The sequence below is a fragment of the Nonomuraea sp. PA05 genome, from assembly GCF_008086045.1.
GTDB lineage: Bacteria > Actinomycetota > Actinomycetes > Streptosporangiales > Streptosporangiaceae > Nonomuraea > Nonomuraea monospora.
The window spans coordinates 56,927-113,653 of sequence record NZ_VSEY01000043.1; the positions used below are offsets into that span (position 1 = coordinate 56,927).

50 protein-coding genes (1 of these 50 running past the window's edge) are annotated in these 56,727 nt (G+C 70.4%); 21 read left to right on the top strand and 29 right to left on the bottom strand.

Annotation, left to right across the window (positions count from 1 at the left end):
* Positions 1-103: 103 nt before the first annotated feature.
* Positions 104-1,081 (top strand): GlxA family transcriptional regulator, encoded by a 978-nt coding sequence (locus tag FXF51_RS47325; RefSeq protein WP_148441379.1) that lies wholly within the window; start codon positions 104-106, stop codon positions 1,079-1,081.
* Positions 1,082-1,465: 384 nt separating this feature from the next.
* Positions 1,466-2,068, top strand: a complete 603-nt coding sequence (locus tag FXF51_RS47330; RefSeq protein WP_148441380.1) for a cysteine hydrolase family protein — start codon at positions 1,466-1,468, stop codon at positions 2,066-2,068.
* A gap of 16 nt (positions 2,069-2,084) precedes the next feature.
* On the opposite strand, the gene FXF51_RS47335 is transcribed toward FXF51_RS47330, so the two are convergent.
* The 3 genes from FXF51_RS47335 to FXF51_RS47345 all read right to left on the bottom strand — a co-directional run bounded on the left by FXF51_RS47335 (position 2,085) and on the right by FXF51_RS47345 (position 5,883).
* Positions 2,085-3,533 (bottom strand): family 43 glycosylhydrolase, encoded by a 1,449-nt coding sequence (locus FXF51_RS47335; protein ID WP_148441381.1) that lies wholly within the window; start codon positions 3,531-3,533, stop codon positions 2,085-2,087.
* Positions 3,534-3,545: 12 nt separating this feature from the next.
* Positions 3,546-4,874, bottom strand: coding sequence for a glycoside hydrolase family 43 protein (locus tag FXF51_RS47340; protein ID WP_148441382.1), 1,329 nt, complete (start codon positions 4,872-4,874; stop codon positions 3,546-3,548).
* 166 nt (positions 4,875-5,040) lie between these two features.
* Positions 5,041-5,883: a nucleotidyltransferase domain-containing protein gene (locus FXF51_RS47345; protein WP_187414970.1), complete on the bottom strand. Its 843-nt coding sequence runs from the start codon at positions 5,881-5,883 to the stop codon at positions 5,041-5,043.
* A 164-nt stretch (positions 5,884-6,047) separates the two neighbouring features.
* On the opposite strand from FXF51_RS47345, the gene FXF51_RS47350 reads away from it, so the two are divergent.
* Complete coding sequence (locus FXF51_RS47350; protein ID WP_148441384.1) at positions 6,048-7,052, top strand: MalY/PatB family protein; 1,005 nt, start codon at positions 6,048-6,050, stop codon at positions 7,050-7,052.
* An 11-nt stretch (positions 7,053-7,063) separates the two neighbouring features.
* On the opposite strand, the gene FXF51_RS47355 is transcribed toward FXF51_RS47350, so the two are convergent.
* The gene (locus FXF51_RS47355; RefSeq protein ID WP_148441385.1) at positions 7,064-10,279 is read right to left on the bottom strand and encodes a S41 family peptidase; all 3,216 of its coding nucleotides are present in this window, start codon (positions 10,277-10,279) and stop codon (positions 7,064-7,066) included.
* A 114-nt stretch (positions 10,280-10,393) separates the two neighbouring features.
* Here FXF51_RS47355 and FXF51_RS47360 point away from each other — a divergent pair, with 114 nt between their 5' ends.
* Positions 10,394-10,822, top strand: coding sequence for a hypothetical protein (locus FXF51_RS47360; RefSeq protein ID WP_148441386.1), 429 nt, complete (start codon positions 10,394-10,396; stop codon positions 10,820-10,822).
* Between the two features lie 49 nt (positions 10,823-10,871).
* The gene (locus FXF51_RS47365) at positions 10,872-11,840 is read left to right on the top strand and encodes a TIGR03557 family F420-dependent LLM class oxidoreductase (protein WP_148441387.1); all 969 of its coding nucleotides are present in this window, start codon (positions 10,872-10,874) and stop codon (positions 11,838-11,840) included.
* Here the strand turns inward: FXF51_RS47365 and leuS are convergent, their stop codons facing one another.
* The gene (leuS, locus tag FXF51_RS47370; RefSeq protein ID WP_148441388.1) at positions 11,841-14,321 is read right to left on the bottom strand and encodes a leucine--tRNA ligase; all 2,481 of its coding nucleotides are present in this window, start codon (positions 14,319-14,321) and stop codon (positions 11,841-11,843) included.
* 438 nt (positions 14,322-14,759) lie between these two features.
* On the opposite strand from leuS, the gene FXF51_RS47380 reads away from it, so the two are divergent.
* Complete coding sequence (locus FXF51_RS47380; protein ID WP_187414971.1) at positions 14,760-16,565, top strand: hypothetical protein; 1,806 nt, start codon at positions 14,760-14,762, stop codon at positions 16,563-16,565.
* Positions 16,566-16,608: 43 nt separating this feature from the next.
* Here the strand turns inward: FXF51_RS47380 and FXF51_RS47385 are convergent, their stop codons facing one another.
* Positions 16,609-17,850 (bottom strand): cytochrome P450, encoded by a 1,242-nt coding sequence (locus FXF51_RS47385; RefSeq protein WP_148441390.1) that lies wholly within the window; start codon positions 17,848-17,850, stop codon positions 16,609-16,611.
* A 225-nt stretch (positions 17,851-18,075) separates the two neighbouring features.
* Here FXF51_RS47385 and FXF51_RS47390 point away from each other — a divergent pair, with 225 nt between their 5' ends.
* Positions 18,076-19,335, top strand: coding sequence for an RNA methyltransferase (locus FXF51_RS47390; RefSeq protein WP_148441391.1), 1,260 nt, complete (start codon positions 18,076-18,078; stop codon positions 19,333-19,335).
* Here the strand turns inward: FXF51_RS47390 and FXF51_RS47395 are convergent.
* From FXF51_RS47395 to FXF51_RS47405, 3 genes are read right to left on the bottom strand one after another with little or no spacing between them, the layout of a single operon-like run.
* Entirely contained in the window at positions 19,301-20,143 is an 843-nt protein-coding gene (locus FXF51_RS47395; protein ID WP_148441392.1) for an alpha/beta fold hydrolase, read from the bottom strand. The two genes, FXF51_RS47390 and FXF51_RS47395, sit on opposite strands and share 35 nt — an antisense overlap.
* 43 nt (positions 20,144-20,186) lie before the next feature.
* Positions 20,187-21,440: a cytochrome P450 gene (locus FXF51_RS47400; protein ID WP_148441393.1), complete on the bottom strand. Its 1,254-nt coding sequence runs from the start codon at positions 21,438-21,440 to the stop codon at positions 20,187-20,189.
* Between the two features lie 31 nt (positions 21,441-21,471).
* Complete coding sequence (locus FXF51_RS47405; protein WP_148441394.1) at positions 21,472-23,019, bottom strand: GMC family oxidoreductase; 1,548 nt, start codon at positions 23,017-23,019, stop codon at positions 21,472-21,474.
* Positions 23,020-23,170: 151 nt separating this feature from the next.
* On the opposite strand from FXF51_RS47405, the gene FXF51_RS47410 reads away from it, so the two are divergent.
* From FXF51_RS47410 to FXF51_RS61360, 5 genes are all read left to right on the top strand, one after another.
* Entirely contained in the window at positions 23,171-24,706 is a 1,536-nt protein-coding gene (locus tag FXF51_RS47410) for a long-chain-fatty-acid--CoA ligase (protein ID WP_148441395.1), read from the top strand.
* 214 nt (positions 24,707-24,920) lie between these two features.
* Complete coding sequence (locus FXF51_RS47415; protein ID WP_148441396.1) at positions 24,921-25,565, top strand: HAD family hydrolase; 645 nt, start codon at positions 24,921-24,923, stop codon at positions 25,563-25,565.
* A 58-nt stretch (positions 25,566-25,623) separates the two neighbouring features.
* Positions 25,624-26,568: an aminoglycoside phosphotransferase family protein gene (locus FXF51_RS47420; protein WP_187414972.1), complete on the top strand. Its 945-nt coding sequence runs from the start codon at positions 25,624-25,626 to the stop codon at positions 26,566-26,568.
* Between the two features lie 149 nt (positions 26,569-26,717).
* Positions 26,718-28,004 (top strand): PHB depolymerase family esterase, encoded by a 1,287-nt coding sequence (locus tag FXF51_RS47425; protein ID WP_148441397.1) that lies wholly within the window; start codon positions 26,718-26,720, stop codon positions 28,002-28,004.
* A 170-nt stretch (positions 28,005-28,174) separates the two neighbouring features.
* Entirely contained in the window at positions 28,175-28,327 is a 153-nt protein-coding gene (locus FXF51_RS61360; protein WP_187414973.1) for a hypothetical protein, read from the top strand.
* A 36-nt stretch (positions 28,328-28,363) separates the two neighbouring features.
* On the opposite strand, the gene FXF51_RS47430 is transcribed toward FXF51_RS61360, so the two are convergent.
* The 5 genes from FXF51_RS47430 to FXF51_RS62210 all read right to left on the bottom strand — a co-directional run bounded on the left by FXF51_RS47430 (position 28,364) and on the right by FXF51_RS62210 (position 34,147).
* Positions 28,364-28,816: a ClpX C4-type zinc finger protein gene (locus FXF51_RS47430; RefSeq protein WP_262380316.1), complete on the bottom strand. Its 453-nt coding sequence runs from the start codon at positions 28,814-28,816 to the stop codon at positions 28,364-28,366.
* Between the two features lie 85 nt (positions 28,817-28,901).
* Entirely contained in the window at positions 28,902-30,161 is a 1,260-nt protein-coding gene (locus FXF51_RS47435; RefSeq protein ID WP_148441398.1) for a class I SAM-dependent methyltransferase, read from the bottom strand.
* Between the two features lie 8 nt (positions 30,162-30,169).
* Positions 30,170-31,519 (bottom strand): FAD-binding oxidoreductase, encoded by a 1,350-nt coding sequence (locus tag FXF51_RS47440; RefSeq protein WP_148441432.1) that lies wholly within the window; start codon positions 31,517-31,519, stop codon positions 30,170-30,172.
* Positions 31,520-31,649: 130 nt separating this feature from the next.
* Positions 31,650-32,633 (bottom strand): NAD(P)-dependent oxidoreductase, encoded by a 984-nt coding sequence (locus tag FXF51_RS47445; RefSeq protein WP_148441399.1) that lies wholly within the window; start codon positions 32,631-32,633, stop codon positions 31,650-31,652.
* Positions 32,630-34,147 carry a serine/threonine-protein kinase gene (locus tag FXF51_RS62210; protein WP_262380317.1) on the bottom strand — a complete coding sequence of 506 codons (1,518 nt, stop codon included), beginning with the start codon at positions 34,145-34,147 and terminating at the stop codon, positions 32,630-32,632. The genes FXF51_RS47445 and FXF51_RS62210 overlap by 4 nt, the downstream gene beginning before the upstream one ends.
* Before the next feature lie 163 nt (positions 34,148-34,310).
* On the opposite strand from FXF51_RS62210, the gene FXF51_RS47455 reads away from it, so the two are divergent.
* On the top strand, positions 34,311-35,432 hold the full coding sequence (locus FXF51_RS47455; protein ID WP_148441401.1) for a CaiB/BaiF CoA transferase family protein: 1,122 nt from the start codon (positions 34,311-34,313) through the stop codon (positions 35,430-35,432).
* Positions 35,429-36,589, top strand: a complete 1,161-nt coding sequence (locus tag FXF51_RS47460) for a cytochrome P450 (protein WP_148441402.1) — start codon at positions 35,429-35,431, stop codon at positions 36,587-36,589. Before FXF51_RS47455 ends, FXF51_RS47460 begins: the two co-directional genes overlap by 4 nt.
* On the opposite strand, the gene FXF51_RS47465 is transcribed toward FXF51_RS47460, so the two are convergent.
* Complete coding sequence (locus tag FXF51_RS47465) at positions 36,546-37,766, bottom strand: FAD-dependent monooxygenase (RefSeq protein WP_148441403.1); 1,221 nt, start codon at positions 37,764-37,766, stop codon at positions 36,546-36,548. The genes FXF51_RS47460 and FXF51_RS47465 overlap by 44 nt on opposite strands.
* 79 nt (positions 37,767-37,845) lie before the next feature.
* Here FXF51_RS47465 and FXF51_RS47470 point away from each other — a divergent pair, with 79 nt between their 5' ends.
* Entirely contained in the window at positions 37,846-38,367 is a 522-nt protein-coding gene (locus FXF51_RS47470; protein WP_148441404.1) for a TetR/AcrR family transcriptional regulator, read from the top strand.
* Here FXF51_RS47470 and FXF51_RS47475 read toward each other — a convergent pair whose 3' ends face one another.
* Complete coding sequence (locus FXF51_RS47475; RefSeq protein ID WP_148441405.1) at positions 38,368-38,820, bottom strand: GyrI-like domain-containing protein; 453 nt, start codon at positions 38,818-38,820, stop codon at positions 38,368-38,370.
* A gap of 96 nt (positions 38,821-38,916) precedes the next feature.
* Here FXF51_RS47475 and FXF51_RS47480 point away from each other — a divergent pair, with 96 nt between their 5' ends.
* Positions 38,917-40,356: a GuaB1 family IMP dehydrogenase-related protein gene (locus FXF51_RS47480; RefSeq protein ID WP_148441406.1), complete on the top strand. Its 1,440-nt coding sequence runs from the start codon at positions 38,917-38,919 to the stop codon at positions 40,354-40,356.
* A gap of 87 nt (positions 40,357-40,443) precedes the next feature.
* Here the strand turns inward: FXF51_RS47480 and FXF51_RS47485 are convergent, their stop codons facing one another.
* The gene (locus FXF51_RS47485; protein ID WP_148441407.1) at positions 40,444-41,205 is read right to left on the bottom strand and encodes an SDR family NAD(P)-dependent oxidoreductase; all 762 of its coding nucleotides are present in this window, start codon (positions 41,203-41,205) and stop codon (positions 40,444-40,446) included.
* Positions 41,206-41,283: 78 nt separating this feature from the next.
* Between FXF51_RS47485 and FXF51_RS47490 the strand changes: the two genes are divergently transcribed.
* Together FXF51_RS47490 and FXF51_RS47495 are read left to right on the top strand one after the other, a co-directional pair.
* On the top strand, positions 41,284-41,658 hold the full coding sequence (locus tag FXF51_RS47490; protein WP_148441408.1) for an FKBP-type peptidyl-prolyl cis-trans isomerase: 375 nt from the start codon (positions 41,284-41,286) through the stop codon (positions 41,656-41,658).
* A 367-nt stretch (positions 41,659-42,025) separates the two neighbouring features.
* Positions 42,026-43,549 carry an ATP-dependent DNA ligase gene (locus tag FXF51_RS47495; protein ID WP_148441409.1) on the top strand — a complete coding sequence of 508 codons (1,524 nt, stop codon included), beginning with the start codon at positions 42,026-42,028 and terminating at the stop codon, positions 43,547-43,549.
* A gap of 254 nt (positions 43,550-43,803) precedes the next feature.
* Here FXF51_RS47495 and FXF51_RS63175 read toward each other — a convergent pair whose 3' ends face one another.
* Positions 43,804-44,238, bottom strand: coding sequence for a hypothetical protein (locus FXF51_RS63175; RefSeq protein ID WP_262380322.1), 435 nt, complete (start codon positions 44,236-44,238; stop codon positions 43,804-43,806).
* Positions 44,239-44,389: 151 nt separating this feature from the next.
* On the opposite strand from FXF51_RS63175, the gene FXF51_RS63180 reads away from it, so the two are divergent.
* Positions 44,390-44,680: a septal ring lytic transglycosylase RlpA family protein gene (locus FXF51_RS63180; RefSeq protein ID WP_316247676.1), complete on the top strand. Its 291-nt coding sequence runs from the start codon at positions 44,390-44,392 to the stop codon at positions 44,678-44,680.
* A gap of 39 nt (positions 44,681-44,719) precedes the next feature.
* On the opposite strand, the gene FXF51_RS47505 is transcribed toward FXF51_RS63180, so the two are convergent.
* Positions 44,720-45,313: a DUF1707 and DUF4870 domain-containing protein gene (locus tag FXF51_RS47505; protein ID WP_262380318.1), complete on the bottom strand. Its 594-nt coding sequence runs from the start codon at positions 45,311-45,313 to the stop codon at positions 44,720-44,722.
* Between the two features lie 133 nt (positions 45,314-45,446).
* Here FXF51_RS47505 and FXF51_RS47510 point away from each other — a divergent pair, with 133 nt between their 5' ends.
* A complete protein-coding gene (locus tag FXF51_RS47510; RefSeq protein WP_148441410.1) occupies positions 45,447-45,791 on the top strand; it encodes a hypothetical protein in 345 nt (114 codons plus the stop codon).
* Positions 45,792-45,842: 51 nt separating this feature from the next.
* Here the strand turns inward: FXF51_RS47510 and FXF51_RS47515 are convergent, their stop codons facing one another.
* From FXF51_RS47515 to FXF51_RS47540, 5 genes are all read right to left on the bottom strand, one after another.
* Entirely contained in the window at positions 45,843-46,229 is a 387-nt protein-coding gene (locus FXF51_RS47515) for a nuclear transport factor 2 family protein (RefSeq protein ID WP_148441411.1), read from the bottom strand.
* A 178-nt stretch (positions 46,230-46,407) separates the two neighbouring features.
* On the bottom strand, positions 46,408-47,634 hold the full coding sequence (locus FXF51_RS47520) for an epoxide hydrolase family protein (RefSeq protein ID WP_148441412.1): 1,227 nt from the start codon (positions 47,632-47,634) through the stop codon (positions 46,408-46,410).
* Between the two features lie 37 nt (positions 47,635-47,671).
* Positions 47,672-48,130 (bottom strand): nuclear transport factor 2 family protein, encoded by a 459-nt coding sequence (locus FXF51_RS47525; protein WP_148441413.1) that lies wholly within the window; start codon positions 48,128-48,130, stop codon positions 47,672-47,674.
* Positions 48,131-48,683: 553 nt separating this feature from the next.
* Positions 48,684-49,916, bottom strand: coding sequence for a DUF4192 domain-containing protein (locus FXF51_RS47530; protein WP_148441414.1), 1,233 nt, complete (start codon positions 49,914-49,916; stop codon positions 48,684-48,686).
* 324 nt (positions 49,917-50,240) lie between these two features.
* On the bottom strand, positions 50,241-51,008 hold the full coding sequence (locus FXF51_RS47540; protein WP_148441416.1) for an SDR family oxidoreductase: 768 nt from the start codon (positions 51,006-51,008) through the stop codon (positions 50,241-50,243).
* A 214-nt stretch (positions 51,009-51,222) separates the two neighbouring features.
* Between FXF51_RS47540 and FXF51_RS47545 the strand changes: the two genes are divergently transcribed.
* Positions 51,223-52,185, top strand: coding sequence for an RNA polymerase sigma-70 factor (locus FXF51_RS47545; protein WP_148441417.1), 963 nt, complete (start codon positions 51,223-51,225; stop codon positions 52,183-52,185).
* 60 nt (positions 52,186-52,245) lie between these two features.
* On the opposite strand, the gene FXF51_RS47550 is transcribed toward FXF51_RS47545, so the two are convergent.
* The 5 genes from FXF51_RS47550 to FXF51_RS47570 all read right to left on the bottom strand — a co-directional run.
* Complete coding sequence (locus tag FXF51_RS47550; RefSeq protein ID WP_187414974.1) at positions 52,246-53,016, bottom strand: EI24 domain-containing protein; 771 nt, start codon at positions 53,014-53,016, stop codon at positions 52,246-52,248.
* Between the two features lie 10 nt (positions 53,017-53,026).
* Positions 53,027-53,608, bottom strand: a complete 582-nt coding sequence (locus FXF51_RS47555) for a Maf family protein (protein ID WP_148441418.1) — start codon at positions 53,606-53,608, stop codon at positions 53,027-53,029.
* A 16-nt stretch (positions 53,609-53,624) separates the two neighbouring features.
* The gene (locus tag FXF51_RS47560) at positions 53,625-54,236 is read right to left on the bottom strand and encodes a DUF937 domain-containing protein (RefSeq protein WP_148441419.1); all 612 of its coding nucleotides are present in this window, start codon (positions 54,234-54,236) and stop codon (positions 53,625-53,627) included.
* Between the two features lie 69 nt (positions 54,237-54,305).
* Positions 54,306-56,255: an ATP-dependent zinc metalloprotease FtsH gene (ftsH, locus tag FXF51_RS47565; protein WP_262380319.1), complete on the bottom strand. Its 1,950-nt coding sequence runs from the start codon at positions 56,253-56,255 to the stop codon at positions 54,306-54,308.
* A gap of 37 nt (positions 56,256-56,292) precedes the next feature.
* Positions 56,293-56,727, bottom strand: partial view of a hypothetical protein gene (locus tag FXF51_RS47570; RefSeq protein WP_148441420.1) — the end only. It continues 456 nt past the right edge of the window; 435 of the gene's 891 nt are visible here — the last part of the coding sequence; its start codon lies off the right edge, out of view — the gene reads right to left on this strand; its stop codon occupies positions 56,293-56,295.

Genomic DNA, 56,727 nt, shown 5'->3' on the forward strand with positions numbered 1-56,727 from the left:
GGAGCAGGCTGAGGGCGAAGCTATGGCCGGGTGTGAGGCCGTGTCTGGATGTGACAGAACCGCGTCATAGCGGTCATGGGAGCTTTTTGGCGACAATGGGTGCATGCCCGCTTCGCACCGCGTCATCATCACCGTGTTCCCCGACGTCGACCTTCTCGATGTCACCGGCCCGGCCGAGGTGTTGGCGGTCGCGAATCGGGAGATGTCCGGACGGACGCCCTACCAGGTGCTGCTCGCCGGCCCCGACGGCGGGCAGGTGCGTACCAGCGCCGGGGTGCGGCTGGCCACCGATCTGACCTTCGACGAGGTCGGTGACCGGGTCGACACGCTGGTGGTGCCCGGGGCGGTCGATCGCGACGGTGCTCCGGTGATCGATCCGCAGTTGGTCGGCTGGATCGCCGATACCGCGCGGCACGCCGACCGGGTTGCGTCCGTGTGTGTCGGCGCTCATCTGCTGGCAGCGGCGGGTCTGCTGTCCGGACGGACGGCTACCACGCACTGGGCCACCGCTGACCGGCTGGCTCACGACCATCCCGACGTGACCGTGGATCCGGATCCGATCTACATCCGGTCAGGGAAGGTGTGGACGGGGGCGGGCATCAGCTCGTGCATGGATCTCGCGCTCGCTCTGGTTGCTGAGGATCATGGCGAGCGGCTTGCTCTGGCCGTGGCGCGGCAGCTTGTGATGTACCTGAAGCGGCAGGGTGGGCAGAGTCAGTTCAGCGTGCCGCTGTGGCAGGCGCCGACCGAGCGCCGGGACATCGACGAGTTGCGGGTGTGGATCACTGCGAATCTCACCGCTGATCTGTCGGCGGCTGCGCTCGCCGAGCGGGTGTGTCTGAGTGAGCGGCATTTCGCCCGGGTCTTTCGGAAGGAGACCGGTAGTACTCCGGCCGGGTACGTGGAGGCGGCTCGGGTGGAGGCGGCTCGGCGGTTGCTGGAGGGCACCGACGAGGCGCTTGAACGTGTCGCTCAGGCGTGTGGGCTGGGGTCGGCGGAGACGTTGCACCGGGCCTTTCGACGGCGGCTCGGCACCACACCCGCCGCCTATCGCAGACGGTTTCGCACCGCCGCCGCCTGATCATTGCAGCGACTCGGCCGCGGTAGGGGCTGCCTGTGGTGGGGGCTGCCTGCGGTAGGAGTCGCGTGTGGTGGGGGCTGCCCGCGGTGGGGGCTGCCCGCGGTGGGGGCTGCCCGCGGCAGGAGTCGGCCGCGGTGGTCTCCGGCGTGCTCGTCGCTGACGTCGTCGGCCAGGCGGGCGAAGCAGCAGTCCGCCCGTCGGGCGTCACGTGCCGGACATCGCGTCATGCCGGACGTCGCGTGTCGGGCGGCGGGCGGAGGCGGCGGGCAGCGGGCAGCGGGCGGAGGCCCATGCCGCTCGACGCTGACGCCCCCGCCCGACACGCCACCTCAAAAGCTCCGGCCCGCCAGGGCCGGTTATTCACCATGTCCCAAGGAGAACGAAATGACCGTCTCGACGACCCTGCGCAACGTCATCGGCCTCGACGGCGCCCTACCGTCCCTGTCCACCAGCACCCTGATCCTGATCGACTTCCAGAACACCTACCGCACCGGCGTCATGGCCCTGCCCGACGCCGACCGCGCCCTGACCGCCGCCGCCGACCTCCTGTCACGCGCCCGCAGCGCCGGGACGCCGGTGATCCACGTCATCAACGACGGCGGCGAGGGCACCCCGTACGACATCCGCGCCGAGATCGGCCAGATCGCACCCCACGTCGCCCCCCAGGACGGCGAGCCGGTCGTGGTGAAGGGCTTCCCGAACTCCTTCCACGAGACGAGCCTCCTGGAGACGCTGCGCGGTCTGCAGGCCGGCCCTGACCTGGTGCTGGCGGGTTTCATGACCCACATGTGCGTCCAGTTCACCGCCCAGGGCGCGTTCAACCTCGGTTACCGCCCCACGGTGGTGGCGGAGGCGTGCGCGACCCGTCCGCTGGCGGGCCCGGACGGCGCGCCGATCCCGGCGGATCTTCTGCACGCCGCCGCGCTGACCACGATCAGCGATCTGTTCGGTACGGTCGCCGCCCGGGTGGCCGATCTACCCGCCTGACGCAGCCCGGGAGCGGTTACTCCAGGGTGAAGCTGGCGCTGCCGCGGAAGGCGCTGGACCCGTCGTCCCGTTCCACCCACACCTGCCCCGCCCGATGCCGCACGTAGTACCCGGGAAAGTTCACCGACTCGAACGACACGGTCCCGCTCCCCGCGAGCCCTGCCCGCCGCACGAAGCTGGCGTCGGCGGCGAACAGCGTGGTGCCGTCGCGCTGCTCCACCCAGGCTTCGTGGTTGCGGTGCCGCAGGTAGTACCCGGGGAAGTTGGCCGACTCCAGTGACACGGTCCCGCTGCCTGACAGCCCGGTGACGAGCCGGAACTGGGAGTCGGCCAGCGGGGTGACGTTGGCTTCGAGCCGCGCCCGGTAGTTCCAGTGCCGCACCGCCGAGCCGGGCGTGTCGTACGACATGAGCCGCACCGGCGTGACCCCGTCGGCGACCGGGATGCCGAAGTCGGGGGTGCCGTCCGCGCGCCAGTAGACCTTCTGGACGCGCGTGCGGCGGTTCGGGTCGTTGAGGGGGTCGCCGGAGATGTCCCGGTAACTGCGGTCGTGGTAGACGAGCAGGTCGCTCTGCCCGTCCTCGGAGGTGGTGAAGGAGTTGTGGCCGGGGCCGTACTGGCTGGTGGCGGCGTTGGTGGCGAAGACCGGGCTCTGGCTCTTGGCCCAGGACGCGGCCTGGAGGGGGTCGGCGGAGGCGGAGGCGGTCAGCAGGCCGACGCAGTAGTTGGCGTCCGTGGCGCTGGCCGAGTACGTCAGGAAGAGGCGGCCGTTGCGTTGCAGCACGGCGGGGCCTTCGGCGACCTTGTAGCCGCGCGTCTCCCAGGCCAGCGTGGGGATGGTGAGGCGGGTGGTGGCGCCGGTGATGGTCCATGGGTTGGCGCCCATGCGGGCGATGTAGAGGTTGGAGTTGGTGGCGATGCCGGGCTCCTGCTGGGCCCACAGCAGGTAGCGGACGCCGCCGGTGACGAACGTGGTGGCGTCGAGGGAGAAGGTGTCCCAGGGGGTGGTGATGCGGCCGCGTTCGGTCCAGGTGCCGGTCAGGGGGTTGGCGGCGGCGTTCTCCAGGACGTACATGCGGATGCGCCAGACGTCGTCGGCGCGGCCGGCGGCGAAGTAGACGTACCACTTGCCGTTGATGAAGTGGATCTCGGGCGCCCAGATGTGGGCGCCCATCTCGCCGGTGGCGTGGCGGCGCCAGATGACGCTTTCCTGCGCGGTGGCCAGCCCCTGGACGGTGGTGGCGCGGCGCAGCACGATGCGGTCGTACTCGGGGGCGGTGGCGGTGAAGTAGTAGTAGCCGTCCGTGTGGCGGAAGATGTGCGGGTCGGCGCGCTGGGCGGCCAGCGGGTTGGTGTACTGCACCGCCGGCGAGGCGTGCGCGGCGCCGGGCGACAGGAGGTTGGCGGTCACGGTGAGCAGCGTAGCCAGGACGAGGAGCACGGCCTTCCCGCGAGAGGGGCGCATGGGGGGTGTCCTTTACGAGAGGGGAGAGGTGACCGTGTACGAGGCGTCGCCGGCGAACGTCGAGCCGGACGCCCACAGGTCCAGCCGCAGCTCGTAGTTGTAGTGCCGCAGGTAGCGGCCGGGCAGGTTGTAGGACTCGAACGACGTCGTGCCGCCGCCGGCCAGCCCGGCGCGTCCGCAGAAGGTGGCGTCGCCCTTGAAGATGGCGGTGCCGTCGTCGCGTTGCAGGGCGAGCCGCATGTTGTAGTGCCGCAGGTAGTAGCCGGGCTGGGTGGCCGACTGGAAGGAGTAGCAGCCGGAGTGGGCCAGGCCTGCGGCGACGGTGAACGTGGCGGACTGCCGGTCGGCGATCGCGCTGGTGGACGACAGCGGGTCGAGGTAGGCCAGGCCGCCGCGGTGGCGTACGTACCGGTCGGCGAAGTTGGCGGAGCGCAGCGAGCGGTTGCCGGTGGGGACGGCGGTGGTGTCGCCGGAGTCCTCGCGCAGCACGGTGAAGTGCCTGGCCGTCCCGGACAGGCCGGGCAGTTCGACCTTGGCGCCGAACGCGGAGAGGTTGGAGCTGTCGGCGTAGTAGTAGCGTCCGCCGGTGTAGTTGTCGAAGTAGATCCGCCACCTGCCGTCCGGCAGGCGGGTCAGCGCGGGCCCTTCCAGGCCGGAGCCCCAGCCGGCCCAGTTCCCTGTGCCGATGAACGTCCACGGCCCGGTGAGGGAGGTGGCGGTGGCGTGCTCGATGTACTTGGTCGTCTCGTTCTTCAGGAAGTTGTGGTACGTCGAGCCGGACTTGACCACGAAGCTGTCGATGTAGTTGGCCGGGATGCCCAGCGCGACCGGGGCGGTCCAGGTGGACAGCGCGCTGTTGGTGGCGGTGATCCGGTACGGCCTGAACTGCCCGGCGGTGCCCGTCGTGGACGCGGAGAAGATCACGTGCACGCTGCCGTCGGAGTCCTTGAACCATTCGGGCGCCCAGGTGCTGCCGGTGGCGCCGTTCAGCCCGACGGTGACGTTGCGCAGGAACGTCCAGGTCACGGTGTCGGCGCTGCGGGCGAAGCCGATGGTGTCGCCGGTCCAGTTCGTGGTGTGGACGAGGTAGTAGTAGCCGTCGGTGTGCCGCATCACGCTGGGGTCGCGGATCAGCCCGGACGGCGGCGTGTAGGCGTTGGCTCTGACGAGGTTGAAGGTGCCGGCGTTGAAGGAGTCGTAGACGTACATGTTGGACTGGCTGGTGTTGGTGAAGGCCGTCATCAGGTAGTGCGGCGCTGGTCCGGCGGCGTGTGCGGCCGTGGCCGGCGTCAGGAGAGCGGCCAGGAGCACCAGGCATAACCAGGGCAAACGCATACGCATCGAGCGGCCCTCCAGGATGTTAGCGTTAACATCTCACCACGCCGGGCGAGGCGGTGGTGAGCGCATTCGTACCCCGGCAACAAAGCGCCGTCAATATCAGCACGTCCGGCACAGCTCGCGCGCCGTCAATATCAGCACGCCCGGCACAACTCGCACGCCGTCAATATCAGCGCGCCCGGTACAGCTCGTGTGCCGCCGTTATCGCCTGGTCCGCGAAGCCCAGCACGTCCCGCCTGCGCTCGAACGGCGAGCCGTACAGCGACCGCCGCGGCGTCCCGAAGTGATCGCCGAGCCCCGCGAGGACGCTCGCCACGGACGGCAGCGCACTGTCCTCCTCGCGCAGCCGCAGCGCCTCGTCCACCACCCGGTGCCAGCGCTCGGGAAAGACCTCGCGCGCGTGCCGCCCCGCCCCGGTCTTGGAGGTGATGTCCCCGGTGGCCAGCGTGTAGTGCAGCCGGGCGACGCCGGTGACGACCCAGACGGCGCCGTACCCGCCGAGGCAGGTCAGCCCCCACGGCGTGAACGGACGGGAGGCGCGGATCACCAGGCGGCGCCAGTAGAGGTCGAGGTTGCGATCGGTCCAGGCGGCCAGGGCCGCGGGATCGTTCCAGATTTTGAGATCTTCCGGCTCGGGGCCTCGGCAGGTCAGCCCGTGGCGGGCCAGCGTGTGCCAGGTGACGGGGTCGACCGAGCCGCGCCGGTTGAACCGGCCCGCCTGCGAGCGGGGCCGCTCCCCCAGGTCGGCGGGGTCACGGCCGAGGTCGTCCCAGGTGAGGTAGACGCCGTCGAAGGGGTGGGCGCCGAGTTTGGTGTGGATGCGTTCCAGCACTCCAGGGGGCGGCGGTTCTGACGTCACCGCGACGAAGTCGACGTCGCTCGCGCCCGGCCGGTAGTCGCCGAGCGCCGCGGAGCCCTCCAGATACAGCCCCTCCACCAGCCCGGGAGCCTCCGCGTCGGCCAAGGTCAGGTACGTCTCGACGATCGCGTCGATCTTCGGGTGGGGCGTCATGGCCGCCCAGCCTGCCATACTCCGCGCCACCGCCTCATCACATTCAAGAATCCTAGAATGGCCGAGTGAATGACGCATATACCCCTTTAAACCTTAAATCCACTCATGATGGCCTCAAGTGGGCGGCGGTCGAGCCGGGGGTGATCCCCGCCTGGGTGGCCGACATGGATCTGCCCACCGCGCCGGCGGTCGCCGAGGTGCTGCGCCGCCGGGCCGACGGCGACCTGGGCTACCCGACCTGGCTGCTCGACCAGAACGCCGGCCCGCTGGCCGAGGCGTTCGCCGAGCGCATGGCGGGCAGGTTCGGGTGGCAGGCCGACCCCGGGCTGGTGCGTCCGTTCAACGACCTCAACCAGGCTCTCCAGGTTCTCCTCCAGATCTGGACGAAGCCAGGCGACGGGGTGGCCGTGCACATCCCGGCATACCACCCGTTCCTGGACACGCTCAGCGTCATGGAACGCCCGCTGCGCCCCATCCACATGGAACCGGACGGCGACACGTGGCGCTTCGAGGTGCCGGACCTGTCGGGCTGCCGAGTGCTCCTGCTGGTCAACCCGCACAACCCCACCGGCCGCGCGTTCAACGAGCGGGAGCTGCACGAGCTGGCCGAGCACGCCGAGCGGCACGACCTGCTGGTGATCGCCGACGAGATCCACGCCGACCTGGTGTACGAGCCGCACCGGCACATCCCGTTCGCCACGATCCTGCCGGGGCGCACGGTCACGCTGACGTCGGCGACGAAGGCGTTCAACCTGGGCGGCATCCGCTGCTCGGTCGCCCACTTCGGCCACGAGGGCGCCCGCGCGGCGCTGGAGGCGCAGCCCCCGTTCGTGTACGGCTCCCCCAGCGTCTTCGGCGTCGAGGCGACCGTCGCGGCCTGGCGGCACGGGGACGACTGGCTGGCGCGGACCGTGGCGCTGCTCGACCGCAACCGGCACACGATCGCCTCCCGCCTGCCCGCCGCGTTCCGCTACCGGGTTCCGGAGGCGACCTACCTGGCCTGGCTGGACGTGGGCAGGCCGGGTATGGCGGAGGTGTTCGAGCGGGAGGCGAGGGTGCGGCTGAACGACGGCGCCGCCTTCGGCCCCGGTGGTGAGAACTTCGTGCGGCTCAACTTCGCCACCACCGAGGCCATCCTCGCGGAGATGCTCAGCCGCCTGGCCGGCTGAGCGGGGGCAGATCAGGGGGTGGTGGCAGCGGGCCCCTCATCCTGGCCGAGCGGGGGGTGAGCGGGTGGCGTGGCGTTCCGGGTGAGCGGCGGCAGGTCGGGGGGCGTGGCGGCGGGATGCTCGTCGAGGGCGGCCAGCGCGAGCTCGATGGCCTTGCCGAGCTGCGGGTCGCGCCCCGCCACCCGGTCCTGCGGGGTGATCACCACCTCGATGTCGGGATCGACGCCATGGTTCTCCACGCCCCACCCGGGCCCGTCGAGCCAGAACGAGTACCGGGGCTGCGTGACGCGGGTGCCGTCCACGAGGTGGTAGCGCGAGTCGATCCCGATCACGCCGCCCCACGTCCGCGTGCCCACCAGCGGCCCGATCCCGCGCGCCTTGATGCCCGCGCTCACGATGTCGCCGTCGGAGCCCGCGAACTCGTCCGTGACCGTCACCACCGGCCCGCGCGGCGAGTCGTCGGGGTAGCGCCTCGGCTGGTACCAGCGGGCCCGCGCCCAGCCGGTCACCTTGCGCGACAGCTTCTCCAGCACCAGCTCCGACAGGTGCCCGCCGCCGTTCTCCCGCACGTCCACGACCAGCCCGTCGTAAGCCATCTCGGTACGCAGGTCGCGGTGGAACTGCGCCCACCCGGAGGCCACCATGTCGGGCACGTGCAGGTAGCCCAGCCTTCCTCCCGACGCCTGCCTGACGTGGTTCCGGCGGTCCTCCACCCAGTCGTGGTAGCGCAGCTGCGTCTCGTCGGCGATCGGGCTGACCACGACCCGGCGCACGTCGCCGCCGGAGCCGTGCCGGACGGTCAGCTCGATGGGCTGGTTCGCGGTGCCTGCCAGGAGCGGGAACGGCCCGCGTACCGGATCGACGGGGCGGCCGCCCACGGCGAGGATGGCGTCGCCGGCGCGGACGGCGACGCCAGGCGCCAGCAGCGGCGAGCGGGCGGCGTGGTCGGACGACTCGCCTGGCAGGATGCGCTCCACCCGCCAGACGCCGTCGCCGTCCCTGACCAGGTCGGCGCCGAGCAGGCCCTGGCGGCGCCTGGGGTCGACGCCGGAGCCGTTCGGCACGGCGTAGGCGTGGGAGGTGCCCAGCTCGCCCTGCGTCTCCCAGAGCAGGTCGATCAGCTCGGAGTGGGACCCGATCCGGTCGACCAGCGGCTCGTAGCGGTCGAGCACGCCCTGCCAGTCGACGCCGTTCATGTCCTCGCGCCAGAAGTGGTCGCGCATGAGGCGGCCGGCCTCGCGGAAGCCCTGCCGCCACTCGGCGACGGGGTCGAGCTGGACGGTGATCCGGTCGAGCTCGATGGTGACGACGTCGTCGCCCTCGCTCGCGGCGCGGGTCTGCAGACCGTTCTTGCCGTTGGTGACGAGCCTGGAGCCGTCGCCGCTGACCTCGAACGCGCGGATCTCCTTGCCCAGCTCGGCCTTGGCGCGCTTCTTGAGGTCGTAGCGCTCCAGCACGGTCTCGGAGCTGCTCTGCTCGCTGCCGTCGCCGAGCACCCCGCTGAGCGGGTAGCGCAGCCAGAGCAGCGCGTCCTTCGCCGTACGCAGGTTGCCGTAGCTGCCGGCGGGCACGGGGAGGGGCACCACGCGGGCGGCCAGCCCGTCGGGGTCGACCTCGGTGCGCGGCGGCATGTCGTCCTTCTTGTCGTCCTTGGACGGCTTGTCGTCCTCGCCGTTGAAGCCGCGCCCCTGCAGGGAGGGGTCGAACGGCGACGGCGTGGCGGCCTTCAGCGGCACGATGTACGGCTTGCATCCGTGGGGGAAGGACAGGTCGAAGACGTGCGCGTCGTAGACGGGGTCGAAGGTCCGCACCGACAGGAACGCCAGGTGCTTGCCATCCCTGGTGAAGGCCGGGTCGTAGTCCACGAACCGGGGCGGCGTCACCTCGATCACGGACGTGCCGTCCAGCCGCCCCATCTTGATCTGCGTCAGCCGCCGGTGGTGCGGGTGCTCCCACGCCAGCCAGGTGGAGTCGGGCGAGAACGTCAGCCCGCTCACGTCGCCCTGGTCGGTGCGGTCCAGCTCGCGTACGCTCTCGCTCTCCAGGTCGATGACGAGCAGCCGCCCGTCGTGCGTGGCGACGCCCACGTGCTTGCCGTCGGGCGCGGCGGCCAGCTCCAGCACCCGGCCGAGCTGCCCGGAGGCGAGTGTCCTGACCTCGCCGCCTGGGGTCCCGATCTCCAGCCCGTCCTCGCCACTGGCGTCGGAGACCCACACGGCCTTGCCGTCGGCGTCGAGCACCTGTGGCAGGCGGACGCGCACGCCCGGCTCGGCCCTCAGCACGCCGGCGGGGCCGTCGCGGTGGGTCACCCAGTGCGCGGTGCCCCGGATCTCGACCGCGCTGGCCCGCCCGGTGGCGTCGGGCGAGAACGCGCCCGCCCTCAGCGGCGCGGGTCGCCTGGCCCGCCCCGGCCGTGGCCCGCCGAGCCGCACGTCCAGCTTGTACGGCTCCGCGTCCAGGCTCTCCAGCAGCCACAGGTCCCCGGCGTGGCTGTAGATCACCCGCTCCCCGTCGCTCGTGGCGTGACGGGCGTAGAACTCCTCGTGGGTGCTGTGCCTGCGCAGGTCGGAGCCGTCGGGCAGGGCGGAGTAGAGGTTCCCGGCGCCGTCGGTGTCGGACAGGAACACGATCCGGTCACCGACCCAGCTCACCGACCAGTACTGCGCGGCGCTGTCGGCGAACAGCCTGGCGAACTCGCCGTTGCCCTCGGCGTCCACCCAGATCTTGGCCGCCGTGCCGCCCCGGTAGCGCTTCCACTGTGACGGCTCGCGCCACACCACCGACACGGTGGCGACCTTCCCGTCGCTGACGGCCGCCTCGCCGACCCAGCCGTACGGCAGGCGCGTGGCCGGCCCGCCGTCGAGCGGCACCGCGTACGCCCAGCGCCGGTTGTCGGAGCCCTGCCCGGCGGAGGTGACCGCGAGCACGTCGCCGCCGGCGGTCCAGCCGCGGACGGAGGTGGAGTATTCACCCCAGTGGGTCAGCCGTTCGCCTTCCGCGCCGTCGAGCTCGGCCGTGAACGCCTCGGGAGCGCCCTCCTTCGTGCTGGTCCACGCGATCCGGCCGCCGTCGGGCGAGAAGCGCGGGTTCGCCACGGGGACGCGGTCGGCGGTGAACCGCCAGGCTCTTCCGCCGCTCAGCGGAGCGATCCAGACGTCGTCGTCGGCGACGAAGGTGACCAGGTCACCGTGCAGGTGCGGGTATCTCAGGTATGCGCCATATGCCACCCCTGCACACTAAACCGAGGCATCAAGAGCAGCTCAAGAATTCCTCTACCAGTGGACAGTCCGATTTGTGGGGGAAGTGGGGACTTAGTCGGTTTCCGGAATCTGCGAGGAAGCATGAAGATCTTCGTCCGCGCGCACCAGCTCCCGCCCCGCCTGGCCGCCGCCTCCGTCATCCTGAACTCGGGCGTGGACATGGTCGACGCCGACGAGCAGCGGGCCGCGTCCACGCACGCCATGGCGGCGGACGCCTACCCCTTCCTGCGCCGCATGGACCCGGGGCTGTTCACCCGGCTGCTGGCGCGCAGCGAGGTCGCCCTCGGCGCGGCCCTGCTGGCGCCGTTCGTGCCGTCGCTGCTGGCCGGGGCGGCGCTGACGGGCTTCGCCGCGGGGCTGATCGGCCTGTACCTGCGCACGCCCGCCATGCACCACGAGGGCAGCGTGCGGCCGACGCAGCAGGGCATCGGCGTCGTCAAGGACGTCTGGCTGCTGGGCATCGGGCTCGGCCTGGTCGTCGAGGAACTGCGTGCCCGCCGCCAACATTGATCTCCGGTCCTTGGCCGCTAATGTGGGCAAAGCCGGGTAGCCGGGCCGCATGGTACAAATCGGCTACACCTTGATGTCCGAACAGACTCCGGCCCGCGAGCTGGTCGACTACGCCGCCGCGGCCGAACGGATCGGCTTCGACTACGCCGTCATCTCCGACCACTACTTCCCATGGGTCGAGGAGATGGGGCACTCACCCTACTGCTGGTCGGTGCTCGGCGCCGCGGCCCAGGTGACCGAGCGGCTGCCGCTGATGACGTACGTGACCTGCCCCATCATGCGCTACCACCCGGCGGTCGTGGCGCAGAAGGCGGCCACCATGGGCGTGCTGAGCCAGGGCAGGTTCACCCTCGGCCTGGGCAGCGGCGAGAACCTCAACGAGCACGTCATCGGCGAGGGCTGGCCCCCCGTGGACACCAGGCACCGGATGTTCGCCGAGGCCGTCCAGATCATCAGGAAGCTCTTCAGCGGCGAGTACGTCACCCACCAGGGCGAGTTCTTCGACGTGGACTCGGCCAAGCTGTACGACCTGCCGGAGCAGCCCGTCCCCATCGGCATCGCAGCCTCGGGCGGCCAGTCGGCCGAGCTGGCCGCCGAGTACGGCGACGTGCTGGTCATCAACGACCCGATGCCCGAGGTGGTGCAGCAGTTCAACGCCGCGGGCGGCGACGGCAAGCCGGTCTACGGCCAGCTCGCCCTGGCCTACGACACCGACGCCGAGGCCGCCAAGCAGCGCGCGCACGAGCTGTGGCGCTGGTCCGGCGTCGGCGGCTGGAAGGTGATGGCCGAGCTGCCCGGGCCGGTGAACTTCGCCGCCGCGGCCGGCACGGTGCGCCCCGACGACGTGGCGCGGAGCGTGCCGTGCGGCAACGACGTGGAGGCCGTCGTGGAGAGCGTCAAGAAGTTCGCCGACGCCGGGTACACGCACGTGGCGCTCGTGCAGATCGGGCACGACCAGCAGCAGCCGTTCTTCGACTGGGCGGAGAAGGAGCTGCTGCCGGCCCTGCGCAACCTGTGACTACGGGACGATGTTGACCAGCTTCGGCGCCCGGACGATCACCTTGCGGGGCATGCCCTGCACGTAGGGGGCGATCTTCTCGGAGGCCAGCGCCAGCGCGCGCAGCTCGTCCTCGCTGATGTCGGGCGAGACCTCCAGGCGGTCACGCACCTTGCCCGCCACCTGCACCACGCACGTGACCGACTCCTGCACCAGCAGCGCGGGGTCGGCCACCGGCCACCCGGCGAACGAGACGGACCCGGTGCGGCCCAGCCGCTCCCAGCCCTCCTCGGCGGTGTAGGGGGCCACCAGCGACAGCAGCACGGCCAGCGTCTCGGCGGCCTCGCGCACCGCCGGGTCGGCGGCGCCCGCGCCCGAGTCGATGGCCTTGCGGGCGGCGGAGGTCAGCTCCATCATGCGCGCCACCGCCACGTTGAAGCGCTGGCCCTCGACCAGCTTGGTCGCCTCGTCGATGGTGTGGTGCGTCACCTTGCGCAGCTCGGCGTCGCCGCCCTCGAACGGCGTGCCCGGCTCGCTGGTCACCTCGGACATCACGCGCAGCGCGCGGGCCAGGAACTTCTGCGAGGCGGCCGGCGAGACGTCGGCCCAGTCGATGTCGTCTTCAGGCGGGCCGGCGAACACCATGGTCAGGCGGACGGCGTCGACGCCGAAGTCGTCGATCTGCTGGCCCAGGTCCACGCCGTTGCCCAGGGACTTCGACATGGCCTTGCCGCCGTTGATCACCTGCCCCTGGTTCAGCATGCGCATGAACGGCTCGGTGAAGTCGACCATGCCCATGTCGTGCAGGACCTTGGTGAAGAAGCGCGAGTACAGCAGGTGCAGGACCGCGTGCTCGATGCCGCCGACGTACTGGTCGATCGGGCCCCACTTGCGCACCTGCTCGGGGTCGAACGGCCCGTCGGTGTAGCCCGGCGAGCAGTAGCGCAGGAAGTACCACGACGAGTCGACGAACGTGTCCATCGTGTCGGTGTCGCGCTGGGCGGGGCCGCCGCACTTCGGGCACTCGACGTTGACCCACTCGGTGGCGCTGGCCAGCGGTGAGACGCCCTTGGGCGCCAGCGCCTCGCCGCGCAGGTCGGGCAGCGTGACCGGCAGCTGGTCGTCCGGGACGGGCACCTCACCGCAGTCGGCACAGTGGATGATCGGGATCGGCGTGCCCCAGTAGCGCTGGCGGGACAGCAGCCAGTCGCGCAGCCGGAAGTTGACCGCCCCGGTGCCCCTGCCCTGCGTCTCCAGGATCTCGATGATCTTGGCGATGGCCTCGACCTTGGTCAGGCCGTCCAGCGGGCCCGAGTTGACCAGCGTGCCCTCGCCGGGCGTGGCCTCGCCGGTCTCGCCCGGGTCGGCCAGGCCGGTGTGCACGACGACCTTCACCGGCAGGTCGAACTTGCGGGCGAAGTCCAGGTCGCGCTGGTCGTGGGCGGGCACGGCCATGATGGCGCCGTGGCCGTAGTCGGACAGCACGTAGTCGGCCGCCCAGACCGGGATGCGCTCGCCGTTGACCGGGTTGATCGCGTGACGGCCCAGGAAGACGCCGGTCTTCTCCTTGTCGGTGGCCAGCCGCTCGATGTCGCTCAGCTTGGCGACCTCGGCGCGGTATGCCTCGAACGCCTCGCGCTGCTCCTCGGTGACGATCTCGTCGGCCAGCGCGGCGTCGGCGGCGACGACGAAGAACGTGGCGCCGTACAGCGTGTCGGGGCGCGTGGTGTAGACGTGGACCGGCTCCTCGCGGCCCTCGATCTCGAACAGCACGTCGGCGCCCTCGGAGCGGCCGATCCAGTTGCGCTGCATGGTCAGCAGCCGCTCGGGCCAGCCGGTCAGCTGCTGCATGTCGTCCAGCAGGCGCTGCGCGTAGTCAGTGATCTTGAAGTACCACTGCGTCAGCTCGCGGCGCACGACGTCGGCGCCGCAGCGCTCGCACTTGCCGGCCACGACCTGCTCGTTGGCCAGCACCGTCTGGTCGTTGGGGCACCAGTTGACCAGGCCGCCCTTGCGGTAGGCCAGGCCGCGCTCGAAGAAGCGGTTGAACAGCCACTGGTTCCAGCGGAAGTAGTCGGAGTCGCTGGTGTGCAGGCGGCGCGACCAGTCGAAGGAGATGCCGTAGCGCCGGAACGAGTTGGCCTGCGTCTCGATGTTGGCGTACGTCCACTCCGCCGGGTGGGCGTTGCGCTTGATCGCGGCGTTCTCGGCGGGCAGGCCGAAGGAGTCCCAGCCGATCGGGTGCAGGACGTTGTAACCCTTCTGCATCCAGTAGCGCGCGACGACGTCGCCCAGGGCGAACACCTCGCCGTGGCCCATGTGCAGGTCGCCGGAAGGGTAGGGGAACATGTCGAGCATGTAGCGGCGCTCGCGTGGGTCTGCCGGGTCTTCGCTCGCCCGGTAGGTCTCTTGCTCCTCCCATCGCTGCTGCCACTTGGCCTGCAGCGCCTGCGGATCGTACTCACTCACGGCTACTGTCCTTCTGGCTTGATTCGGACCCATAAGAAAACCCCTCGTGCACACAACGAGGGGTGGAGCCGCGACGGCGGAGATCTTCTAGGGCCGTCGCGGCCCGCTAAGAAGCAGGGTCGCGGAACGCATGTGTCAAGCCTAGCGCACCTCTTCGGCTGAATGCAGGCTATGGATCGAGGTCCGAAGGCACAATGGAGGCTTCAGGTCCGGCGAGACCTGATGGTGATGTATCCGTTGTGACCTCATTCGTCCCAGAAGAATAGCCTTGTCGCCGTGGTATACCCAGCTGAGCCTGATAGACCGGAGGGTGACCTGCCTCTGCAGGATCCGCCCACCGATCCGCATGGCTTCCCTCGTTTCGCTGCGGAACCACCTGCGTCTCCTGGAAAATCCCATGAGATCATGCGTCAGACGTCAAATCCGGATATAACGGGACATCCGGACACAACCTCGGGAGGGCCGGCAGCAATGGCAACGGAGAATTCCGGACCTCACCTGCCATCCTCCTGGCCGGAGCCGCCCCGCCGCGACGCCCCTTCCGCCGGGGAGGTTCCCACCTCCTGGCCCAGCGCGCCCGCCGCCGAAGTCCCCACCTCGTGGCCGGAGAGCCCGCGGCCCGGCCATCCCGAGCCGTCCTGGCCGGAGCCGCCGCGCAAGGACCCGTCGTGGCCGGAACCGCCCGGCGCCGCCCGGCCCGGCGCCGGCCGCCAGGATCCGTCCGGCGGCTGGCCGGACAACGCCTCCTCCCCCGACGTCCGCAACCCGTGGCCGGACAACGCCTCGTCACCGAACGTGCGCGCCGCCTGGCCCGAGAACGCATCCTCCCCTGACGTGCGCGCGGCCTGGCCCGAGAACGCCTCTTCGCCCGACGTCCGGGCCGCCTGGCCCGAGAACGCCTCCTCCCCCGACGTGCGCGCCGCCTGGCAGGACGTCGCGCCGCCGCCGCAGAGCACCGGAGGCCCCGCCGCGTGGCCGGACGTGTCCTCCAAGGGCGCCCCGCCCCCTTCTCCGCAGGGTCCGCGCCCCGGACAGCCCGCCGACCCGGTCCCCGCCTGGTCGCAGCCGCCCACGCCGTCCCCCGGCGCCTGGTCCAACCTGTCCAGCCCGGCCCCCTGGCCGCCGGCCGACCGCCCGGCGCCCGCCGAGTCCGGAGCCGAGCGCACCACGGTGTACAACAACGCGGGCGGCCCGCCGCCCGCCCCCCACCCGGCCGACGAACGTACGGTCACCTACAACCAGCACACCCAGAACCTCCTGAACGAACGCGCGGTCCCCTCATCCCCCATGGACGCTGCCCAGCCCCACACCGACCCGCCCCCCGCCGCCCCGCCGGGCGTGCCCCCGGGCGCGCCCCACCCCGACGACCGCCCCGGCCGGGCCGGCTCCAACCTGAGCCGCGACCCCTCCGACCCGGAGAACCGGTTCGTCACGGCCGGCCAGATCAGCGGCTCCCGCACCCCGCCGCCCGAGCGCCAGCAGGAGCTCTGGAACACCGTCTTCGGCGACGACTACCAGGCCATGGGCGACCAGGACGTCCTGGAGGACGAGGGGCAGGGCAAGCCCATCTGGATCTACGCGCTCGGCGGCTCCGTGGCGATCGCGCTGGTGGCCGCGCTGCTGTGGGCGTTCCTGTGGGGCCCGCTGGCGGGCGAGGAGCCGTCGTCCAGCGCCAATCTCGCCGCCGAGCAGTCGGCCGCGGCCACGCCCAAGGCGGCCCCCACCAAGTCGTCCACCTCGATCGGGCCGCTGCGCAAGTACACCGGCAAGGCCTCGCCCGTCATCGGCCGGGTGCCCGACGCCGCCGCCGGCATCTCCATGCCGCGCCTGGGCGGCACCTGGCAGCTCGACCAGCGTGCCACCGTGAAGGGCACGTACGGCTTCGACACCCGCCAGTACGTGCAGGTGGCGCCCGAGAGGTACGCCACGGTCATGTCGGGGCCGCTGTCGCAGCGGCTGTCGTCGTACTACGAGCCGGACAACCTGGAGCCGGTGATCAAGCAGGTCGTGCTGAGCGCGCGCCGCAGCTTCTTCCCGCAGGGCAACAAGGTTCGCAAGATCGCCCAACAGCCGATCAAGGTGGGCGACCAGACGGGCCGGCTGATCGCGTACGAGCTGACCTCGGACACCGAGAACGCCACGATCGCCACCATGGCCATCAACACCGGCGGCCAGGTCCCGGCGATCGTCTACATCTCGATCCCGGCGGAGAGCAAGGAGCTCCTGCCCGACATCCGTACGGTGATGAACCAGATCCGTCTGGCCGGCCAGTCCTGACCGAGGCTCGCGCCCGCCCCGTCGCGGGCGGGCGCGGCGTCGGTCAGAAGGTGCACTCCATGTGCTTGATCCCGTTGATGAAGCTGGAGTGCAGCCGGTCCGGCCTGCCGGCCTCGACGTTGGGGACGCGGCGCAGCAGCTCGCGGAACATCACCGTGATCTCCCTGCGCGCCAGGTGAGCGCCCAGGCAGAAGTGCGGGCCGGGACCGCCGTAGCCGACGTGCGGGTTGGGGTGACGGGTGATGTCGAAGCGGCGCGGGTCGTCGAACACGGCCGCGTCCCTGTTGGCGGCCCAGTAGAACAGCACGACCTTCTGCCCCGCGCGGTACAGGTGGCCGTTCATCTCGAAGTCCCTGGTGGCCTTGCGGCGCATGAAGTTCACCGGTGAGGCCAGCCGGACGATCTCCTCGACCGCGCCGGGGGCGCGGCCGTCGATGTCCTCCAGCCAGAGCGCGCGCTGGTCGGGGTTCTTGGTGAGCAGGCGCATGCCGTACGAGATGGCGTTGCGGGTGGTCTCGTTGCCGGCCACCACCAGCAGGATGAAGAACGAGCCGAGCTCCTGCATGGTCAGCCGCTCGCCGTCGATGTTGGCGTTGACCAGGGACGAGGTGAGGTCGCCCGTCGGGTTGTCGGCGCGGTGGGCGGCCAGGTCCTGGACGAGCTGCTGCAGCTCCATGCCGGCGTTGAGCAGCCGTTCGGCGAGCTGATTGAGGTCGTCGCCGGTGTACTCGGGGTCGAAGCCGCCCAGGATGATGTTCGAGCGGTCGAAGACGAACTGGTAGTCGCGCTCCGGGATGCCCATCATGTCGCAAATGATCTTCAGGGGCAGCCGCGCGGCCACCTCGGTCACGAAGTCGCAGCCGGACCCCTTGGCGAGGAGGTCGTCCACGATGCCGACGGCCGCCGCCTCCACGTCCGACTCGAACTGTTTGATCATCTTGGGGGTGAAGGCCCGCGAGACGATCCTGCGCAGCCGGGCGTGGCGCGGGTCGTCCATGTTGATCATCGAGCCGAAGTACTCGGCGAACTCCGCCGGCATGTCGGGGATGTTCGTCGCGCCCCCGTCTCCCGAGCAGAAGACCTCGGGGTTGCGGCTGGCCTCCAGGATGTCGGCATGCTTGACCAGCGCGTAGTAGCCCGGCCCCTGGGGCATGTAGGTCATCTCCGATTCCTCGAAGAAGGCCGGGGTGTCGAGCGAACGCAGCCGCTCGAACGCCTCCTCGCGCTCACTCATGGGCTTGGCCCAGAAGTCGCGGTCCGACAGGTCGAAGTCCAGGACGCTCATGAGGCCATCATTCGGAAAGCGGCCACTTACGTCAATGGGTTCGACGTACACCGTACGTACCTCGCCGGAAAACCTGTGGCTCCGCGCGCGGCGCGCGCCCTATGGTGACCCCGTGTACTTCTTCCGACGTTAGCGATCCGCCGGCGGGTCGCGGACGACCCACCGCCGGTGATGCGGGACGGCTCGACGAGCGCCGTCCCGGGTCGCGACGTGGGAGAAACACAGTTGCATACCTTTGCCGTGGCCAGGGCCGTGCGTGGCATCGAGCCCCTGGTGGCCAACGAGATCCGGCATTCCAAGACAGGCGTGGTGCGCGGGGTGCGCCACCGCGAGGTGTGGTTCGAGGCCCGGCCCGACGCCGACCTGCTCGCGCTGCGCACCGCCGACGACGTGCTGCTGGCGGCGGCCGTCGTCGACGGCGTCGGCTCCGGCCGCGCCGCTTTGCTCCGGCTGGCGCGGGCGGCGCGCGAGGTCGACGCCCGGCTGCTGGGCTCGCCCGGGAGCGGGGTGGAGGTGTCGGCGTCGTTCGTGGGGCGGCGCAACTACACCAGGTTCGAGGTCGAGGACGCGGTGGGGGCCGAGCTGGCGCGGCCGTTGCGCGTGCCCTACCACTCGCGGCGGGACGGGCGGCGGCCGCCGGGCGGGGCGATGGCGTGGCGGGTCACGATCGAGGGCGAGCAGGCGGTCATCGCGGTGCGGGTGGCGGGGCGGCCGTTGCATCGGCGGGCCTACAAGACGGCTTCCGTACGGGGCACGTTGCATCCGCCGGTGGCCGCTGCGATGGCTCGGCTCGCGCGGCTCGACGAGGGGTTGACGGTGGTCGATCCGTGTTGTGGTGCGGGCACGACGCTGATCGAGATGGCTGCCTTGGCCGGCGGGTCGCCTGGGGGTGGGGCGGGGATGCGGCTGCTGGGCTTCGACCACGACCCGGCCGCCGTGGCAGCCGCCACCGCCAACGCCTGCGCCGCCGCCGCCGCGTCCGGCACGCCAGGACCCCGTGACGCGCACAGCGCCATACGCGCAGACAGCACCGCACACACAGGCAGCGCAGCACGCACGCCCAGCGCCGCGCGCGTAGCCAACGCGGGCGCAGCCAACGCGCGCGCGGGCAACACGGGCGCGGGCAACACGGGCGACGCGGGCGCGGCAGGTGAGGCGCCCCCGGAGGCCCAGCCTCTGCGCCTGGCGTGGGCGATCGCCGACGGCGGCCGGATCCCGTTGGGTGACGGCGCCGCGGACCGGGTGCTGGTGAATCCGCCCTGGGGCCGCCAGGTCCCCCCGGCGGGCCTGCTCTCCCAGGACCCGGCCGCCCTGTGGCGCGAGGTCCGCCGCGTGCTGTCCCCCGGCGGCCTGGCGGTGGCGCTGGTCCACGACGGCGTCCCGCCCGGTTTCACGGTGGAGGAGGTGCTGGAGGTGAGCCTGTCAGGGCAGCACCCCCTGATCACGGTCCTCAGCCGGAGGCGGGCCCGAGCCAGTCGAGGATGAGCCGGTTGACCTCGGCGGGCCGTTCCAGGTGGAGGAAGTGTCCCGCGCCCGCCACCTGCTCGGCCCGCGACCCTTCCGGCAGGTGGTCGAGTGCCCCCTTGACGAGGTCGGGGCCGAGGCATCCGTCCTGCGCCCCGTGCAGGTAGAGGACGGGCCCGGTGACGGGGCGTTCGACGGCCGGGTAGCGGCCTGAGGGCGGGGTGGTGCCGAGCATGGCGCGGTAGTAGCCGATGGCGGCGGCGAGGTTGGCGGGGTCGCGCAGGCTGCGGTGCACGAACTCGAGGTCTTCGCTCGCGTCGTAGCCGGGCGACCAGTCGCGCCAGAGGTTGTCGATGAAGCCGGGCGTGGCGGCGGCGGTCTCGGCGAGCGCGGTCTGGAAGAGGAAGATGTAGAAGGAGCGCTTGAGCTGCTCGTAGTCGAGGAAGAGGCCGGCGAGGGAGCCGGGCGGCGGTACGGCGAGCGTGACGGCGCGGCGGAAGCGGCCGGCGGTGGCGTAGGCGGGGAAGGTGCCCCAGTCGTGCCCGATGATGACGGCGTCGTCCCCGCCGCCGAGTTCCTCGTGCAGCGCGCGTACGTCCGCGACGAGCGCCGCGTCCTCGTACGCGCCGTCGGCCGGGACCTCTGTGGGCGCGTATCCGCGCATGAAGGGCGCGACCGCGCGGTAGCCGCGCTCGGCCAGCGCGGGCATCAGGTGCCGCCAGGTGTGCGCGGTGTCGGGGAAGCCGTGCAGGAGCAGCGCCAGCGGCCCCTCCCCCAACGATAGATACGCGAACTCCACCCCATTGGCGTGGATAGTCCTGATCTCCATGACTGCGAAACCTAGCACGCCGGATCTTCCGTCACCGGACATCTCAGAACGCCCACCTCAGATGCTTGACACCGTTGATGAAGTTGGACAGGAGGAAGTCGGGCTCCCCTGCCGCCCTGACGTCCGGCAGCCGGGTGAACAGCTCGCGGAACATCACGGTCATCTCCCTGCGCGCCAGGTGCGCGCCCAGGCAGTAGTGCGGGCCAGGACCGCCGAAGCCGACGTGCGGGTTGGGGTCGCGGGTGATGTCGAACGCGTCGGGGTCGCGGAAGACCGACTCGTCGCGGTTGGCCGAGTTGTAGAAGAGCAGCACCTTGTCGCCCTTCCTGTACGTCATGCCGTTCATCTCGTGATCCCGCGTCAGCGTGCGGCGGAACTGGATGACCGGCGTGGCGTAGCGGACGATCTCGTCGCAGGCTCCCACGACGCGCTCGTCGAAGTCGGCCAGCAGCAGCTCGCGCTGCTCCGGGTGGTCGGTGAAGAGCTTGAGCCCGTACGCGATGGCGTTGCGCGTGGTCTCGCTGCCCGCCACCACCAGCAGGATGAAGAACGAGCCGAGCTGCTGCGAGGTGAGCCGTTCCTCCCCGTTGACCAGCAGGCTGACGAGGTCGCCCGTGGGCCGCCTGCGCCGTTCGTCACCGAGGCGGGCGGCCAGCCGGTTGAGCGAGTAGCCGGCGTGCAGCAGCTTGACCAGGCCGCGGGCGACGTTGGCGCGGCTGAAGTCGGGTGAGATGCCGGTGTACTCGGTGTCGGCGTTGCCGAGGATGACGTTCGTCCGCCGCAGCACCATGTCATGAAATTTCGCGGGGATGCCCATCATGTCGCAGATGACGCGTACGGGAAGCCTGGCGGCCACCTGGGTGACGAAGTCGCCGGGCCCCTCCTCGATCGCCCGGTCGACGATCTCGGCGGCGGCCCGCGCCAGGTCCTCCTCCATCTTCGACAGGATGCGCGGCGTGAACGCCCGCGACACGATGCGCCTCAGCCGCGCGTGCGCCGGATCGTCCATGTTGATCATGGAGCCGAAGTAGACGCTCAGCCAGCGCGGCATGTCGGGGATGCTGTTGGAGCACGGCTCGCTGCTGAACACGGCCGCGTTCCTGCTGGCCTCGCTCACGTCGGCGTGGCGCACCAGCGCGTAGTAGCCGGGGCCGTGACCGATGAACGGCACGGCCTGTTCCGGCACGAACACCGGGCGCTCCAGCTCACGCAGCTTGCGGAACGCCGCCATGCGCTCGTCCTGCGACCGTCCCCAGAACGGGATCTGCGACAGGTCGAGGTCCGCGGACAGGGTCATATCGACGAGACTACGCAAGTGACCACTTACGTCAAGCCTTGCTCGCCCTGATCAGGTCGGCCCCCTTCTCGCCGATCATGATGGCGGGGGCGTGGGTGTGGCCGCGGTTGAGCGTCGGCATGACCGACACGTCCACGACCCTGAGCCCCTCGACGCCGCGCACGCGCAGCTCCGGGTCCACGACCGAGGCCTCGTCGGTGCCCATGCGGCAGCTCCCGACGGGGTGGTAGAGGGTCTCGCCGCGCTCGCGTACCCACTGGGCCAGCTCCTCGTCGCTCTCCGGCCCCCAGTACGGCGCCATCGGCCCGCCCGCGTAGGCCTTCATCGCGGTCGTGGCGAACACGTGCTTGGCCGCCTTCAACCCCTCGACCAGGCGTTTGACGTCGGCCTCCGCCGTCAGGTAGCCGGGGTCGATCACCACGTCCCTGCCGTTGAGCGCGATCCTGCCCCGGCTCTCCGGCTGCAGCAGCACGACGCCGACGGTGAGCCCGTGGCCGGTGGGCGGGGTGAAGCCGTGGTCCACGAACGGCACCGGCGCGAAGATCAGCTCGATGTCGGGCGCGGGCTCCTCGGGCGAGGTCCTGATGAACGCGACGGCCTCGCCGACGTTCGTGGTGAGCATGCCGGAGCGCAGCACGATGTAACGCAGCAGGTTCACGATCGACTCGGCCTTGGTCAGCGTCACCGGCTGCCTGCACTCGACGAACACGCCGCTCGACAGGTGGTCCTGGAGGTTCTTGCCGACCTCGGGCAGCTCGTGCACGATCGGCACGCCCGCGTCGCGCAGCTCGTCGGCCGCGCCGACGCCGGAGCGCATGAGCAGGTACGGCGAGCCGATCGCGCCGCCCGCCAGGATGACCTCCAGCCTGGCCTTGATCGGGGCGCCGCCGCTGTGCTCGATGCCCGTCGCGCGCCTGCCGTCGAACGTGACCCGGTCGACGGTGGTGTTCGTGATCACGTGCAGGTTGGGCCGGGACAGCGCCGGGCGCAGGTACGCGTCGGCGGAGCTCCACCGCCTGCCGCGGTTCTGGGTGACGGGGGTGGGGCAGTAGCCCTCGTTGCTGCGGCCGTTCAGCTCGGTCAGCCGGGTGTAGCCCAGCTCCTCGCACGCCTTCAGGAAGACGCCGGTGGTGACGTTGGGGCTGCGCAGCTCGGAGACGTAGAGCGGGCCGTCGGTGCCGTAGACGCCGCCGTGGTTGCTGCCGACGCGGCGCTCGGCCTTGGTGAAGTAGGGCAGGACGTCGTCGTACGCCCAGCCGGGGATCCCCCACTGGTCGTAGTCCTGCTGGCAGCCGCGTACCCACATCTGGGCGTTGAGCGAGGAGGAGCCGCCCAGCACCCGCCCGCGCGGCCAGTAGAGCTCGCGCCCGGACATCTCGCTCTGTTTGGCCGTCAGGTAGGCCCAGTCGTACTCGGTCTTGAACAGCTTGGCGAAGCCGGCCGGCATGCGGATCTCGAGCTTGTCGTCCTTGCCGCCCGCCTCGACCAACGCCACCGTTACGCCGGGATCCTCCGTCAACCTGCTGGCCAGCACGCATCCGGCCGAGCCTGCCCCGACGATCACGTAGTCGTACTCCATGACACCCCTCCAAGGGGTAAGTAACTTCCTACTTGCTTACTTCACGCGGGGCCGACGCGTCCATATGCACTTGTGACCTGAGTTACCTACCAGTCGGTATGCAGGTACTGCGAAGATGGCGCCGAAGCCGTTCTAGAGGGAGGAAGGCGTCATGCTCAACCTGTCGATCGTCCTGGAGGACAGCGCCAGGAACACCCCGGATGGCACCGCGATCGTCTTCGGCGACATGCGGCTGCCGTTCTCCATGATCGACACCGTAGCGAACCAGGTAGCGAACCTGTTGGTGACACGCGGCATCGGCAAGGGTGACAAGGTCGCGCTGGCCTGCCCCAACTTGCCGTACTTCCCGTTCGTCTATTACGGCATTCTGAAGGCCGGGGCGACGGTGGTGCCGCTCAACGTCCTCCTGCAGCCGCGTGAGATCGCCTACCACCTCGACGACAGCGACGCCAAGGCGCTGTTCTGCTTCGAGGGCACGCCTGAGCTGCCGCTCGGCGAGCGCGGCAAAGCCGGCTTCGAGGCCGCGGAAGGCTGCGAGCACTTCTTTGTGCTGCCCGCCACGCCGCTGGCGACCGAGTCGGAGTACGGCGAGTCGATCTGGGCGGCGCTCGGCGGGATGGCCGGCGAGTTCGAGACCGTGCAGACCGCCCCCGACGACACCGCGGTGATCCTCTACACCTCGGGCACCACCGGCCAGCCCAAGGGCGCCGAGCTGACCCACCAGAACATGCTGATGAACGCCATCATCAGCGACCGCATGTTCCCCCGCACCGAGGGCGGCGACACCTACCTGGCGGTCCTGCCGCTGTTCCACTCCTTCGGCCAGACCACCGTCATGAACACCGGCTTCCTGCGCGGCTCCACGGTCGTGCTGATGCCGCGCTTCGAGCCCGGCGAGGCGCTCGCGCTGATGGCGAAGGAGGGCGTCACGTACTTCGCGGGCGTGCCCACCATGTACTGGGCCATGCTCACGAAGATCCACGCCGAGGGCACGGAGGTGCCGCGCTCGCTGAAGGTGGCCGTCGCGGGCGGCGCGTCCTCGCCGGTCGAGGTGCTCAAGGACTTCGAGCAGACGTTCGGCGTCGGCATCCTGGAGGGGTACGGGCTGTCGGAGACCTCGCCGGTGGCCTGTTTCAACCAGATCGGCCGGCCCGCCAAGCCCGGCACCATCGGCACCCCCATCTGGGGCGTGGAGATGAAGCTGGTCGACGGCGACTGGAAGACGATCGAGGGCGAGGGCCCCGGCGAGATCGCCATCCGCGGCCACAACGTCATGAAGGGCTACTACGGCCGGGCCGAGGCCACGGCCGAGGTGATGAAGGACGGCTGGTTCCGCACCGGTGACATCGCGACGCGGGACGCCGACGGCTACTACGCCATCATCGACCGGGCCAAGGACATGGTCATCCGGGGCGGGTTCAACGTCTACCCGCGCGAGGTCGAAGAGGTCCTCATGACCCACGAGGCCGTGTCGCTGGCCGCCGTCGTCGGCGTCCCGCACGACTCGCACGGCGAGGAGGTCAAGGCGTACGTCATCCGCACGCCGGGCGCCACGATCAGCGAGTCCGAGCTGATCGCGTGGGCCAAGGAGAACCTGGCGGCCTACAAGTACCCGAGGATCGTCGAGTTCCGCGACGCCCTGCCGATGACGGCCACGGGCAAGATCCTCAAGCGCGAGCTGCGCTGACCTGAGCGTCGCCGAAGGCGCGGGCACTCCACCCGCGCCTTCGCCGTTCCCCGGGATGTCCGGCGCTCGCCCGCGTGTCCGCCCCGCTCCCGGAGGTCCGGCGTAAGCCCGCGCGTCCGCCCCGCCTGCGGAGGTCCGGCGTAAGCCCGCGCGTCCCCCCGCCTGCGGAGGTCCGGCGTAGGCGCCGCGCGTCCGCCCTGCTTCCGGAGGTCCTGTGCTCGCTCTCTTCGACCTGGACAACACGCTGGTCGACCGGCTGGCGGCGTTCCGCCGATGGGCCGCCGAGTTCGCCGCCGAGCGGGAGCTGGGGGCGGGGGCCGTGCCGTGGCTGGTGACGGCGGACGCTGACGGGTCGGTGCCGATGGACGTCTTCTTCGCCCGCGTACGTGAGCGTTTCGGGCTGCCCGAGCCCGCAGGGAAGCTGTGGCACGCCTACCGGGCCCGGCTGCCGCACCTGATCACCTGCCGTCCCGAGGTGCTGGACGGCCTGGAGCGGCTGCGGGCGACCGGCTGGACGGTGGGCATCGTGACGAACGGCGCCGCCGACAACCAGACCGGCAAGATCCGGCACAGCGGGCTGGCCACGCGGGTGGACGGGTGGGCGATCTCGGAGGCGGAGGGCGTGCGCAAGCCGGACGCCCGGCTGTTCGAGATCGGCGCCGCGCGGTGCGGGGCGTCGCTGGGCGACGGCGGGTGGATGGTGGGCGACGACGCCGTCAACGACATCGCGGGCGGCAGGGGCGCGGGCCTGCGCACGATCTGGATCGACCGGCACCGCGACCGGAACACGCCCGTCGCCGCCGACCACGTCGTGCGTGACGTCGTCGTCGCCCTCGACCTCCTCGCCGACCTGCGGTGACCCCGGCGAGACGATTTCGAGCTGCACGCTTTCCCACGCTCGGGGTAGCTTGCCGATCATGCGAGATCGACCGGACGACTTCGACGAAGAGCTCCTGCGCCCCGCCCTGCGCGCGTGGGGCATCGAGGCCACGGGCCTGGACTACGCGCCGGTCGGTTTCGGCGACTTCCACTGGACGGCGACCGGCGAGGGCGGACGGCGCTGGTTCGTGACGGTGGCGGACGTGCGGCGGCAGCCGTACGAGGGGCTGCGGCTGGCCATGGAGACGGCGGCGACGCTGCGCGAGGAGGCGGGCCTGGCCTTCGTGCTCGCCCCGCTGCGCGCCGCCGACGGCACCACGCTGCGCCGCCTCGACGGCCACCGGTACGCCATGAGCGTGTTCCCGTACGAGGAGGCCACGGGCGGCGACTTCGGCGACGAGCTGCCGCCCGCCGAGCGCGGCCACGTCATCGACCTGCTGGCGGAGCTGCACGCCACCCCGCCGCCGCTGTCCACGCCCCGGCGCCCGGTGGCGCTGACCGGCCGGGCGGGGCTGGAGCAGGCGCTCGGCGACACGACGCTGCCCTGGCTGGGCGGCCCCTACTCGGAGCCCGCCCAGGACGTGATCGTGCAGTACGCCGGGACGTTGCGGCGCAGGCTGGCGGAGTTCGACCGGCTGGCGGGCAAGCCGGGCGATCCGGTGCTGACGCACGGCGAGCCGCACCCGGGCAACCTCCTGCGGGACGGTGAGCGCAGGCTGCTGATCGACTGGGACACGGTCGGGCTGGCCGTGCCGGAGCGCGACCTGTGGCTGGTGGTCAGGGACGAGGAGGACGTGGCCCGCTACACGAAGGCGACGGGGCGGGCGGTGGATCCCGACCTGCTGGCGCTGTACCGGCTGCGGTGGGCGCTGGACGACGTGGCGGAGTTCGTGGCGTGGTTCCGCTCGCCGCACGGGCGCACGGCGGACGCCGAGCTGTCGTGGGACGCGCTCACCGGCACGCTCGAGGAGCTGGCCGTCTGACCCGAAACTTTCATCGCCGCGACCGCCCTCTGTTCGCCTCTCAGCAGGTCACTGGCCCTCCGCCGCATCCACTCGCACCTGGCATATTGCCATGCCGAAATTTTCTGTGGACACTCGCAATATTTCGGCTGGAGAGCGAGAGGAACTCGATGAAGCTGAAAGCTCGCATAGCAAGCGCCATCATCGCCGCCGCGGCCCTCGTGACAGTCGGCCTGATCACCGCGCCGCCGGCCGCGTCCGCCCAGCTCACCGAGGTGACCGGGTTCGGCACGAACCCGACGAACCTGCGCATGCACCTGTACGTCCCCGACGGCGTCGGCGCCAGGCCCGCCCTGCTCGTGGCCGTGCACTACTGCACCGGCTCGGGCCCGGCGTTCTACTCCGGCACCGAGTTCGCCTCGCTGGCCGACCGGCACAGGTTCATCGTCGTCTACCCGTCGGCCACCAGGAGCGGCTCCTGCTTCGACGTCTCCTCGTCGCAGTCGCTCACGCACAACGGCGGCAGCGACCCGGTGGGCATCGTCTCCATGGTCAGGTACGTGCAGCAGCGCTACAACGCCGACCCCGAACGCACGTACGTGACCGGCGCCTCCTCCGGCGGCATGATGACGAACGTGCTGATCGGCGCGTACCCGGACGTGTTCAAGGCGGGCGCGTCGTTCATGGGCGTGCCGTTCGGCTGCTTCGCCACCACCGACGGGTCGAGCTGGAACAGCACCTGCGCCAACGGCCAGCTCATCAAGACCGCGCAGCAGTGGGGCGACCAGGTGCGCGCGGCGTACCCGGGCTACAGCGGGGCGCGCCCGCGCATGCAGATCTGGCACGGCACCGAGGACGCCACGCTGCGCTACCCGAACTTCCAGGAGCAGATCAAGCAGTGGACCAACGTCCACGGCCTGAGCCAGACGCCCAGCCTCACCGACCAGCCGCGCTCCGGCTGGACCAGGACCCGCTACGGCGGCACGGGCACGAAGGCGCCGGTGGAGGCGATCAGTCTGCAGGGCGTGGGCCACAGCCTGCCGCAGAGCGGGATGGCGGCGATGGTGATCGACTTCTTCGGCCTGTCGGAGGGCGGCACCGACCCGACCCCCACGATCACGCCGACGGTGACTCCTCCGGCCGGGGCCTGCCGGGTCACGTACACGATGAACACGTGGAACACCGGCTTCACGGCCGCGGTCACGATCGCGAACACGAGCACGACCGCGCTTTCCTCGTGGAGCCTGGCCTTCGCCCTGCCCGCCGGCCAGAGCGTCACCTCCGCCTGGAACGCCTCGGTCTCGCCCAGCAGCGGCCAGGTGACGGCCAGGAACGTCTCCTACAACGGCGCCATCGCGCCGGGAGCGTCGGCCTCGTTCGGCTTCCAGGCCACGCACGGCGGCAACACCGGCAAGCCGCCCGCCTTCACCCTGAACGGCACGGCCTGCACCTCCTGAGATCTCCTGATTCCTCCCCGGCCGACCGGCCAGCGGTAATTGCGGGGCCGCCACCGGCCGGCCGGGGAGCTTGGAAAGGGCTTCACCTTTACCGTTCAGCCGCTTGCCCCAAAGCCAACTGTAGCCATACGGTCACTTTAAGCAGTTGGACGAGGGGAAGGAGAGCACACGTGGGCAGGCACGCGAAGCCCCACAACCTCAAGGAGCAGGAATCGCAGGAGGATTCCGGCGCCGAGGAGCAGCATCCCAGCAAAGGGCGGCACGCCAGGGACCGGCAGCTCTGCACCGGGAAATCCAGCGAACAGGCGGCTCCGCAGAGCTGACGTGAGGAGAGACCGGCGCCGGCGAACCGGGCCCGGTCACCCCTCATCCTCATCGGCGACGTCGGCGACGTCGGCGGCGAACCGGTCCCACGCCGCCTGACGCGACACCCCCAGAGCCCGGCCGATCCTGGCCCACGTCACCCCGCGATCACGCAGCAGCCGCACCCACGCCCGCAGGTCGCGTTCGGCCTGCTCCACCGTGAGGACCTGGCGGGGCAGCATGGCCAGCATGTCCTCGTCGGACATGGTGACCAGATACTCGTCGGTGCGGGGGTCGGGGCCACGGTGCACCTGCTCGGGCCCGCCGTCCCGCGGGGGCGGGGAGCCGGCGATGACGTGGTTGCACAACTCCACGCAGGCTTCGCAGATGTAGACGCCGGGCCCCGCGACCACCCTGCCGGCCTCGGCATAGGGCTTGCCGCAGAACGAGCAACGGGTCGCCAGGCCGTCGGCCGAGCCCACGGGACGGGTACGTCTGCTGCGCGTCACCCGCCGATCATCCCACCGCCCTCCCGCACCCCTCGAACGGAGCTGAGGGTGGGCTCCCCGGCGCCCACCCCGCACCCGGCACAGGTCAGGGCCAGTCGACGCCGGGCCGCAGTGCGACGCCCGCGCGGCCGTCCGCGTCGAGCTTGACGCCGAGCACCTGGTGAAGCTGGACCTTGTTGCGCTCGAAGCCCACGATGCAGCCGGCCATGTACAGCGCCCATACCCGGGCCGTCCCCATGCCGACCTCCTGCACCGCGTCCTCCCAGTTGGCGTCGAGGTTGTCGCACCAGTGACGCAGGGTCTTCGCGTAGTGCTCGCGCAGGTTCTCCTCGTGGCGGATCTCGAAGCCGGTGTCCTCCATCTGCCGGATCAGCCAGCCCACCGACTCCAGCTCGCCGTCGGGGAAGACGTAGCGGTTGATGAAACCGCCCTTGTTGAACGTCTTCTCCTTGCCGGTCGGCCGGGTGATGCAGTGGTTGAGCATCCGCCCGCCCGGCTTGAGCTTGCCGTACAGGAACTCGAAGTACGCCGGCACGTTGGTCTTGCCGATGTGCTCGGTCAGGCCGATCGAGCTGACCGCGTCGAAGCCGGACTCCTGGACGTCGCGGTAGTCCATGAAGCGGACCTCCGCCAGGTCCTGCAGACCGGCGTCGGCGATGGCCTTCTGCGCGTACTCGGCCTGCTGGCGGCTGAGCGTGACGCCGAGGGCCTTGACGCCGTACTCCTTGGCCGCGTGCATGACCATGCCGCCCCAGCCGCAGCCGACGTCGAGCAGGCGCATGCCGGGCTTGAGGTCGAGCTTGCGCGCCACCAGGTCGAACTTGGCGTACTGGGCCTCCTCCAGCGTGGACTCCTCCGTCGGGAAGCAGGCGCACGTGTAGGCCATGGACGGGCCGAGCACCCACTCGTAGAACCGGTTGGAGACGTCGTAGTGGTGGTGGATGGCCTCCGCGTCACGCTGCTTGGCGTGGCGGGATCCGAGCCTGGCCAGCGCGCTCTGGCGCATCTCCTGCGGGGGCGGCGGCACGCGCATGAGCAGCGGCTTGACGCCCAGGGCGCGGACGGCGTCGAGCTTCTCGGAGGTGGTCAGGTCGTTGGTGGTGATGTTCCACATGCGGTCCAGCAGCGAGTACATGTCGCCGTGGACGTCGATGTGGCCGGAGATGTACGCCCTGGCCAGGCCGAGCTCTCCGGGCGCCTGGGCCAGGTAGGCCACGGCGATCGGGGATTTGACCTCGATGGCCAGGTCGGCGCCGTCCGGCCCGGCCTTGCTGCCGTCGTACGCCATGAACGCGATGTTCGAGTTCGAGCCGACGATCTTCTCAAAGATGGATGCGAGAGCCATCTGCTTGCTCACCTTCCCCGTACACACTTTTCGTACAGGTCCAGCAGGCGCCCATTCGGGTCGTATTCCCGCTTGACCGGCCAGTAGGCATCGCCGTTGTACAGCTGCCAGAACTGCTCACGGGCGTAGAAGGAGGTCGAGTAGAGCGACTTGTGACCGTCGAGATCGTGGACGGCACGCTCGATCAGCCGGTTGTAGTAACCGTCGAACTGCCCCCGTGGCAGCGGCACCATTCCCCAGAAACCGAAGTTGACATAGAGCTTGCCCGGCTCGAGCGGGTAGATCGGCCAGCGGGTGCTCGCCCGCAGCGGACACATCCACACCGGGGTCATGCCCACCTTGTCGTGGAAGAACTCCAGGAACTCCGCGCCGCGCTCGACCGGCGTCTCGACGTCCTGGATGACCGACTCGCTCACGGGCAGGCCGCGCCACCGGTCGACGCGGGCGGTCACGCCGTGCTTGCGGTCGAGCGCGACCAGCCGCCGGTAGACGTCGGAGCGCATCCAGCGGCGCGGCATGAGCGAGCGGACGACGGGCTGCTGCACGCCGAAGGCGCGCGAGCACCAGAACCAGTCGGTGTCCCAGCGCCACAAATAGTCGCGGACCGTCAGCCAGTCGCGGCTGCGCTGCCTGATCGACTGGTAGTAGACGCGCATCCCCGTGTAGTCGGAGATGTAGGGCGCGCGGTCGGCGAAGCGGCCCAGCGTGAGGTACATCTCGCCGGGGGCGAAGAACACGCCGTCCACGAAGTCGACGGGGTCGCCGTCGTAGACCATGCTGTCGCAGATCTCCTGCATGGCCAGCATGCACTTGCCCGCGTCGGTGAACTTGACGTGGGTGAGGTGCACGTACGGCTGGACCTTGCGCAGTTTGATCCTGATGCGCAGCGCGTAGCCGAGCGTGCCGTAGGAGTTGGGGAAGGCGCGGAACAGGTCGCGGTGCTCGTTGTCGTCGCGGGCCACGACGATGCGCCCGTCGCCGGTGAGGATCTCCAATTCCTCGACCGACTCGTGCGGCAGGCCGTCCCTGAAGCTGGAGGACTCGATGCCGAGCCCGGTCACGGCGCCGCCCAGCGTGATGGTCTTGAGCTGCGGCACCACATACGGCATGAGCCCGTACGGCAGGGTGGCGTCCACCAGGTGCTCGTACGTGGTCATGCCCTGGACCTCGGCGGTCATGGTCTCGGGATCGACGCTGATGACCTCGTCGAGGTCTCTGGCCGAGAGCTTGGCCGTCTTGCCGCCGTCGCGGAACCGGAAGAGGTTGGACGTGGCCTTGGCCAGCCTGGGCGCGGCGTCGCCGGGGATCTCGGCGTACGACTGCCGGATCTGCTCTACTGCCCGCCGGTGTGTCGACATCGTCGTCGTCACGAAAGCACCCCCTTGAGCTGGTAGAGATCGTCCGTAAGACCGTATCTCCCATGGGCGACCTCGAACAGACCGGGGTCGTTAAAGACACGAAAACTGTTCATCGTGCCAGGTGGATCGCCTACGCGATAGGCGATTGCGTAAACTTCCTGGAGATCTTGGGCGATATGCCATTGACGACCCCCGTCACCTCACGGCCCTCGACGGCCGCGGCGAGGTTGTCGAGCACGGCCGTGACCAGGCGTCCGGTGGACTCAGGCGTGACGCCGGCGACGTGCGGGGAGAGCAGCACGTCCGGCAGGTCGCGCAGCGGGTCGGCGGCCGGGAGCGGCTCGGTGTCGAAGACGTCCAGCGCGGCGCCGCCGAGGTGGCCGGAGCGCAGCGCCTCGACGAGCGCGTCCTGATCGACCACGCCGCCACGGGCCGCGTTGACGAGCAGGGCGCCCTGCTTCATGCGGCGGGGATCGACGAGGCCGCGCGTCTCGCCGGACAGGGCGATGACCACGACCACGACGTCACTGCCGGACACGAGCGCGTCGAGGTCCTGGTAGCCGGGGTCCTCGCGGGGCGTGCGGGTCCAGTAGGTCACCTCGCAGCCGAGCGCGCGCAGCAGGTCCGCGCACATGGCGCCGATGGGGCCGTAGCCGATCACGCCGGCGCGCTTGCCGCGCAGCTCGCGCGGCAGCAGGCCCTGCTGGGGCCACTTGCCGGCGCGTACGGCGGCGTCGGCCTCGGCCAGCTTGCGCGACAGCGACAGGGTGGCGGCCAGGCACCACTCGGAGACGGCGGCGGCGCTGACGCCCGGCGTGTTGGCCAGCGGCACCCCGGCCGCGGCCAGGGCGGCGAGGTCGTGGCCGTCCACGCCGACGGACGGCTGCTGGACGAACGCCAGCCGGGGCGCCGCCGCGACCGCTTCCGCGTCCATGACGAGGGCGCCCGTCCAGTCGCCGAGCACGATCTCCGCGCCGGGCAGCGCCGCGAGCAGCGCGTCCCTGTCGCGGGAGGCGGGCACGCGCAGCGTCACCCGGTCGCCGAGCGGGGCGAGCAGGCCGCGCATGGCCTGCTCGGGGAGCGGCGGGAGGGCGAGCAGGTTCCAGGGGCTCATGCCCCCACAGTAAAGCTGTTGATCACCTGCCGCATCAGTGCCCTGTTGCGCTGCCACTGCTCCTCGGTGACGGTCCACGACAGCACGTACGCGGTGTCGCCGATCGACAGGGCGCGGCGGATCTCGTGGTAGCGGGTGCCCGGCCGGACCCAGCGGGCGTCGTTCACCTCGCCGGCCGTCCAGGAGAACTCCCACTGCACGGCCTTGACGCCCTGGTGGGTGACCACCCTGCGGCCGCGGTTGACCACGTCGGCCGCGTTCTGCTGGAGCGCCTCCTGGCCGTCGCGGATGATCTGGCTCGGGTCGAGGTTGGCGTAGACGGCCTCGACGCCGAGGTGGGCGTCGCCGTCCCTGCGGGTCCACTCGGTGTACGCCTCGCCGAGCGCGCCGCGCCAGCCGGTGGGCCGCAGGATCGACCAGCCGTCCCGCGACTTCCAGGCCCGCACGACCGGCGCCCTTCTGGTGACGCTGGGCGTCGGCGTGGCCTCCGTGGCGCTGGGCGTCGGCGCCGTGCTGGGCGTGATGGGATGGGTCGCGGCGGCCGGCTGCGTGGTGGCGCGCGGCGCGCCCTCGGCGGGCGTGGCGGTCCTGAAGTACGCGACCGCGCCGCCCGTGAGCACCAGCACCACCGTGGCGGCGGCGGCGAGCAGCGCCCGCCCCGGGCCCTGGCCCTTGCCCTTCTTCTTCTCCGGGACGTCCAGGTCCTGGGTGGGCGGCCGGGTGGCGATGATGGCCGCGAGCAGCCGGTCGGCCTCCTCGGCGTCCACGCGGTCCTGGGGCTCCTTCTTGAGCAGACCCTTCAGGACCGGATGCATGGCCGGCGGGATCCGGCGGTAGTCCGGCTCCTCGGTGAGCAGCGCGTTGAGCGTGGCCATGGGGTCGCCGCGGTCGAACGGCGAGCGGCCGACCATGCACGCGTACAGGGTGGCGCCCAGCGACCAGAGGTCGGAGGGCGGCCCCGCGTTCTCGGCGCGCACTCGTTCTGGCGCCAGGAAGCTGGGCGAGCCGGTCACCATGCCGGTCCTGGTCAGCGAGGCGTCACCTTCGACGGTGGCGATGCCGAAGTCCATGAGCACGGCCCTGCCGTCCTCCGACAGCAGGATGTTGCTCGGCTTCACGTCGCGGTGCAGGATGCCCGCGGCGTGCGCGGTCCGCAGCGCGGACAGCACCTGCCTGCCCACGTCCGCCGCCTCGCGCACCGGGAGCGCGCCCGTGGTGAGCACGACCTGCTCGACCGTCGGATGGCTGACCAGCTCCATCACGATCCACGGCCGGCCGTCCTCCTCGATCACGTCGTACACGGCGACGACCGATGGATGGTTGAGCTTGGCCGCCGTACGAGCCTCGCGGGCGGTTCTCAAGAGCTGGCGCTCCTGATCTCCCGGCGACAGCGTGTCCGGCAGCAGCACCTCCTTGATGGCCACCTGCCGGTTCAGCAGTGTGTCGTGGCCTTGCCAGACCACGCCCATCCCCCCGCGGCCCAGTTCGCGCAGTAACTGGTAGCGCCCTGCCACGAGCTGGTTGCTATCCGAAACCATTTCCTACCCCTGTTGACCACCCGACAGTGGGCAAGTTTCCCATACCTCCCAGTTCTTCGCCGGAAGGTCGGAAAGGCCGCTTGCACCAGATCACCGAATGTTGTTCTACTGGGGCAGGGTCCACAGCAAGGAGAGGTCGATGACTGAGGTTCGCCGGGGTCCACTGTCCGGAGTGCGCGTGCTGGAGCTCGCCGGGCTCGCCCCTGGGCCGTTCGCGGGGATGATGCTAGCCGATCACGGCGCGGAAGTCCTGCGTATCGACCGGGTCAAGGCGGTCTCCGACCGCCCGCGCACCGACGTCATGGATCGCGGCAAGCAGACGATCGGGCTCGACCTGAAGGCGCCGGAGGGCGTGGCCGCGTTCAAGGAGCTGGTCCGGCACGCCGACGTGGTGATCGAGGTGTTCCGTCCGGGGGTGGCCGAGCGGCTCGGCATCGGCCCCGAGGACCTGCACGCGATCAACGAGCGGCTCGTCTACGGCCGCATGACGGGCTGGGGCCAGGACGGGCCGCTGGCGCCGACCGCCGGGCACGACATCGACTACATCGCCGTCTCCGGCGTGCTGTCGATGCTGGGCCGCGAGGGCGGCAAGCCGACGCCGCCGATCAACATCCTGGGCGACTTCGCCGGCGGCGGGCTGATGCTCGCGTACGGGGTGCTGCTGGCGCTGTACGAGCGGGAGCGCACCGGCCTGGGCCGGGTGATCGACGCGGCCATGGTGGACGGGGCCGCGGTGCTGTTCTCGATGTTCTACCAGGGCGTGCAGAGCGGGTTCTGGGGACCTCGCGGGACGAACCTGCTCGACACCGGCGCCCCGCAGTACGACACCTACGAGACGGCCGACGGCGAGCACATGGCCGTCGGCTCGCTGGAGCCGCAGTTCTGGGAGGCCATGGTCACCCTGATGGGCCTGACCGACCTGCCCGACAGGAACGACAAGGCCCAGTGGCCGGCGCTCAGGGCGCGGCTGGCCGAGGAGTTCAAGAAGAAGACCCGCGCCGAGTGGGAGGCCCTCTTCGACGGGTCCGACGCCTGCGTCTCGCCCGTGCTGTCGATGGCCGAGGCGCCGCAACACCCGCACAACGTCGCCCGTGGCTCCTTCGTCAAGGTCGGCGGCGTCACCCATCCCGCTCCGGCGCCGCGCCTGCTCGGCGTGCCGGCGCAGGACCTCTCCCCCGCCACCCGCCTGGCCGACCTGTCCGGCTGGGGTCTCAACCAGGAGGAGGCGGACAAGCTACGTAGCCAAGGGGTACTCGCATGATCGACTTACTCGACTTACTCGATGGCGACCTGTACGCCGGTGATCCCTCCCCCGTCTACGCCTGGCTCCGCGAGCACGCACCCGTCTACCGCGACGAGCCCAACGGCCTGTGGGGCGTCTCCCGCCACGCCGACATCTCGGCCATCGAACGCGACCCGCGCCTGTGGACCAGCACCGTCGGCTACCGCCCCCAGCTCCCCTCGGAACCGTCCATGATCGGCCTGGACGACCCCGAGCACGCCGAGCGCCGCCGCCTCGTCTACCGCCGCTTCACCCCCCGCCACGTGCACGCCCGCTACGCCGACAGGGTCCGCGAGGTCGTCGTCGAGCTGATCACCGGCGCGCTGGCGCGGGGCACGGTGGACGCGGTGAGCGAGCTGGCCGCGCCGCTGCCCGCCCGCATGATCGGCTGGCTGCTCGGCTTCCCCGACGAGGACTGGCCGCGGCTCAAGCACTGGTCAGAGACCACGATCGTGGCCGGCGGCGGGCTGCGCTACGTCACCCACGAGGCCGCCGTGGCCGCCGGCGAGTACGGCCAGGCCGTGCTGGAGCTGGCCGCCGAGCGGCGCGCCAGCCCGCGCGACGACCTGCTGTCCTTGTGGTGCGCCACCCCGGGCTACGACGACGAGTGCCTGGCCAACGACGCGCTGCTGCTGCTCGACGGCGGCGCCGAGACCACCAGGACGGTCATCGCCACCGCCATCGACGCCCTCATCCGCCATCCCGATCAGTGGCGGCTGCTGCGCGCGGACCGGGAGCTGATGGAGGGAGCGGTCGAGGAGTTCATCCGGTGGACCACGCCGGTGCTCAACATGTGCCGGGCCGCCACCCGCGACACCACGCTGCACGGTCAGGAGATCGGCGCCGGCCAGCAGGTGCTGCTCATGTACGGGTCGGCGAACCGGGACCCGGAGGTGTTCACCGACCCGGACGTCTTCGACGTGACCAGGAAGCCCGGCGGGCACATCGCGTTCGGCCTGGGCACGCACTTCTGCCTGGGCGCGGCGCTGGCCAGGCTGGAGCTGCGGATCTTCTTCGAGGAGTGGCTCGACCGGGTGGGGTCGGCCGAGTGGGCCGACGCCGAGGGGCCGCGCATCCTGCCCAACGCCTTCGTCAGGGGCGTGACGTCGTTTCCCGTGGTGCTGCGTAGTCCTTGAGCGCGACCGAGTCGTGCAGCCGCGCCCCGTTGCCGCCCGCCTTGAGCACGGCCCTGGTCAGGCCGACGGGCAGCCGGTTCAGCAGCCGCACGCCCTGCTTCAGCGCCCACAGGTCGAAGCGGCTGCCCGGCACGATCCGCCTGGCCGCGCTGATCGCGAACGTGCGGCTGCGGCGCACGTACTCGCCGATCTCCGCCTCGTAGGCGGGGAAGGCGCGCGTGTGGTCGCCGCCGTGCGCGGCCAGCTCGCCCGCCAGCACGTACGCGCCCACGACCGCCAGGCTCGTGCTGCCTCCGACGGCCGGCCCCGGGCAGTAGCCCGCGTCGCCCACGAGCGTCACCCGGCCGCGTGACCAGGTGTCGAGGCGGAGCTGGGTGATCGAGTCGAAGTAGAACGCCGGCGTGCGCTCCAGCTCCGCCAGGATCCTCGGCACCAGCCCGCCCACGCCGGCGAAACGCTCGCGCAGCAGCTCCTTCTGCCGGGCGACGTCCCTGTGGTGGTAGTCGAGCGGCTCCGGCGTCCTGAAGAAGAACCCGGCGCGCGCGTCACCCAGGTGCGCCGCCCCGTACATGGCGGCCATCCAGCCGACGCCCGCGGCGCCCTGCATGTGGTTGTCCAGCTCCAGGAAGTTGGGCACCGACAGGACCGCGAGGTAGGCGCCGACCCAGTGCGTGAACCGCGACTCGGGCCCGAAGGCCAGGCGGCGCACGTTGGAGTGCAGGCCGTCGGCCCCGATCACCAGGTCGTACCGGCCGGGCTCGCCGCGCTCGAAGGTGACCTCGCCGTCCTCGGAGATCGAGGTGATCGAGTCGTCGAAGACGTACTCGGCGTCGTGGCGGGTGGCCTCGTAGAAGATCTCGCTCAGGTCGTCGCGCATGATCTCGGCGTGCCGGTCGGAGATGACGCCGAGGACGCGCCGCAGCTCCAGGTCCACGCGCGCGCCGTCCTCCGTGTGCAGGGTGAGGTGCTCGGTGCCGGTCTTGCGCGCCACGACCTGATCGACCACGCCCATCCGCTCGGCGATGTCCATGGCGGGCCTGAACAGGTCGACGGCGTGGCCGCCCGCCTTGCGCAGCGCGGGGGCCCGCTCGACGACGGTGACGGTGAAGCCGTACCTGGTCAGCCAGTACGCCAGCACCGGCCCCGCGATGCTCGCACCCGAGATGAGAACCCGCATGACGCCTCCTTACCTATCGTTAAGTAAGTACGCTAGCACGCCGTCTTACTTAACGGTAGGTAAGGACTATTCTCGGATCATGCCCAGTGACACCAGAACCCGCATCCAGGCGGTGGCCCGCGAGCTGTTCGTGCAGCAGGGCATCCAGAACACCAGCCTGCGGCAGATCTCCGAGCGGCTGGGCATCACCAAGCCCGCGCTCTACTACCACTTCTCCTCACGCGACGACCTGGTGCGCAGCATCGTGGAGCCGCTGGTCGAGGACATCGAGGCGTTCCTGCGCGGCCGGGCGCCGGGGGGCGAGCCGCGTGCGCTGCTCGACGACTACTTCGAGCTGATCTGGCGGCACCGCGAAGTCATCGTGATGATGGTGCGCGATCTGACCACACTCGGCCATCTCGACCTGGGCACGCGCATGTTCGAGTGGCGGCGGGAGCTGGTCGCCCGGCTGCTCGGGCCGGAGCTGACGACCGCGCAGCAGATCCGCGCGACGGTGGCGCTCGGCGGCATGTCCGACTGCGCGGTGGAGTTCGCGCACCTGCCGCTGGAGGAGGTCAAGCCGACGGCCGTCGAGGCGGCGGCCGTCGTGCTCGGACTGTGACTAGACCGCGATGTACAGGTCCACCCCGTCGGGGTGGTGCACCTCAAGATCCGTCGTGAAGGCACGCGGTGGCGTGCCGCCCGACTCGGTGTGCTTCCACACCGTCTGCCACGACTCGACCAGCGCCTGCGGCAGCGGGCCGCGTGCCTCCAGCCGTAGCGCCTGACCGGCGGGAACGCGTACGGCCACCATGCCCTCCGGCAGCCGCGGCACCGTGCGCACACCCGTGCCGACGATCTGCGTGAAGGCCCCGTGATGGTCGCTCTCGTAGTCGGTGAGCACCGCGTACAGGTTCTCGTCCACGCGGCCGGGCACGTGCGCGAAGGCGCCGGGCGCCCCGGCCCGCTGCCACAGAGCGGGCAGTTTGGCCCGCGCCGGATCCATCTCGTCGGCGTTGGTGGTGCGTACGGCGAAACCGACAACCACCAGTTCGGCCCGTTCGGTGACGTTCACAGACCCTCCCTCCCCCAAAAGTGTCCCGGCCGATCATAAGCCCCCCAGAAACGGGGAAATGCCTTGTTGACCTGTCAGCACATAAGATGGATGAACGTGAGATTTCTCAACGACCTCGAGCCACATTACGACCTGACCTATAGCGACGTGTTCATGGTCCCGTCGCGTTCCGCGGTCGGCTCCCGGCTCGCCGTCGATCTTTCGACGAACGACGGCACGGGCACCACCATCCCGATCGTCGTGGCCAACATGACGGCAGTCGCCGGGCGGCGCATGGCCGAGACCGTCGCGCGGCGCGGCGGCATCACCGTGATCCCGCAGGACATTCCGCTCGACGTCGTGGCGGAGGTCGTCGACTGGGTCAAGAAGCGCGACCTCGTCCACGACACGCCCCTCACCCTGACCCCGCACGACACCGTCGGCGAGGCCCTGCAACTGCTGCCCAAGCGGGCGCACAACGCGATCATCGTGGTCGACTGGGAGAACCGCCCCGTCGGCGTCGTCACCGAGGCCGACTGCCGCGACGTGGACATGTTCACGCAACTCTCCCACGTCATGTCGAGCGAGCTGCTCACGCTGCCCGCCGGGCTCGACCCGCGCACCGCCTTCGACCGCCTGCACGAGGGCCGGCACCGGCTGGCGCCCATCGTGGACGGCGAAGGGCGGCTCGTCGGCATCCTCACCCGCACGGGCGCCCTGCGCGCCACCCTCTACCAGCCGGCCGTGGACGCCGGGGGCAAGCTGCGCATCGCCGCCGCCGTCGGCGTGAACGGCGACGTCGCCGCCAAGGCCAAGGAACTGCTGGAGGCCGGGATCGACTGCCTGGTCGTCGACACCGCGCACGGCCACCAGGACAAGATGGTCGCCGCGCTGCGCGCCGTCAGGGCCCTCGACCCCGGCGTGCCCGTCGCCGCAGGCAACGTCGTCACCGCCGACGGCGTGCGCGACCTGGTGGACGCCGGAGCCGACATCCTCAAGGTCGGCGTCGGGCCAGGCGCCATGTGCACCACCCGGATGATGACCGGCGTCGGCCGGCCGCAGTTCTCCGCCGTGCTGGAGTGCGCCGCCGAGGCCCGCCGCCTGGGACGGCACGTGTGGGCCGACGGCGGCGTGCGCCACCCGCGTGACGTGGCGCTGGCCCTGGCCGCCGGGGCGTCGAACGTGATGATCGGGTCGTGGTTCGCGGGGACGTACGAGTCGCCCGGCGACACCCACCACGACGCGAACGGGCGGGCGTACAAGGAGAACTACGGCATGGCCTCCGCGCGGGCCGTGCGGCTGCGGACGGCCGAGGACTCCGCGTTCGACCGGGCCAGGAAGGCGCTGTTCGAAGAGGGCATCTCGACGTCCAGGATGTACCTCGATCCGAAGCGGCCCAGTGTGGAGGACCAGATCGACGCCATCGTGGCCGGGCTGCGGTCGTCGTGCACGTACGCGGGGGCCTCGACCCTGGAGGAGTTCCACGCCAAGGCCGTCGTGGGGATCCAGAGCGGGTCGGGGTACGCGGAGGGCATGCCACTGCACCAGAGCTGGTGAGGGGGCGCCTCCTGCGCCGGTGATTCTTGCACCGGTGATTCTTGCGCCGGTGATTCTTGCGTCGGCGCCTCCTGCGCCGGTGACTCCCTACGTCTGGGTTCTGCGCCAGCCGCCCGCCGCGTTGATGCCGCCGTCCACGTGCAGCGTCGTGCCGGTCACGAACCTGGCCAGGTCACCGGCCAGGAACACGGCCGCCGCGGCGGCGTCGCAGGGCTCGCCCAGGTGGCCGAGCGGCGGCACGCGTACCGGCTCGTAGGGCAGCGGGCGGGCCAGCATGCGCTCGCGCACGCCCCCCTCGCCCTCGGTCGGGATCGCATCGGGGGCGATGGCGTTCACCCTGACGCCCCTGGGCGCCAGCTCCAGCGCCAGCGACTTCGTCAGGCTCTCCACGGCCGCCTTCATGGCCGCGTACACGGCGAAACCGGGCGCGGCCTGATGGGCCTCGCTCGACGTCACGTTGATGATCGACGCGCCCGGGAGCATCAACGGCAGCAAAGCCCGGATCATGCCGGTGACCTGCGTGAAGTTCTCCTCGATGAGGATCTGCTCGCCGCGCGCCGAGGTGTCGGCGAACCCGGCGTGAAAGGTGCCGCCCGCGTTGTTGACCAGCACGTCCACCCGGCCCCACCGCTCGCGTACGGCCTGGGCGAAGACCTCCACCGCCACGTGGTCGCGCACGTCGAGCGTCATCGCCAGCTCGCCGTCGGGCTTGTCGCGGTCGCAGACCGCGACGTGCGCGCCGAACGCGGCGAACGCCTCCGCGATGGCCAGGCCGAGGCCTCTGGCAGCCCCGGTGACGACGGCCACGCGGCCGGTGAGCAGGAACGCGTCGGGAGAAAGGGCGGCCATGAACGTTGACGATATCCCGAGCGCATAGAGTCGTCGGGTCCATTCTCTTCGAGAACAACCGTCAACAGGAGCACTTTCGTGGCACTCCAGAAGCCCGAGATCGATTTTCCGGGCGGCGAACCGCCCAAGGACCTCGAGATCGAGGACCTGACCGTCGGCGACGGCGACGAGGCCAAGCCCGGCCAGAACGTGCGCGTCCACTACGTGGGCGTGTCCTTCTCGACCGGGGAGGAGTTCGACGCGTCGTGGAACCGCGGCCAGCCGTTCGAGTTCCCACTGGGCGCCGGGCGCGTCATCGGGGGCTGGGACCAGGGCGTGGCGGGCATGAAGGTCGGCGGCCGGCGCAAGCTGGTCATCCCGCCGCACCTCGGCTACGGCACCCGTGGCGCCCCTCCGCGCATCAAGCCGAACGAGACGCTCATCTTCGTCGTCGACCTGCTCGGCGTGAGCTGACGTTCCCGCGGTGAGGCGCCGGCGCATGGCGGCCCGGCGCCTTCCCGCGCCCCTCGCGCGCCCTTTCCGTGTCGCTCGCGCGCCCTTCGCGCACCCCTCGCGCGCCCTTCGCGCACCCCTCGCGCGCCCTTCGCGCACCCCTCGCGCACCCCTCGCGCGCCCTTCGCGCACCCCTCGCGCGCCCTTCCCGTGTCGCTCGCGCGCCCTTCCCCTGTTGCTCGCGCGCCCTTCGCGCGCCCTTCGTGTCCTTCCCCCGTGCCTTGCCGCGCCCCTCGGCACACGGGCGGATATCGGTCTTCTTCCGCTCATCGACACACGGGTCAATTTCAAGTGGGGAAATGTCGTCGGCTTGAGGCACGATAGGCGTGTGCTTCTGATCGACGTGGTCCGGGTGTCCGAGGCGGTGACGCGCACGTCCGCGAGGCTCGGCAAGGTGGGTCACCTGGCGGAGCTGCTGGGCCGGGTCGGGCCCGAAGAGGCGGAGATCGCGATCTCCTACCTGTCGGGCGAGCTGCCGCAGCGGCAGGTCGGCGTGGGCTGGCGCACGCTGGAGGACATCCCGCAGCCCAAGCTCGCCGCCACCGCCACGCTCACCGACGCCGACCGGCTGCTGAGCCGGATCAAGGCCGTGTCGGGCCCTGGCTCGCAGGCGGCGCGCAAGGCGCTGGTGGCCGAGCTGTTCGCGGGGCTGACCAGCCAGGAGCAGCAGTTCATGCGGCGGCTGCTGCACGGCGAGCTGCGCCAGGGCGCGCTCGACGGCGTCATGATCGAGGCCGTCGCCAAGGCCTCCGGCGCGCCGTCGGCCGACGTGCGCCGCGCGCTGACGCTGCGCGGCTGGCTTCCGGCCGTGGGCGCCGCGGCGCTGAGCGGCGGGGTGCCCGCGCTGCACGCGTTCCGGCTGGAGGTCGGGCGGGCGGTCGCGCCCATGCTGGCGGGCAGCGCGCCGAACGTGGCCGCGGCCCTGGAGAAGGCGGGCGCGCCTGCGGCGCTGGAGTGGAAGCTCGACGGCGTACGCGTCCAGGCTCACCGATCGGGCACCGAGGTGCGCGTCTTCACCCGCACGCTCGACGACATCACGCCGCAGGTGCCTGAATTGGTCGAGGCGGTGCTGGAGATGCCGTCCGCCGACCTCGTCCTCGACGGCGAGGTGATCGCGCTGCGCCCCGACGGGCGGCCGCACCCGTTCCAGGTGACCGCCGGCCGTGTCTCCAGCAAGACGAACGTGGCCGCGCTGCGCGAGCAGACGCCGCTGAGCGTGTTCTTCTTCGACGCCCTGCGCGTGGACGGCGCCGACCTGCTCGACCTGCCCTACGCCCAGCGCCAGGAGGCCCTGGCCCGCACGGTTCCGCAGGGCCTGTTGACGCCGCGGCTGGTGAGCGGCGACGTCGCCGAGGCGGAGAAGTTCTTCATCGACGTCGTCAAGGCCGGGCACGAGGGCCTGGTGGTCAAGTCGCTGGCCTCGCCCTACGCGGCTGGGCGGCGCGGGGCGGGCTGGATCAAGGTGAAGCCCCGTCACACGCTCGACCTGGTGGTCCTGGCCGCCGAGTGGGGCCACGGCAGGCGCGAGGGCAAGCTGTCCAACCTGCACCTGGGGGCGCGCGACCCGGAGGGCGGGTTCGTGATGCTGGGCAAGACGTTCAAGGGGCTGACGGACGAGCTGCTGGCCTGGCAGACCCAGCGCTTCCTGGAGCTGGCCGAGGGGCCGACCGACGAGTGGACGGTGCGGCTGCGGCCCGAGCTGGTCGTGGAGATCGCCTTCGACGGGGTGCAGCGCTCGCCGCGTTACCCGGGGGGCATGGCGCTGCGCTTCGCCCGGGTGCTGCGATACCGGCCGGACAAGCGGGTCGAGGACGCCGACACCGTCGAGACCGTGCGTTCCCTGATGCTCTGATCCTTTTGGTGTTCTCCGGAAACCTGAAGATCCACGGCGTACGCTCGGCTTGGTGGCACCCTTTGCGGCTTAAGTGAGATATTTCACTGGACGTCCCATTAAGTTGCCTTTACCTGCTCTTTGTCGCATATGTTCGTGCCCATCGCGCGGGATCCCCCACCCCGCGCCAGGATCGGCCGCCGCATGCCCCCACTCCCCACGGACCCGGCCTTTCCCCGTCCTTTCCCCTATCTAGGACCGTGGTTTACCTTGGGTCAGCACACCCGCAAGCCGTCTCCCCAGGACCCTCGCGAGCCGTCCGGCTCCCAGCGCAAGGCCACCTCGAACCCCAGCCCGCAGCGCAAGGCCACCTCGAACCCCAGCCCGCAGCGTAAGGCCACCTCGAACCCCAGCCCGCAGCGTAAGGCCACCTCGAACCCCAGCTCACAGCGCAAGACCACCTCGAACCGGCGCCGCTGGACCACCGTCGCCGCCGGCGCGGCCGTCGTCGCCGCCGCCTCCACCACCGCCTGGGCCGCCATCGGCAACGACTCCCCCGCCCGGACGACGGCCTCCACTCCGAAGCCCTCCTCGTCCCCCGTCCCCGAGGCCCCCAAGGCTCCTGCCGCTGCGGCGGCCCGGCAGCCTTCCTCGCAGCCGAGCCCGTCCACCACGAAGCAGCCCAGATCCCCGCAGCCCTCCCCGGCCACCGCGGCCCCATCCCACCGGACCTCGGACTCTTCCCCCGAGACCTCGCAGCCTTCCCCCCAGGCTTCGAAGGAGGCCGCGCATCAGGCCGAGTCCAAGGTCCGGACGGAGACCGCCAAGACAGAGGCCACAAAGGCGCCAAAGTTCCGCGTCCTGTCCGCCGGAAGCTGCGGCGCCTCCTACTACGGCGAGCCCCAGATGACCGCCAGCGGCGAACGCTTCAACCCCTCCGCCATGACCGCCGCCCACAAGACCCTCCCTCTGGGCAGCAAGGTCCGCGTCACCAACTCGGACAACGGCGAGTCCGTCACGGTCCGCATCAACGACCGCGGCCCCTACATCGGCGGACGCTGCCTCGACCTGTCCAAAGCCGCCTTCGCCGCCATCGGGAACATCAACTCCGGAGTGATGCGGGTCAAGTACGAGGTGCTCGGCCGCCGCTAGCGGAAAGCGCCCGCGAATTACCCCTCTGCGGCCCGCAGGTCACTTCACCAGGCGAATTGTCATCGGGTAACGGAAATTGCCCTCCGACAACGCCGAGACGCCGCCGACGATCGACAGGATTAGGGCCGCGACCCAGATGAACGGCACCAGCACGATCCCGACCACGGTCAGCGGCAGCAATATCGAAGCGCCGACGACCGTGATCTGGAAGTTCAGCGCCTCCAGCGCGTGCTTGCGAATGTAAGGCGAGGTCTTCCCGCCGGTGAGCAGCAGGAGCAGCGGGCCGAGGATCGGGAAACCGACGATCGGCAGCGCGTGCGCGAGAGCTCCGCCGAGGCGCTCGTTGCTCTCCGCCATCCCCGCCGGAGCCGCCGGATGCGAAAGCGCGGCGGCCCTGGGCACGGCCTGCTGGCCGTAAAGCTCGTTCATGATGGGCACGAGGTCGCCGTGCGTGCGCGCCGTCATGGCACGCTCCAGGCGGTCGTCGAATTCGAGCTTGTCGAAGCGGCCTTCCGCGTATGCGGCTTTGACGTGCTCGACCACGTTCTCTCGGTCCTGGTTGGTGACGCGCAGATGAGCTGGCGGCACCTGTCCCGGCCCAGGGGTTTTCGGTACCCCAGCCATAATCGCCATGCCTCTCCTCAGAGAATCGAACGGTCTCCTCACATACTGCGTCCTGCTTGCCCGGGGTGCCATCGGGAGAATCCCGGATTCGTCCCCTAGATCATCCCCGACGCGGCGGCTCCAGACGGTATAAAAAGGATTCATGAGATGGCGAGACCGCTACGGCATTCGTCGACTGCGCGGCAGAAAGATCGCGAAGTTCGACCGCGAGGCGACTGACGCCGACATCGAGGCGCTCATCGCCTTCGCCCGTTCGCGGCGCGGTGTCGAGTTCTACGTCGAGCCGGAGACGTTCGCCACCGACACGACCGCCGTGGCGGTGGCCGACGACGGCGAGTGGACCAGGCGAAGGGTCGGCTCGCCCGCTGTGATCCACAAGGTCGCCCGTGATCTTGCCTTGCCTGTGTACGACGTTCAGCTCACCGGGTACCCGCAGCGGATGCGTGCGTACAACGAGCGTCGCAGGAAGGAAGAAGGCAACCTCTGACGCCCCTCCCCTGGCCCGCGCGCGCGGCGCTCGGGCCAGGTCGATCTCTCGTCACATCAGGGTGCGGGCGTACGCGGCGTTGGTGTAGTCGCGCCACTCGACGATCCGGCCGTCGCGCAGCCGGTAGACCGCCATGTTCCTGATCGGGGCGAGCGGGCGGCCGGGCAGGGCGAGCCCGTGGATCTGTTCCGCGATGACGACGTCGCCGTTCACCGCCTGGTGGAGGGTGGTGAACTCGACGCGTTCCATGGCGGAGAAGACCCCGGCCCACATGCTGATCACCTGGTCACGGCCCCTGATCTCGCGGTCGCCGTAGTTCTCGAACACGATGTCCGGGTCGAGGTAGGGGGTGAGCCTGGTGGCGTTCATGGTGGCGAAGAGGCTGACGAACTCCTTGACGACGGCGCCGTTGTCGATGGTGGTCTGGGTGTCGCTCATGGTTGTCGCTCCTGTCCTGTGCAAAGAAATCAACTGCGAGGGGATCGGCTCCGAGGGGGATCGGCCCGGGGAATCGGCTCCGGGGAATCGGCTCCGGGGAATCGGCTCCGGGGAATCGGCTCCGAGCGGGGATCAGCATCGGGAAGATCAGCTCCAAGCGGGGATCAGCATCGGAGGATCAGCGCAGCTTGCGGAAGGTCTCCCTGATGTCCTGGGTGAAGGCCTCAGGGTTCTCGTAGTGCACGAAGTGGCCGCCCTTCATGTGGGCGTTGACGTTGATCACGTTGAACGAGCCGCGCGTCGGGCCGTTCTCGAAGGCGGCGATCCGCTCCTCCACGGTGTTCACCCCGGGCGGGTAGGCGTCGCCCAGCAGGAAGGTGAAGCCGGCCGGCGGCTCGACGACGGGCTGGCGGTCGTGCGAGGGCACCCACGGGTAGCGCACCGCGTTGCGGTACATCCGGATCGACGAGCCGATGGCCTGGTTCACCCAGAAGGCGGTGGCCTCGGCGAGGATGAAGTCGCGCGGGAAGTTCGCCGCGAAGTCGCCCCGCTTGTCACTCCACTTCTTCCAGCGCCGCAGGAGCCAGGCGAGCATGCCGATGGGCGAGTCGTTCAGGCCGTGGGTGAGGGTCGATCCGTCGAGCATGTGCACCGCCACGTGCGAGACGTACGTGCTGACCAGGTTCTCCAAGCCGGCCCGCAGCTCGGGAGTGGCGTCCTCGGGGATCTTCGCGCCGTCGGTCAGGTCCCAGAACCGCTCGTTGGCGAACTGCCCCGGCGGCAGGTCGTGACCGAAGTGCAGGCCGATGATGCTGTCCGCGTACTTGTGGCCGAGCGCGCTGGTGACGAGGGCGCCGTAGTCGGAGCCCGCGGCGGCGTATCTCTCGTGACCCAGCACGTCCTTCATCAGCTTGTGCATGATGTCGGCGATCTTCCAGTAGTTGAGATCACCCCTGCCGACGGGGGTTGACCAGGCGAAGCCGGGCAGGTCGGGGATGATGACGTCGAACGAGTCCGCCGGGTCGCCGCCGTGCGCGGCGGGGTCCGTGAGCGGGCCGATCAGCGGCAGGCTGAACCCGCTCGACCACGGCCAGCCCGACAGCACCACGAGCGGCACCGGGTTCGGCCCCTTGCCGGGCACGCGATAGTAGTGCACGGGCGTGCCGTCGATCTCCACCTTGTACTGGTCGTGGGCGTTCAGCCGCTGCTCCTGGGCCCGCCAGTCGAACCCGTCCGCCCAGTACTCGACGAGCGGTTTGAGGTAGGCGGTACTGATTCCGTAGTACTCCTCCTCGTTGTCCAGGTCGTCGAAGAAGCGGGTCCTCCTCAGGCGATCCCTGAGGTCGTCCAGGGCCTCCTGGGGCACGTCGATCTTGTACGGTTCCGGCTTGTTCGCGCTGTTCATGGCATTACTGCTTTCGTCCGTGTGGTGGTGGTCGTGGTCAGTAGGTGAAGTCGAGGCGGACCCGGGTCTGCCTGAGCTCGGCGATGCGCCACGAGCCGCCCGCCTTGACGAAGCGGGCGTGGTAGTGGCCGAAGCCGTGCATGGACCTGAACGGGATGTCCTCGGACGTGGGGGCGTCGTCAGGCCTGCTGACGATGTCCTCCATGGCCCAGACGCCGTGGGCTTCGGTGGCGGAGCCGACGTCGATCTCGTCGGAGAACAGGTGGTGGACCAGAGTCACGCCGGGGCCGCCGCTGGCGCCGACCGTGGCGGCGATCGCGTCCTTGCCCTCCATGCGGAGCCAGACTGATCCGTCCGGTTTGAGGGGGGTGAAGGTGCCGTCCGGGGTGAACAGGTTCGCCAGGTCCTGCCAGCGCTGGTGGTCGGCGTATCGGACGTAGCGGGCCATCAGACGACGTAGCTCTTCGATTGTGGTCAGACGCTCGACGGCATCCATGTGGATTATCCCTTTCAGTGCCATGGAGAGGGTGTCTCGCCCGGTTCTGGACCCCACGGTCCACTCATCTTGCGACTCTAAAAATGGACTCGCAAGTCCAGAACCGCGCGGTGTGGTGAAAGATGTGCCGCAGGTCACCCGTGGACGCCGTCACAAGGATCGGCTCACCGGCATCTTTCCGACGTCGTCGTCAACAACGCGGGTACGGCCTGGGCGGCGCCGTGGAGGAACTGACGGAACGCGTCATGCGTGGCGAGGGTAGTGGCCACATCATCCAGATCTCGTCGGTCGGGGGTGTTTCCGCGGCGATGCTCATGGGCGGGTAAAAAGCGTCCAAGTGGGCCATGGAAGGGCTGAGCGAAGCCCTCGCATAGAAAGTCGGTGGCTTCGGTGTCAAGGTGACCCTGTCGGGGGCGGCGGCGGTGAACTGACCAAGGCGTGCTGACAAGGGGCGGGGAGGTGTGGCAGGGCGGCAATCCAGGTGAGGGGCGGGCCGAGGGCGGGAGGTCGGCCCGCTTGCCTCGGCTCCGGAGCCGGCCCGCTCGTCCGGCCGTTACTCGAGGGGTGGGGGCGGGTCCTCCTCGTCGAGGAGGTCGATCAAGGGGAGTAGCCAGACGGCGCAGGCCGGGCCCATGGTTTCGTCCAGCTCGGCCGGGGTGGGGAGGCGGCCCTGGAGGATGGTGGGGTTGAGCAGGTTCTGGAGGGCGTGCATGAGGAGGTTGGCCATCGAGTAGCCGGGGTCGACCGTCAGGGCGCGTTCGAGGGCGATGGTGGCCTGGACGCTGTTGCCCGCCCGCCAGGCCGCCATCGCCAGCAGGGACGCGACCGGCGGCGTGAAGCGGGGCTCCAGTCTGCGGGTCAGGTCTTTCCAGAGGAGGGAGTGGGAGTCGTTCATCAGGGTCCATGCCTCGTCGCGGACTCTCATGATCGTCAGGTCCAGGCCGAGTCTTGCCGCCTCCGCGTCGTTGAGGCGGCCGCCGTCGGAGTGGGTCTCCAGCGCCGACCGGACTCTGATCAGGGCCTCGGACACGAACTGTTCGGCGAAGGTGTTCAGGTCGGGGGCGGCCATGAGCCGGGCCTGGAAGTCCGCGATGGCCGCTGACGTGGCTCGGCGCATCGCCATCCGCACGGGGCCGGTGATCGGAGCCAGTGTGCGCTCAAGGGCCTCGCGATTGGGGAGGGCCACGAGGCCGCGTACCGTGGCCTCGGCCGCGATCTGGCTGGAGGACAGGTCGTACGGGGTGCCGTCCGCTGGGCAGCAGGCGGGCAGGTCGCAGACGTACGACCAGTAGCGGCCCTCATGGGCGCGCAGGGCCTCGCTTACGTGGACGCCGTCCATGCGTGCCAGCCGTCTGGCCTCGTCGACCGCCGGGGTGACCAGGTCTCCCGGGCCGTAGCCGACGATGACGATCTCCGTGATGCCCTCGCGGCCGAACAGGGGTGACATCGGGTCGAGTGTGCCCGGCGGGAAGGGGAGGCCCCATCTGGCCACCATCGTCGCCTGGCCTCGCGACAGGCCTATGACGATGAGGCTGGTGGTGGGGTGGAAGCCGACGAGGTAGGGGACGGCGGCCAGGACGTCGGTGGGGCTGGACAGGGTTAGGCAGGGCTCCGGGGTGAAGGAGGGAGCCAGATCGGTGGGGGCCAGGTTGGTGGGACTCAGGTCGGTGGGGCTCAGGTCGGTGGGGCTCAAGTCGGTGGTGGGCAGGGGTGCTGGGGTGGCACGTTCCTGCTGGTCCTGCCGACCCAGATGGGAGGGTGAGGGGGTGGGGCGGTTGCTCGTCATGGGTCCACAGGGTGCCGGGTTTTGAAGGGGCGAAATGGGACTGCGCCCGGTTCTGTGGATAACGGGGAGGTGGGGGTGGGTGGCTGTGGATAACCGACTCGGAATGGTGGGGCCCGGCGGGTGGCTGGGTTGGTGGAGGGACGGGTTCGTGGAGGGACGGGTTCGTGGAGGGACGGCCCGGCGGGTGGCTGGACCGGCTGGGTTGGTGGAGGGCTGAGCCGATGGAGGGCTGGGTCGGCCGGGGTGGTTGGAAGTGTGCGGGCGCCGGTGACGACAACGCCGGCGCCCGGGGCGGTCAGGTGATCGGCTGGCCGGCCTGCTTCATCACCACGGCACCGGCCCCTCAGCGCTGAAGAATCCCGCGGTGGGTCCGTCCCCGTCGAGTGTGGCCAGCCGCACCAGCACCGTGGCTCCCTGGGCGGGGGTGAGGAAGCCGCTGTGGTTGTTGATGTCCGTCGCGACGTAGCCGGGAGCGGCCGCGTTGACCAGGATGCCGTCCTTGCGCAGTTCGTTGGCGTACTGCACCGTCAGGGCGTTCAGCGCGGTCTTGGAAGGCGAGTACGCCGCCGACGTCGGCAGGTCCGTCAGGGGGCCGTTCGGGTCGGCGGCGATGGTCAGGGAGCCGCCGCCGCTGCTGACGTTGACGATGCGGGGCGACGGCGAGCGCCGCAGCAGCGGGAGCATGGCGTTGGTCAGGGCGATCACGCCGAAGACGTTGGTCTCGAACACCGTGCGCACCATGTCGAGGTTCACGGTGCTGGGGATCTGGTCTACGGCGTCCTTGGGGGAGACCTGGCCTGAGCCGGTGATGCCGGCGTTGTTGATCAACACGTCGAGGTGGCCGAAGCGCTGGTCGATCCAGGTGGCGGCTTGGTCGATGGTGGACTGGTCGGTCACGTCCAGGGTGAGCGCGTGGGCGTCGCCGCCCGCCGCGCGTATGGACGTTGCCGCTTCCGCACCGCGCTGCGGGTCTCTGGCACCGATCAGGACCGTCATGCCCAGGGCGGCGAGCTGGGCTGCGGCGGCGCGGCCGATTCCCTTGTTCGCGCCGGTGATCAAGGCCACCTTCTGGGGTGTGCTGTGCTCGTTCATGATCAAACTCCTGTTAGGGGGATGGTTCGTCTTTCCCGGGACGAGACAGCCCCTCCGGTCTGTGACATCACGACATGGCGGCGGGCGGCGGGCGGCGGCGGCGGCACCATGTCACAGAAGGTGCTGGCTGTCTCGTCTCGGTGGTGGAGACAGAGATGCGGGCCGGGAGGGTGATGGTCGTGAGGGTGTGTGCGGAGAGTGGCGGGGCGGCAGGGTGACGCGGGCCGAGGAGTTCGAGGAGTTGCGGCCGCTGCTGTTCTCGATCGCCTACCGGATCCTGGGCAGCGTGAGCGAGGCCGAGGACGCGGTGCAGGAGACCTGGCTGCGGTACGCGGCCTCAGCGACGGAGCCGGTGTCGGCCAAGGCGTTCCTGGCGGCCACGGTGTCCCGGATCGCGATCGACGTGCTGCGTTCCGCCCGGATGCGGCGGGAGGAGTATGCCGGGGAGTGGTTCCCCGAGCCGCTGCTGTCCGACCCGTACGAGGATCCGGAACGCTCGGCGGAGCTGGCCGACTCGGTGTCGATGGCGGCCCTGTTGCTGCTGGAGCGGCTCAGCCCGCTCGAACGGGCGGTCTTCGTGCTGCGGGAGGTGTTCGGCTTCGGGTTCGGTGAGGTGGCGTCGGCGGTGGGGCGCTCGGAGGCGGCGTGCCGGCAGCTCGCCGTGCGGGCGCGCAGGCACATGGATGCGGGACGTGCCCGGTTCGAGGCGGATCGGCGGGAACGTGCGGAGCTCGCCGAACGGTTCTTCGACGCCTTCCGGAAGGGGGATGTGGAGGGGTTGAGGAAGCTGCTGGCCGCTGACGTGCAGATGGTCGGTGACAGTGGGGGTAAGGCGCCGTTGTGGGGCAAGGGGGTCCTCGGGGCTGAGAGTGTGGCTCGGACGCTGGCCGCGCTCGTGGTGCCGTTCGTGCGGATCGGTGGTGTCGTGGAGCCGCGTGAGATGAACGGTCAGCCTGGGGCGATCTTCCGTGATCGGGATGGCAGGGTTGTCAACATCTTGGCGCTCGACATCCTGGGCGGGCAGGTTCAGGCGATTCGGGCGGTGATCAACCCCGACAAGCTCGGGCATCTGGGCCCGGTTGGGGATGCGTGGGGGGTGGTTCGGGAGGCGAACCGGGCTCGCCGCCGCGATGGGGGTGGGGCGACGGCCGGCGAAGTGCCACGTGTCGAGGACTGACCGCTGATCGGGACGAGCTAAGGGAGACGCGGCGGTGGGGTGGCGGGCTGGTGCGGGTTCTCACCGCAGCTGTGCGGGCCGCCCGTCCGCACCCGTCCCACCACCAGGAGCCACCCGCTCACGTACGAGCATCGCCGCCCCCGCCACCGCCGCCGGCATCGCGATGACGGCGATGAAGGGCACCAGGAAGAGCAGGAAGACCGCCACCCCGAACCCCAGAGCACTGGCCTTGTTGGCGCGCAGCAGCGCGAAGCGTTGCTTGCGGGCCATGCCGCGCCGTTCGAGAGCGAGCGTGGTGAGCTCTACTGTCAGGAAAAATCCGGACACGAGGGCGCCCAGGACCGGCACCACCGTCTGCCCCACCACCGGCACGAACCCCAGGAAGAACAGCGGAATGGTGAACAGCAGCACGTAGAAGAGCGTCACCAGGCTGTCGCGGATGGAGCGCGGCAACGTCCGCCACCACGGCTGCTCGTGCTCCGTCTCCAGCACGTCCACCGCCGCCGACAGCTTCTCGTAGAACGGCTCCCCGATGGCCAGCGTGAGCGCCGCGAACGTCAGCACGGCCAGCACCACTCCCCCGCCGAACAGGGCGATGCCCACGAGGGTCCTGAACAGCTCCCGCCAGCTCCACGAGTCGGCGAACGGCGTCAGGAACTCGGCCACGCCCATCGCGTTCGTCCCGAGGTAGATGAGCACCCCGGCGTAGAGCGCGAACGCGATCAACGCCGGGATCAGCCCGAACAGCCACCACCGGCCGTTCCTGGCGACCCAGCCGAACCCTTGCAGGAAGAAGCCGACACCGGCCGTGAAGTCGCGCACTGATCGCATGCCCGGCAGGCTAGCGCCAGAACGACGTGACCGCGTAGCCCAGCTCGGCGAACAGGTCGCGGACGAGCGGCAGGGAGATGCCGAGCACGTTGCCGTGGTCGCCCTCGATGCCCTCGACGAACCAGCCGCCGCGCCCCTCGATGCTGAACGCGCCGGCCAGGCCGAGCGGCTCGTCGGTGGCGGCGTAGGCGGCGATCTCCTCCTCGGAGGGCTGGCCGAAGCGCACGACGGTGGTGGCGACCTCGGCCACCTGGCGGCCGGCCGCCACGTCGATGAGGCAGTGGCCGGTGACGAGGCGGCCCGTGCGGCCCCGCATGAGGCGCCAGCGCTCGATCACCTCCTCGCGGGTGGCGGGCTTGCCGTACGGGCGCCCGTCGAGCTCGAGGATCGAGTCGCAGCCGATGACCAGCCCCTCTTCGAGCCCGCCCGCGACCTTCTCCGCCTTGGCCGTGGCCAGCACCTTGCTGAGCGCTGCCGGCGAGTGGGCCGAGTAGGTGTCCTCGTCGACCCCGCTGACGATCACCTTCGGGTCGAGACCCGCGTTGCGCAGAAGGGCGAGGCGGGCGGGGGAAGCAGAGGCCAAGACGATCACTGGCCTAGCCTACCGGTCACCAGTCGGGGTTCGACCTGCCCGGGGCCACCTCCCGCTCGCTGCGGAGCGGATCGTGGTAGGGGTCGTAAGGGCCAGCCTGCCGTGGCACCGCCGCACCGCCGAAGATGCTGCCCAGCAGGCTGCCGAGCAGTTCGCCGAGCCCGCCGGGGATGGCGGACTCCTCGCGGTTGAGGTCGTCGGCCACGGCGTCGGCGTCCATGTCGCGGCTGGCGGCCCGGCTGGCCAGCAGCGACATGATCATCGGTGCGATCAGCGGCAGCAGCTTCATGAGGGTCGCGGAGTTCACCCCGGCGAGCTGCGAGAGCCGCACCGCCGCCTGCTCCGTGCCCTGCCCGCCCAGGACGTGGCCGAGGATGCTGTGCCCGTCGCGGGTCAGCGAGGCCACGTCGCCGTTGAACGGGTCGGCGTCCATGTGGTCGTCCAGCGCTCCGCGCAGGGCGTCGGCGCCGTCGGGATGGTTGGCGTTGCGGGCCATGCCGCCGACGATGGTGCCGGACACGGCCTCGATGACCTTGCGGGCGGTCAGCGCGTCCGTGCCGAGCATGCCGGCGATCTGCTCCACTCCTTGGTCTCCGAGTCCGGCGAGAAGCTCGTCATTCAGTGTCACGACGGTCCCCCGATCAGTCTGTCTCGGGAAAGCTGCCCTCGCCGGGCTCGTACCAACGTCCGATTTGTCCTAATTCTCGGAAAAGTGCGCCGGGACCGGAGCGGCGGACGGACGGTCGTCGGCCTGCCTGGGGAGCCCGGCGGCGGTGTACGCGCCGATCTCGTCCAGCGTCTCGTGCTCCAGCAGGGCCTCCACGATCGCGTCCAGCTTGTCGCGGTTCTCGGTGAGGATGCGGACGGCGCGCTCGTAGCACTCGTCCACGATCCGCCGGGCCTCCTCGTCCACCATGGCGAGCGTGACGGGCGAGGCCTGCGGCGGCTGGCCGTCGTTGGGCAGGATGGTCAGCGGGCCGACCTTCTCCGACATGCCCCACCGGCCCACCATGCCGCGCGCGATCATGGTGACCTGCTCCAGGTCGTTCTCCGCGCCGGTGGTGATGACGCCGTACACGACCTGCTCGGCCGCCATGCCGCCGAGCGCGCCGGTGATCCGCCCGCGCAGGTACTGCTCGTCGTAGGCGTACCGGTCGGTGTCGGGCGTGGAGAGCGTGACGCCCAGCGCCCGGCCGCGCGGGATGATCGAGATCTTGCGTACGGGGTCGGCGCCCGGCTGGAGCATGCCCAGCAGCGCGTGACCGGCCTCGTGGAAGGCCGTCCTGGTGCGCTCCTCCTCCGGCATGACGATGCTGCGCGCCGCGCCGAGCTGCAGCTTCTCCAGCGCGTCCGCGAAGTCGGACATCGTGACCTTCTCCTTGCCGCGCTTGGCGGCGAGCAGAGCGGCCTCGTTGACCAGGTTCGCCAGGTCGGCGCCGGTCATGCCGGGCGTGGTCTTGGCGAGCTGCTGCACGTCGACCAGGCCGTCGAGCGGCACGCCGCGGGTGTGCACGGCCAGGATCGCCGCGCGCCCGGCCGCGTCGGGCAGGCCCACCTGCACCGTACGGTCGAAGCGCCCGGGACGCAGCAGCGCCGGGTCGAGGATCTCGGGCCGGTTCGTGGCGCCGATGACGATCACGCCCTCGGCCCCGGAGAAGCCGTCCATCTCGGTGAGGATCTGGTTCAGCGTCTGCTCGCGCTCGTCGTGGCCGCCGATGCCGCCCGCGCCGCCCCTGGCCCGCCCGATGGCGTCGATCTCGTCGATGAACACGATCGACGGCGCCACCTTGCGCGCCTCCTCGAACAGGTCGCGAACGCGCGAGGCGCCCACGCCGACGATCATCTCGATGAACTCGGAGGCGCTGGCCGAGAAGTACGGCACCTTGGCCTCACCGGCGACCGCCCTGGCGAGCAGCGTCTTGCCGGTGCCGGGAGGGCCGGCCAGCAGCACGCCCTTGGGCAGCTTGGCGCCCAGCTTGCGGTACTTGCCGGGGTCCTTGAGGTAGTCGACGATCTCGACGAGCTCGTTCTCGACCTCGTCGATGCCCGCGACGTCCTCGAACGTGACGCGCACCTTGCCGGCCTCGACCGGCTTGGCCGCCTTCGACTTGCCGAGCCCGCCCAGGCCGCCGCCCATCATGCTGGCGCCGCGCCGCATGATCCAGATCCACAGGCCGGCCAGCAGCAGCACGGGGAGCAGCGACAGCAGGAGGTTGGAGAAGAAGCCCCGGGTGATGGGCTGCGAGGTGATCTCGACCTGCCCCGTGGCGAGCTGCTGATCGAGCTGGTCGGTGTTGGCGAAGGCCGGGATCTCGGTGGCGAACTTGGTGTACTGCTCGCCGCCCTCCGGGTTCTTCGCCGCCGTCCGCAGGTCGCCCTCGACCGACAGGCCCTGGGCGTAGATGTCCTTGACGTTCTTGGCGTTCACCTGCTTGGTGAACTCGGTGTACGAGATCGTCTCGACGGAGCCGCTGTCGACGAACGACGAGACGACGAAGAAGCCGGCGTAGACGATGAGCAGGGTGACGACGAAACGCCACCAGTTGATCTTGGGCTTGCCTCCGGGCGTGCCCGGCAGGCCCTCCGAGCGCCAGGGCGGCTTGCCCTTGCCCTTGTTCGGAGCCTGCGGCGGTCCAGAGCGTTCCACGGCGTCACTCCCCATTATCGCCGCATTCATGATCTTTCTAGCCTAGAACACGCACCCCTGAGGCCACGCGGCCGATGTCACGCCACTGCTTGCGCTGCGAGTCAGGCACTGTTACGAACGCAAGACCCGGTTTGCTTGTTCCCCCGTCCATGACCACGACGGCGGCCCGCGACGTGCGCTTGCCGTAGGTGACCCGGTAGACGAGCAGCCAGCCGCCCTTGGCGGGCTGCGAGGCCAGCCAGGTGATCCTGGAGCCCTTGGGGTGGTGGTTGAGCGTCCAGCGGGCGGCCAGCAGGGCCGTGTCGCGGGGCGACTTCTGCTCCATGATCGGCAGCGGGCAGGTGACGAACATCCCGCGCGGGCTGGCGCCGCGCTGCTTGGGCAGCACCTGCTTGGTGGTGAACGGCGCCGCCCCGTACGACTTCCACGGCCCCGGCAGCCTCGGCACCGCCAGGCCGGAGCGCGTGTCCTT

What these genes read in the sequence shown, in the direction of transcription:
- FXF51_RS47325 (WP_148441379.1), top strand. Translation starts at nt 104, where the DNA reads ATGCCCGCTTCGCACCGCGTCATCATCACCGTGTTCCCCGACGTCGAC.
- FXF51_RS47330 (WP_148441380.1), top strand. Translation starts at nt 1,466, where the DNA reads ATGACCGTCTCGACGACCCTGCGCAACGTCATCGGCCTCGACGGCGCC.
- FXF51_RS47335 (WP_148441381.1), bottom strand. Translation starts at nt 3,533, where the DNA reads ATGCGCCCCTCTCGCGGGAAGGCCGTGCTCCTCGTCCTGGCTACGCTG.
- FXF51_RS47340 (WP_148441382.1), bottom strand. Translation starts at nt 4,874, where the DNA reads ATGCGTATGCGTTTGCCCTGGTTATGCCTGGTGCTCCTGGCCGCTCTC.
- FXF51_RS47345 (WP_187414970.1), bottom strand. Translation starts at nt 5,883, where the DNA reads ATGACGCCCCACCCGAAGATCGACGCGATCGTCGAGACGTACCTGACC.
- FXF51_RS47350 (WP_148441384.1), top strand. Translation starts at nt 6,048, where the DNA reads ATGGATCTGCCCACCGCGCCGGCGGTCGCCGAGGTGCTGCGCCGCCGG.
- FXF51_RS47360 (WP_148441386.1), top strand. Translation starts at nt 10,394, where the DNA reads ATGAAGATCTTCGTCCGCGCGCACCAGCTCCCGCCCCGCCTGGCCGCC.
- FXF51_RS47365 (WP_148441387.1), top strand. Translation starts at nt 10,872, where the DNA reads ATGGTACAAATCGGCTACACCTTGATGTCCGAACAGACTCCGGCCCGC.
- leuS (WP_148441388.1), bottom strand. Translation starts at nt 14,321, where the DNA reads ATGGGTCCGAATCAAGCCAGAAGGACAGTAGCCGTGAGTGAGTACGAT.
- FXF51_RS47380 (WP_187414971.1), top strand. Translation starts at nt 14,760, where the DNA reads ATGGCAACGGAGAATTCCGGACCTCACCTGCCATCCTCCTGGCCGGAG.
- FXF51_RS47385 (WP_148441390.1), bottom strand. Translation starts at nt 17,850, where the DNA reads ATGAGCGTCCTGGACTTCGACCTGTCGGACCGCGACTTCTGGGCCAAG.
- FXF51_RS47395 (WP_148441392.1), bottom strand. Translation starts at nt 20,143, where the DNA reads ATGGAGATCAGGACTATCCACGCCAATGGGGTGGAGTTCGCGTATCTA.
- FXF51_RS47400 (WP_148441393.1), bottom strand. Translation starts at nt 21,440, where the DNA reads ATGACCCTGTCCGCGGACCTCGACCTGTCGCAGATCCCGTTCTGGGGA.
- FXF51_RS47405 (WP_148441394.1), bottom strand. Translation starts at nt 23,019, where the DNA reads ATGGAGTACGACTACGTGATCGTCGGGGCAGGCTCGGCCGGATGCGTG.
- FXF51_RS47410 (WP_148441395.1), top strand. Translation starts at nt 23,171, where the DNA reads ATGCTCAACCTGTCGATCGTCCTGGAGGACAGCGCCAGGAACACCCCG.
- FXF51_RS47420 (WP_187414972.1), top strand. Translation starts at nt 25,624, where the DNA reads ATGCGAGATCGACCGGACGACTTCGACGAAGAGCTCCTGCGCCCCGCC.
- FXF51_RS47425 (WP_148441397.1), top strand. Translation starts at nt 26,718, where the DNA reads ATGAAGCTGAAAGCTCGCATAGCAAGCGCCATCATCGCCGCCGCGGCC.
- FXF51_RS47435 (WP_148441398.1), bottom strand. Translation starts at nt 30,161, where the DNA reads ATGGCTCTCGCATCCATCTTTGAGAAGATCGTCGGCTCGAACTCGAAC.
- FXF51_RS47440 (WP_148441432.1), bottom strand. Translation starts at nt 31,519, where the DNA reads ATGTCGACACACCGGCGGGCAGTAGAGCAGATCCGGCAGTCGTACGCC.
- FXF51_RS47445 (WP_148441399.1), bottom strand. Translation starts at nt 32,633, where the DNA reads ATGAGCCCCTGGAACCTGCTCGCCCTCCCGCCGCTCCCCGAGCAGGCC.
- FXF51_RS47455 (WP_148441401.1), top strand. Translation starts at nt 34,311, where the DNA reads ATGACTGAGGTTCGCCGGGGTCCACTGTCCGGAGTGCGCGTGCTGGAG.
- FXF51_RS47460 (WP_148441402.1), top strand. Translation starts at nt 35,429, where the DNA reads ATGATCGACTTACTCGACTTACTCGATGGCGACCTGTACGCCGGTGAT.
- FXF51_RS47465 (WP_148441403.1), bottom strand. Translation starts at nt 37,766, where the DNA reads ATGCGGGTTCTCATCTCGGGTGCGAGCATCGCGGGGCCGGTGCTGGCG.
- FXF51_RS47470 (WP_148441404.1), top strand. Translation starts at nt 37,846, where the DNA reads ATGCCCAGTGACACCAGAACCCGCATCCAGGCGGTGGCCCGCGAGCTG.
- FXF51_RS47485 (WP_148441407.1), bottom strand. Translation starts at nt 41,205, where the DNA reads ATGGCCGCCCTTTCTCCCGACGCGTTCCTGCTCACCGGCCGCGTGGCC.
- FXF51_RS47505 (WP_262380318.1), bottom strand. Translation starts at nt 45,313, where the DNA reads ATGGCGATTATGGCTGGGGTACCGAAAACCCCTGGGCCGGGACAGGTG.
- FXF51_RS47510 (WP_148441410.1), top strand. Translation starts at nt 45,447, where the DNA reads ATGAGATGGCGAGACCGCTACGGCATTCGTCGACTGCGCGGCAGAAAG.
- FXF51_RS47515 (WP_148441411.1), bottom strand. Translation starts at nt 46,229, where the DNA reads ATGAGCGACACCCAGACCACCATCGACAACGGCGCCGTCGTCAAGGAG.
- FXF51_RS47520 (WP_148441412.1), bottom strand. Translation starts at nt 47,634, where the DNA reads ATGAACAGCGCGAACAAGCCGGAACCGTACAAGATCGACGTGCCCCAG.
- FXF51_RS47525 (WP_148441413.1), bottom strand. Translation starts at nt 48,130, where the DNA reads ATGGATGCCGTCGAGCGTCTGACCACAATCGAAGAGCTACGTCGTCTG.
- FXF51_RS47530 (WP_148441414.1), bottom strand. Translation starts at nt 49,916, where the DNA reads ATGACGAGCAACCGCCCCACCCCCTCACCCTCCCATCTGGGTCGGCAG.
- FXF51_RS47540 (WP_148441416.1), bottom strand. Translation starts at nt 51,008, where the DNA reads ATGAACGAGCACAGCACACCCCAGAAGGTGGCCTTGATCACCGGCGCG.
- FXF51_RS47550 (WP_187414974.1), bottom strand. Translation starts at nt 53,016, where the DNA reads ATGCGATCAGTGCGCGACTTCACGGCCGGTGTCGGCTTCTTCCTGCAA.